This is a genomic window from Streptomyces sp. NPDC054932 (assembly GCF_053610205.1).
Genome location: NZ_JBSGXU010000047.1, coordinates 1 through 47,438 on the forward strand (window position 1 = coordinate 1; position 47,438 = coordinate 47,438).

Sequence of the window (47,438 nt, forward strand, 5' to 3'; positions counted from 1 at the left end):
CAGTGGCGGGACGGGTACGTCATCCGGGGGCTGCAGCAGCTGCTCGTGGAGTTCTAGGGGGTGTCCGCAAAGTCCCGCCTGGCCCGCGACGCCCTCCGGGCGCCGGCGCTACTTTGCGGACACCCCCTGGGCCCGGGCTACGCGGTCATGTCGCGGCGGCGCAGGGCGCCGAGGCCCGCCGCGGTCAGGGCCGCCGCCAGGGCGGTCAGCGCCAGGAGCGGGGTCCGGTCCAGGGCCTGTGCGCCCGGCAGCCGGGGCAGATGGGCGAAGGGCGAGAGGTCCAGGACCGCCTGCGGGAGGTTCAGCGCCGGGCCGACCCAGCCCAGGGCCAGCACGCCCCCGGCCACCGCCCAGGCGGCCCCCGCGTACGCCGGGGCCGCGCCGTACAGCAGCGCCGCCAGTGCCCCGATCAGCCACACCGCCGGGAGCTGGGCGAGCGTGGCACCGATCGCCGCGCCCGGATCCCGGCCGTGCCCGAGGCCGAGGCCGGCTCCCGCCAGCAGCAGGATCAGCGCCGAGCCGCCGAAGGCCACGGCCAGGTGGCCGCCGGCCCAGCGCAGCCGGCCGACCGCGTTCGCGAGCAGCGGCTCCGCGCGCTGCCCCGACTCCTCGCCGCTCAGGCGCAGTACGGCCGCGACGGCGTACAGGGCGGCGACCATGCCGAACAGGCCGGCCATCGTGGCGAGGAAGGCGTCGGTGAGCGCGCCCTGCCCGCCCACCCCGCCCGGCTCGCCCGCCCCGCCCATCCGCTCGATGATCTCGCGGGTCCTGTCGTTGCCGCCGACCAGATCCGCGGCGCCGTCCGCCATCCCGCCGAAGACGGCCCCGGCGATCAGGAAGCCCGCGCTCCAGCCCAGTAGGCTGCCGCGCTGCAGCCGCCGGGCGAGTGCGCCCGCCGTACCCAGGCGCCCATCGGCCGGCCCCGGCCGCGACGGCAGGAAGCTCATCCCCAGGTCACGGCGCCCGGCCAGGGCATAGGCCGCGCCCGCCTGCACCGCGACGGCGGCGGCGAACAGGAGGAGCACCCACCAGCGTTCGGCGGCGAAGGCCCGTACGTTCTCCACCCAGCCGAGCGGCGAGGACCAGGTCAGGGCCGATCGCCCGCCCGCCGTACCGGCGTCGCCCGCGGCCTTCAGGACGAAGGCGGCGCCGAGCACGGCGGCCGTCGTCCCCTTGGCGGCGCGGGCACTCTCGGTCAGCTGGGCGGCGATGGCGGCCGTGCAGGCGAAGAGCATGCCGGTGGCGGCGACGGCCAGCCCGAGAGCGATCGCTCCGGGCGCGCCCCGCCCCGCGAGGCCTGCCGCGATGAGCAGGGCCACGCACGCATCGGCCACGAGGGCGGCGAGCAGCGCCGCGGTCAGTGGGGCCCGTCGCCCCACCATGGCGGCGGACAGCAGTTCCTGACGGCCGCTCTCCTCCTCCTCGCGGGTGTGCCGGATTACGATGACCAGGCTCATCACGGCCGCGAGGACGGCTGCGTGGACGCCGATCCGCCAGGCCGTCAGGCCGCCGAGGGAATCGCCGAAGACCGGCCCGTACAGGGCGCGCATCGAGCCGTTGGCGTTCATCGAGGCGGCGGTCCGGGCGCGTTCGGCGGCAGTGGTGTACACGCTGCCCAGCGAGCCGGGCATGCTCACCACCATGAGGGTGGTGACCGCGATCCACACCGGCATCACCACGCGGTCGCGGCGCAGGGCGAGCCGCAGCAGCGCCCCCGTGCCCGTCAATTGGCCGGTCGGCCGGGCGCTCATCGGGACGCCTCTTCGGTGTAGTGGCGCAGGAAGAGCTCTTCGAGGGTGGGCGGGGTCGAGGTCAGCGACCGCACCCCCGCCGCGGTGAGGGAGCGCAGTACGGCGTCCAGCTTGTCGGTGTCCGCCTGGAGGCGGACCTTCAGCCCCTGCACCTCGACGTCGTACACGCCCGGCAGGTGTGCGAGGCCGTTCGGCGGGGCGGCGAGTTCGGCGCTGATCGACGTACGGGTGAGGTGGCGCAGTTCGGCGAGGGTGCCGGTCTCCACGGTGCGGCCCTTGCGGATGATGCTGACCCGGTCGCAGAGGGTCTCGACCTCGCTGAGGATGTGCGAGCTGAGCAGGACGGTGCGCCCGGCGGCGCGGGCCTCGGTGACGCAGTCCTGGAAGACCTCCTCCATCAGCGGGTCGAGGCCGGAGGTCGGTTCGTCGAGGACGAGCAGTTCGGCGTCGGAGGCGAAGGCCGCGACGAGGGCGACCTTCTGCCGGTTGCCCTTGGAGTACGTGCGCCCCTTCTTGGTGGGGTCCAGTTCGAAGCGCGCGACGAGTTCGGCGCGGCGGGTCCGGTCGAGGCCGCCGCGGAGGCGCCCGTAGAGGTCTATGACCTCGCCGCCGGAGAGGTTGCGCCACAGGGTGACGTCTCCGGGAACGTAGGCGACGCGGCGGTGGAGGGGGACGGCGTCGGCCCAGGGGTCGCCGCCGAGCAGTTCGGCGGTGCCGGAGTCGGCGCGCAGCAGGCCCAGCAGGACGCGGATGGTGGTGGACTTGCCGGCGCCGTTGGGGCCGAGGAAGCCGTGGACCTCGCCGGTGGTGACCGAGAGGTCGAGTCCGTCCAGTGCACGGGTGCGGCCGAATGCCTTGTAAAGGCCGGCCACGCTGATTGCCTTCGTCATGCTTCCGAACGTACGCTCATTTCACAAACTTGTGAAGATTGAGAATCTCAAGAATCGCGTAAAGTCGGAGTCGTGGCGGATGACATGGCGGATGTGGAGTCGGGTACCGGTACCGGTACCGGGGGGCGGGACGGGGAAGCCGTCTCCCGGTTCGTGGAGCGGTTCGCCGCGCAGCTGACCGACGCCGGGATGCAGCGAATGGCCGCGCGCGTCTTCGCGCAGCTGCTGGCCAGCGACGGCGGGGCGCTCACCTCGGCCGAACTGGGCGAGGCGCTGCGGATCAGCCCGGCGGCCGTGTCCGGTGCCGTGTCCTACCTGACGCAGGTCAACATGGTCAGCCGCGAACGCGAACCGGGCTCACGGCGCGACCGGTACGTCCTGCACAACGAGCTCTGGTACGAGACCTTCACGCGCCGCGACCAGGTCCTGACCCTGTGGGAGAAGACCCTGCGCGAGGGCGCGGCCACCCTCGGCACGGACTCGCCCGCCGGGGCGCGCGTCGCGGAGACGGCGGCCTTCTTCGAGTTCATGCAGGGCGAGATGCTGGGCCTGATGGACCGCTGGCGGACCCACCGCGCGACCCTCGGCCTCGGCTGAGCGGGGCGGCCACCCGGCGACCCGGCCACCCGGCGGACCGGCGGACCGGATCCGGCGCCCCGGCGGAAGGATCCGGCTGACCGAATCCCGCCGGCCGGATCCGGAAGCACCGATACCCGCAGACGCGGCACCCCATGCGTGCCATGCTGGAACGCATGAACCTGGAGGACCTGGTACGGCTGCGCCGCGCCCGGGACATGATGGACCGCGAGTACGCGGAACCGCTGGACGTTCAGGCACTCGCCAACGTCGCCCTCATGTCGGCCGGACACTTCTCCCGCAGCTTCCGCGCCGCCTTCGGGGAAACCCCGTACAGCTACCTCATGACCCGCCGCGTCGAACGCGCGAAGGCCCTGCTGCGACGCGGCGACCTGAGCGTGACGGACGTCTGCTTCGCCGTCGGATGCACCTCGCTGGGGTCCTTCAGCTCGCGCTTCACCGAGCTCGTCGGCGAGACCCCCAGCGCCTACCGGGCCCGCAGCCACGACGACGGCGCGGCGATCCCGGCGTGCGTCGCCAAGGTCCTCACGCGACCGGTCAGGATCGGAGAAGCGAAATCCGCACCCTCCTCGTAGCGTCGACGGCATGGACATCAACCTCTCGCAGTGCTTCATCGCAGTCGACGACCACGACAAGGCGATCGCCTTCTACCGCGACACCCTCGGCCTGGAAGTCCGCAACGACGTCGGGTTCGAGGGGATGCGCTGGGTGACCGTCGGCTCCCCGGCGCAGCCGGACGTGGAGATCGTCCTCGAACCGCCGCTCGCCGACCCGGGCGCCTCGCCGGCCGACCGGCAGGCGATGGCCGAGCTGCTGGCCAAGGGCATGCTGCGCGGCGTGATCTTCTCCACCGACGACGTCGACGCCACCTTCGAACGCATCCGGGCCGCCGGCGCGGAGGTCGTGCAGGAGCCGGTCGACCAGCCGTACGGCGTCCGTGACTGCGCCTTCCGCGACCCGGCCGGGAACATGATCCGGTTCAACCAGCCCCGCAAGCCATAGCCGCCGACTGCCGCAGGAGTCCGCACAGGGGTCCGCACAGACGGCCCGCACGAGAGATGGAGACACGATGAGCAGGGCCCCCAAGCCGGACCCCACGTCGCCCGCGCCGCACGCTGCCGACAGCCACGGTCTGATCCGCGTGCACGGAGCGCGCGTGAACAACCTCAAGGACGTCAGCATCGAGATCCCCAAGCGCCGGCTGACGGTGTTCACCGGAGTCTCCGGTTCGGGCAAGAGCTCGCTGGTGTTCGACACGATCGCCGCCGAGTCCCAGCGGATGATCAACGAGACCTACAGCACCTTCGTGCAGGGCTTCATGCCGACGCTGGCCCGCCCCGAGGTCGACGTACTCGACGGGCTGACCACCGCGATCACCGTCGACCAGCAGCGGATGGGCGGCGACCCCCGCTCCACGGTCGGTACCGCGACCGACGCCAACGCGATGCTCCGCATCCTCTTCAGCCGGCTCGGCAAGCCCCACATCGGCCCGCCCAGCGCCTACTCCTTCAACGTCGCCTCGGTCCGGGCGAGCGGCGGGATCACGGTCGAGCGCGGCGCGGACAGGACGAAGACCGTGAAGGCGACCTTCTCCCGCACCGGCGGCATGTGCGTGCGCTGCGAGGGCCGGGGCTCGGTCTCCGACATCGACCTCACCCAGCTCTACGACGACTCCAAGTCGCTCTCCGAGGGCGCGTTCACCATCCCCGGCTGGAAGTCCGACAGCTTCTGGACCGTGCGGGTCTACGCCGAGTCCGGCTTCCTCGACCCGGACAAGCCGATCGCGAAGTTCACCAAGAAGGAGATGCAGGACTTCCTCTACCGGGAGCCCACCAAGGTGAAGGTCGAGGGCGTCAACCTCACCTACGAGGGACTCATCCCCAAGATCCAGAAGTCCTTCCTGTCCAAGGACAAGGAGGCGATGCAGCCGCACATCCGGGCCTTCGTGGAACGGGCGGTCACCTTCACCGTCTGCCCCGAGTGCGAGGGCAGCCGGCTCAGCGAGGGCGCCCGCTCGTCGAAGATCAAGAAGATCAGCATCGCCGACGCGTGCGCGATGCAGATCAGCGACCTGGCCGAGTGGGTCCGCGGCCTCGACGAGCCCTCGGTGGCCCCGCTGCTCACCGCGCTGCGGCTCACCCTCGACTCGTTCGTGGAGATCGGTCTCGGCTACCTCTCGCTCGACCGGGCGTCGGGGACGCTGTCGGGCGGCGAGGCGCAGCGCGTCAAGATGATCCGCCACCTCGGCTCCTCGCTCACCGATGTCACGTACGTCTTCGACGAGCCCACCATCGGTCTGCATCCGCACGACATCCAGCGCATGAACGACCTCCTGCTGCGGCTGCGCGACAAGGGCAACACCGTGCTCGTCGTGGAGCACAAGCCGGAGACCATCGCGATCGCCGACCACGTCGTCGACATCGGCCCCGGCGCGGGCACCGCGGGCGGCACCGTCTGCTACGAGGGCACCGTCGAGGGGCTGCGCTCCGGCGGCACCATCACCGGCCGCCACCTCGACGACCGGGCCAAGCTCAAGCCGTCGGTGCGCAGGCCCACCGGTGCGCTGGAGATCCGCGGGGCGACGGCGAACAACCTGCGCGACGTCGACGTCGACATCCCGCTCGGGGTGCTCACGGTCGTCACCGGTGTCGCCGGCTCCGGCAAGAGCTCGCTGCTGCACAAGTCGCTGTCCCCCGCCGCGGACGTGGTCTCGATCGACCAGGGCGCGATCCGCGGCTCGCGCCGGAGCAACCCGGCGACCTACACCGGGCTGCTGGACCCGATCCGCAAGGCGTTCGCCAAGGTCAACGGGGTGAAGCCGGCGCTGTTCAGCGCCAACTCCGAGGGCGCCTGCCCCAACTGCAACGGCGCCGGTGTCATCTACACCGACCTCGCGATGATGGCCGGGGTCACGACCACCTGCGAGGAGTGCGAGGGGAAGCGGTTCGAGGCGTCGGTGCTGGAGTACCACCTCGGCGGCCGCGACATCAGCGAGGTGCTCGCGATGTCGGTGACGGAGGCCGAGGAGTTCTTCGGCGCCGGCGAGGCCCACACGCCCGCCGCGCACCGCATCCTCACCCGGCTCGCCGACGTCGGGCTCGGCTACCTCAGCCTCGGCCAGCCGCTCACCACGCTGTCCGGCGGTGAGCGCCAGCGGCTCAAGCTGGCCACCCACATGGCGGAGAAGGGCGGCGTCTACGTGCTCGACGAGCCGACCACCGGCCTGCACCTCGCCGACGTGGAGCAGCTGCTCGGCCTGCTCGACCGGCTGGTCGAATCCGGGAAGTCGGTCATCGTCATCGAGCACCACCAGGCGGTCATGGCGCACGCCGACTGGATCATCGACCTCGGTCCCGGCGCCGGTCACGACGGCGGCCTGATCGTCTTCGAGGGCACCCCCGCCGACCTCGTGGCGGACCGCTCCACCCTCACCGGCGAGCACCTCGCGGCGTACGTCGGCGCCTGACCGGCCCTCGCCCACTGCCACCCTCAACCCCCACCCCTGCCGCCGCAGCCGGCGCCGCGCCGCTGCGGTGGCAGGGGTACGGGGAGCTGCCTGGCGTGGTCGGCGGATGCACGCGCCCCCGACCGAAAGTGCGATCTCCATGAGCGACAAGCCCGCCATCGTCCTGGTCCACGGCTTCTGGGGCGGCGCCGCCCACTGGGCCAAGGTCATCCCCGAGCTCCACCGGCGGGGCTTCGGCTCCCTGCACGCGGTGGAGAACCCGCTGACCTCGCTGGCCGACGACGCCGAGCGCACCCGCAGGATGGTCCGCCAGATCAACGGTCCGGTGCTGCTCGTGGGGCACTCGTACGGTGGCGCGGTCATCACCGAGGCCGGGGACCTGCCGAACGTGGCCGGACTGGTCTACGTGGCGGCATTCGCCCCGGACGCCGGGGAGAGCCCCGGGCAGATCAGCCAGGAGCTGCCGCCCGCGGCCTTCGAGAACATCGCGCCCGACTCGGACGGCTACCTGTGGATCAAGCAGGACAAGTTCCACGAGAGCTTCGCGCAGGACCTCACGGCCGAGGAGGCGCTGGTCATGGCCGTGACCCAGAAGGCACCGCTCGGCTCGACCTTCGGTGACACCGTCACCGCGCCCGCCTGGCGGTCGAAGCCCTCCTGGTACCAGGTGTCCACGGCGGACCGCATGATCCACCCGGACAACGAGCGGCGGATGGCCGACCGGATGAAGCCGCGCAAGGTGATCGAACTCGACGCGGGCCACGCCTCGCTCGCCTCGCAGCCCCGGCCGGTCGCCGACCTCATCGAAGCGGCGGCGCTTGCCCTGTCCGCGCCGTGACCGGGCGGGTCCGGCCGCGGCGCGCGGGCCGGGCGCGGCCCAGCCCGCCGGAGTGCGGGGCCCACAGGACCCCGCCCGCGGCCGGGTCGCCCGCGACCCGCACCACCTGAGTGGCCGGGGCGCTCTCCCTACGGGGCCACGGGCGCGGCGGCAGCACCCGCCGGCCCAGCGGGCCCAGGGTCAGCACGTGCCGCCCGCCGGCCAGCACCAGCACGGGCGGGCGCCACCCGGAGCGGACCACCACGGCCTCGTACGGGGTCCAGGTCACCGCGGGGTCCCGCAGCAGGCGCCGGACCCGCCGGACGGCGTACAGTTCCCGCGCCCCGAGCAGCACCGGGCTCAGCACCACGCCCAGGGACGCCGCCAGCACCGGCGGCCGGCCGAGCAGGGCCGCGACCACCACCGGCCAGCAGAACACCGGCAGCAGGCACAGCAGCAGCGCGTCGCGCCGCCAGTCGCCCAGCGCGTCGCGTATCTCCGCGGCTCCCGGTCCACCGGGAGCGCCGCCCGGTGCACCCTCTGTGGTCACCGGGGCACGGTGAGCGTCCATGCCGCGGGCCGCAGGGTCCACGTACGGCGCCGGACCGGGCCCGTCAGCGCCGCGTCCGCGCGGTAGCGGAAGTCCGCGCCCGACACGGTCACCGTCTTCGCCCGGGCCGTGACCGTCGCCTCGGCGGAGCCGCCGCCGCCCGTCCGGACCACGACCTCCGCCGGTCCGCCGTCGTCCCGGGTGCGAACCGAGACGTCCTCCACGGGCCGGTCCACGTCCGCCAGCAGCACCCCGTCGGCCTCGACCCGCAGCCGGTGCCGGCCCGTGGCCGCGCCGCCAGCCGCCGCCACCGGGCGGACCAGCGTCCGCACCAGCGACCGGTACGCGCTCCACACCGACGGCCCGGCGGGCCGCGGGACCCCGTGCACCGGCGGGATCCGCAGCGCGCCCAGCACGACCCCGTCGCTGTCGTCGACCAGCAGGTCGTAGCTGCGCACCGCCCCGTCGAGCACGGCCCGGGCGGCGGTGACGGCCGAAAGGGGCACGCCGAGGGACCTGGCCAGCCCCAGGGAGCCCACCGGGCCCACGGGGACCAGCGCCAGGGGGCCCTCCCCCAGCCCCCGCTCCCGGTGCAGCAGGCCCACGGCGCGCACCAGGGCGCGGTCGTCACCGACGATCACCAGCCGCCGATGGCCCCGGCGGGCAAGAGCCCGCGCAAATTCCTCCTGCGAATCCGGGAGGCAGATTTTCGCTGCCGCGCCCGCTGACAACACATCCTTCGCGATCCGCACGGACTCGCCGTCAAGACGGCGGGCGACCGGGTCGACGAGCACGAGCAGGCCGCCTACCGGCGCGCCCGCTTGGCTCATGGTGGGCTCTGGAGCCGACACCTCGGTCCTTCCTCGGGTAGCATCTTTGTGCAAGAGGCCCTTGCGCTATTGCGCCAGGGCCTTCGTCTATTCCGGGGTACCGGTCCGACGGCTCAGCCTGCGGTGTACATCGTCGTACGCCCCCTGACCTTGGACATGCCCCATCCGGAAGAGGTGTACGCCTGTGCCCGCTCTTGTGCTGCTCGGAGCTCAGTGGGGTGACGAGGGCAAGGGAAAGGCCACCGACCTGCTCGGTGGATCCGTTGACTATGTAGTGCGCTACCAGGGCGGCAACAATGCCGGCCACACGGTCGTCGTGGGCGACCAGAAGTACGCACTGCACCTTCTCCCTTCCGGCATCCTCTCCCCCGGATGCACCCCGGTCATCGGTAACGGTGTCGTCGTCGACCCGGCCGTCCTGCTCTCCGAGCTGCGCGGTCTGAACGAGCGCGGCATCGACACCTCCAAGCTGCTCATCAGCGGCAACGCGCACCTGATCACGCCGTACAACGTCACCCTCGACAAGGTCGGCGAGCGCTTCCTCGGTAAGCGCAAGATCGGTACGACCGGTCGCGGCATCGGCCCGACGTACGCGGACAAGATCAACCGCGTCGGCATCCGCGTCCAGGACCTGTACGACGAGTCGATCCTCATCCAGAAGGTCGAGGCGGCGCTGGAGGGCAAGAACCAGCTCCTCGCGAAGCTGTACAACCGCCGCGCGATCGACGCCGCCCAGATCGTCGAGGAGATGCTCCAGTACGCGGAGCAGATCAAGCCGTACGTCGCCGACACCACCCTGATCCTCAACAACGCGCTCGACGAGGACAAGGTCGTGCTGTTCGAGGGCGGACAGGGCACCCTGCTCGACGTCGACCACGGCACCTATCCCTTCGTCACCTCGTCCAACCCGACCGCCGGCGGCGCCTGCACCGGCACCGGCGTGGGCCCGACGAAGATCAGCCGTGTCATCGGCATCCTCAAGGCCTACACGACCCGAGTCGGCGCGGGCCCGTTCCCGACCGAGCTGTTCGACCAGGACGGCGAGGACCTGCGCCGCATCGGCGGCGAGCGCGGCGTGACCACCGGACGTGACCGCCGCTGCGGCTGGTTCGACGCGCCGATCGCACGTTACGCCACCCGCGTGAACGGTCTCACCGACTTTTTCCTCACCAAGCTGGACGTACTGACCGGCTGGGAGCAGATCCCGGTCTGCGTCGCGTACGAGATCGACGGCAAGCGCGTCGAGGAGCTGCCGTACTCGCAGACGGACTTCCACCACGCGAAGCCGATCTACGAATACCTCCCCGGCTGGTCCGAGGACATCACCAAGGCCAAGACCTTCGAGGACCTCCCGGCGAACGCCCAGGCGTACGTCAAGGCCCTGGAGGAGATGTCGGGCGCCCCGATCTCCGCGATCGGCGTCGGCCCCGGCCGTACCGAGACGATCGAGATCAACTCGTTCCTCTAGGCCCCGGTCCGAAGGACAGGACCCGGTCCACCCCGAGGGGCGGCAGGCGCACGGGCGCCCGCCGCCCCTCGGGCGTTCCCGGGGCGGCGCGGAGAAGAAATTTCCCGCCCCCTGTCACATCCGTGCGCTCCCCTCCGTCAGTGCTGTACAGACACCGGCCGAAGGAGAGCAGCCATGACCCACACGCACCCCTCCATTTCGCGGATGCCCGACCCGGCCGCATTCGTCCCCGAGCTGAACGACATCAGCGCCGCCCTCTTCCGGGCCACGGGCAACCGCTCGGTGCCGCGGACCACGATGAGCCTGGTCCACCTGCGCGCCGGGCAGATCGTCGGCAACACCTACCTGACCGTCCTGAACACCGGTTTCCTGCGCAAGGCCGGGGAGTCCGAGGAGCGCATCACGGCGGTCTCCTCCTGGCAGGACGCCCCCTTCTTCACGGACGCCGAGCGCGCCGCCCTCGCCCTGGTGGAGGCCACCCTCCAGCCCGCCCCGCACGGCAGGGAGCGGGTCGGCGACGAGCTGTACGCCGAGGTCGCCGCGCACTACGACGAGAAGGCCCTCGCCACCCTCACCATCGCGATCGGGCAGATCAACTTCTTCATCGCCCTGGCGGTCATCGGCAAGCCGCAGCCGGTCGGCTCGCTGGCCGACGAGCAGTGGGGCTGAGCTGCCCGCCCGCGGGCGGGCACGATCTCGGGGGGCGGGGTCCGGGTGGGCGGAAATATGATGTGCACGGGCTTTTCGCGCAGCGGAAGCAGGGACGGATGGATGCACTTCGGAGCGTTCCGTGACCCCTCGCCGCGCCCCCAGGATCGCCAGCGACGACCTGCTCAGCACGCTCGGGCGGCTCGCCGACCAGGCGCGCCGCGGGGTCGAGCTGCAACAGGCCCGGGTCGACCTCGCCGAGGCGCTGCAGAGCGAGATGCTGCCCGCCTCGCTGCCGGCGCTGCCGGGGCTGCGGACCGCCGCCCGGTACTCGCCCGCCCGGAACGGCCTGGACATCGGCGGCGACTGGTACGACGGCTTCCGGCTGCCCGAGGGCGCCCTCGCCTTCTGCATCGGTGACGTCCAGGGGCACGATGTGGAGGCGGCCGCCTTCATGGGCCAGGTGCGGATCTGTCTGCGCGCCGTGGCCGCCGTCGTCGTCGATCCGGGCGAGGTCCTGAGCCGGGCCAACGAGGTGCTGCTCTCCATGGACCGCGAACTGTTCGCGACCTGCAGCCTGCTCCGCTTCGATCCGGAGACCCGGGAGCTGGAGACCGCCCGGGCCGGACACATTCCGGCGGTCTGGGCCACCGTGGACGGCGAGTACGGCATCGCCGAGGACGACGGCGGCCTCCCGCTGAACCTGATGCCCGGGGCCGGGTACGCGGTGACCCGGCGCCGGCTGACGAAGGCGGGTTCGATCGTCCTGCTCACCGACGGCGTGGTCGAGGGGCCGAAGTTCCCGATCGAGGAGGGCCTGGAGCGGGTGAGCCGGGTCGTCCGCGAGGCGGCGGGCGCCGATCCGGGCGAACTGGCCGCCGAAGTGATGAGGGTGGCCGACTCCACCGGCCACACCGATGACGCCGCCGTGCTCGTCCTCAGCCACGACGCCGCCGGAGCCCGGTAGCGCGTGTCACGGCCCGGCCCGACGCCGGGCTGTTGTCTGATGCTGTGGTGCGCATCGAGGGATGGCGACGTCTGCCCGCAGTTCTGCTACCGATCCTCGCCGTGGCCATCGCCTACTACGTGGGCGGTCGGATCGGCCTGCGCCAGCGTGTGGTCGTCGACGGTGCCGAGGTCACGCCGCTGTGGCTGCCGACCGGCATCGCACTGGCCGCCCTGCTCTGGCTGGGCCTGCGGGTGTGGCCCGGCATCGCCCTCGGCACGTACCTCGCCATCGAACGGATCAGCGACTTCGATGCGCCCGGCCTCGGCATCGTCGCGGGCAACACCCTCGCCCCCGTGTGCGCGTACCTGATGCTCCGCAGGGTGGGGTTCCGCGTCGAGATGGACCGGCTGCGGGACGCGCTGGCCCTGGTCTTCCTGGGCGGTCTGCTGCCGATGCTGATCAGCGCGACGATCGGGACCTGGACGCTGGTGCTCTCCGGGGACCTGCCGATCGACCAGTTCTGGCCCGTCTGGGCGGCCTGGTGGGCCGGGGACGCGATGGGCGTGCTCGTGGTGACCCCGATGCTGCTCGTCCTGCGCCGGGTCCGTATCCGGCGGCCCGGTGAGGGCTTCCGCGCGGCCGAGGCGGCGGCCCTGGCGGCCACCACCGTGGCCGTCACCCTCGTGGCCACCCGGACCCCGCTCTCCCTGCTCTTCCTCGTCTTCCCGCTGATCATCTGGGCGGCCGTACGGTTCCAGCTCGCCGGGAGCGCGCCGTGCACCGTGGTCGTGTCGGTCCTGGCGATCTCGGCGGCGACGGAACGCGCCGGCCAGTTCGCCGACCGCACCCTCCTGGAGATCATGGTCAATCTCCAGGCCCTCAACGGGGCGGCAGCCCTGACCGGGCTGCTGCTGTCGGCCATGGTCACCGAGCAGAACAACGTCCGCCTGAAGGTCGAGCAGGTCTGCGAGGACCTGGCCGAACTGGTGGAGCACCTGGCCCCGGGAAAGAAGCCGGACCGCTGGACCGAGCCGCCGGACGCCCGCTAGGGGGCGTCCGGATCCGGGAGACGGCCCGGAAAACCGGGGACTCAGCTGCTGGGAGCGGGAGCCGGGCCCTTTTCGAGGACGAGGTCCGACGTCCAGGCCTCACCGAACTTGGTTTCCTTCCCGTCGGCGTTGAAGGAGTACACGCCCTCCAGCGGGATCTTCTCGCCGCCCGGCGAGGACTGGAGGACGTCGCAGACCTCGGCGACCGTCGCCACCGGGGTGTCCTTCATGGCGGTCACCACGTCCCCGGTGCTCAGATTGGCCTTCGCCACGGGCGAGTTCGTGCGGGCACTGACGACGAACACCCCGGTCACACCCTTGTCGATCAGCCGCTGCTGATCCTTCTCCACGCTGGCCTGCTCCTCCTCGACGAAGTACGCGCTCAGTTCCGGGTCGTCCAGCGCCACGATCCCCCAGCCGGGGTCGTTCTTCGTGACTCCGGTGGCCAGGCTGTCGAGCACCGGCCGGGCGTGGTCGGCGCTGATGGCGTAGAACTGCCCCTGCACTTCACCCGTGGCGGCCAGCGAGTTGATCCCGACGACCTTCCCCTGGCCGTTCAGCAGCGGGCCACCGGAGTTGCCCGCGTTCACGGTCGCGGAGTGCTGGATCGTGGCGGGATAGCGCGTCATCGAGGTCGACGGCTCGGCGTCCACGACGTTCGGGTTCTGCACCGAGCCAGCCGTGTAGATGGCCTTCTGGTTGGCCGTGCTGAGCCCTTGCGGGTAGCCGAGGGCGGTGACCGTGTCGGCGATCTCGACGTCCTTGCTCTCGCCGAATTCCAGCGCCTTCAGGTCGTCCGGCTTCGTGGTGAAGGCCAGGACCGCCAGGTCCTCACAGGGGTCGATGCCGACCACGCGGGCCGCCACCGGCGGCTGGTCATTGACCGAGACCTTCAAGGAGGGCTCGTCCACCACCACATGGGCATTGGTGGCGATGAGTCCCCTCTCCTCGTCGTAGACGAAGCCGCTTCCCTCTGCGTACTTCCCCACGACGTGCACGGTGCCCGGCGCCGCCTGCTCGTAGATCTTCTTCGGGTCCTTGTCGTCGGCGGAGGCCGACGGGACGACCAGAGCCCCGAGCACCACTGTCGCGGCGGCCAACACGGCGCCACTGTGCTGCACCTTCATAGGTCCGCACCCTTCCAGAGGACGGATCCCTCTTTCAGGCTAGTCCCGAGGTTCCCGGGTGTCCTGGCAAGACCCGGTGGTTGAGCGTTCCACAAAGTGACGGACCGTCGGTGGGCATGTGCCGGAACGCACGAGCGCCCCGGAAACGGATTCCGGGGCGCCCGTGCGGCGACTGGCGACTGGCGACTAGTTGGTCTCGTAGTAGCCGAAGACGTCGATCACCAGGTCGGTGGTCGCCCACTCCTCCCAGCTCTGGTTGAAGAAGTCGACGATGCCGTTCTCGCCGGCGCTCGCCTGGACCAGGTTCGGGACGGTCTTGCCCTTCATCCAGTTCAGGGTGGAGGAGCTGGGAGCGTCCTGCGCCACGTCGCGGTCGTTCTTGTAGTCGTCGGCCGAGTTCCCGTCCGGCGCGACCGAGAGGTAACCGGTGTTCGCGGTGTTGGTGACCGTGGTGTTCAGCACGTAGCCCGAGACACCGTCGTCCTCGGGCAGGGGGGTGAAGAACACGGGCAGGTAGTAGCCGCCGGGGATCGGCTTGTTGTTCGTGCGGGTGTCCAGCCGGCGGACCGGGCCGACCGGCACGAACGCGCCCTTGCTGTTCGCGCTGTAGTAGCCGACCACGTCGACGACGACGTCGGTCCCGGCCCAGGCACCGTTGTGGATGTTGATGTTGCCGCCGGTGCCGACGGGGACGATCACCGAGTTCGCGATCGTCTGACCGGCGCTGAAGTTCAGGCTGGAGGTGTCCGGCGCCGACTGACCGGTCGGGTACACGGTCAGGTGACCGTACGCCTTCGGGTTGGTGACGGTGACGTTCAGCGCGACGGCGGTGACGTCCTGGGGCACGCCGTTGAGACCGCTGATCCGGGTGCTGAAGCCGGCCTGCCCGCCCAGCTGTCCCCTGACGGTGCCGAGGCCCTCGCGGGTGTCGACGAAGCGGACCGGGGTCATCGGGGTGTAGCCGCTCGACGCCTTCTGCGTGAAGTAGCCGCTGACGTCGGCGATCACGTCGACCGAGCCGCCCCAGCTGCCGTTGAACAGGTCGACGTAGCCGTTCTTGCCGACCGGCACGATCACCTGGTTCGGAACGGTCTGACCGGCCTGGAAGTTGACGTTCGACGTCTCCTTGCGCTCACCGTCCTCCGGGAAGGCGGTGATGAACCCGGAGTCGGTCGGGTTGGTGACGGTCACGTTGAGGACGACGGCGGTGACCCCCTGCGGGATGCCGCCGTTGCCGCCGATCTTCACCCGGGTCATGCCGCGCGCCGGGACCTTGCCCGCCGCCGGCACACCGGTGCCGGTACGGGTGTCCAGCAGGCGGGTGGGGGCGTACGGCGTGAACTCGGAGCCCGAGGTGCTGACCGGGAGGTTGTTGACGACCTCGACGCCGTTCACGGCGTCCGTCACCGTGACCTTGACGTTGTACTCGCCGAGTTCCGCGTAGGTGTGCTTGTGCGTCAGCTGGCCGGCGCCGGAGGCGGGGACGACGTCCTGCGTGTTGTCGCCCCAGTTGACGGTGACGGTCAGCGAAGCGGTCTCGCTGATGAGGTCGGTCACCAGCTGCAGCCCGTGGGCGGTGGGGCTGGTGGCCGTCAGGACCATGTTCAGGTCCGGGTTGCCCCCGGCCGCGGCCGCGGCCTTGCCCTTGGCGGCCGGCAGGGTCGAGCGCACCGACTTCTCGGCCGGGCTCTTGAAAGTCTTGGAGTTCGACGCCGCGGCCTTGCCGAGGTCGAAGCCGGGCGCCGAAGCGGCCGGCGCGATGGGCTCGGCCGCGTGGGCCAGACCCGGTGTGAGACCAACGCTGGCCGCGATGACGGCGACAGCGGATACTACGAGACGGCGACTGCGCACCGGCCCCCCCATTTTTGAACGTGCTCAGGATTGAGGCTCCAGAGTACATAGATCCTTAAGCAATCTCACCAAATATTCATACGAACGTGCGGAGTTGGCGCGATTCTGTCCAGCACTGCACCCAATGTCCGGCCGAATGCACAGGGCGGGAAAGGGCAGCAGCGCGCGGCGGCCCGTCCGCTCACCAGGCCAGCTGCGAGATCTCCTCGGCGACCACCGCGCACGCGTCCGCCGCCGGGTCGATCAGCGGGAAGTGACCCACCGCGTCGAGGAGGGTCAGCCCCACCATCTCCCCCGCCTTCGCGGCCGCCGCCACGTACGCCTCGGCCACCTGGTGCGGGACCACGATGTCGTCCCGGCCGTGCACCACCGCCGTGGCGATCCCCGTCGGCAGCAGCGCCGCCGGATCGGCGTACGGCAGCCGCTCGTCCCAGTGCTCCGGCCCGCCCAGCAGCTGCGCGCTCGCCCCGCCGCACACCCCCAGCTCCTGCGCCACCGCGAAGTCCGCGATCGGGGCCAGCGCCACCACGCCGCGCAGCACCGGCGCGGAGGGCAGCCTCCACGGGGAGCCGGCCGGCAGGACGTGCCGGGCGGCGGCCCACAGCGCGAGGTGACCGCCGGCCGAGTGGCCGGTGACGACCGTGCGGCGGACATCGGCCTGCGGGAGCGCGGTCTCGGCGAGGCCGGGAAGGGCGTCCATCGCGGCGGCCACGTCGTCGAAGGTCTCCGGCCAGCGTCCGGCGACCGGTCCCTCGGCGTTCTGGTGCGGCAGGGAACTGCCACGCCGGTACTCGACGTTGGCGACGGCGAAACCCCGCCGGGCCAGGAAGTCCGCGAAGGGGGTGACGTGCTGCCGGTCGTACGGAGCGCGCCACGCGCCCCCGTGCAGGAGCACCACGAGCGGGACCGGGCCCCGGTCTTCACCGCGAGGGGCGTAGAAGTCGACGACGTGGTCGGGGTGCTCCCCGTACGCGGCGGTCGCGTCCGGCGCCACGGCCGGATGGGCGAAGGCCGAGGCGGCCTCGGCGGCATCCCGTTCCACGGCGGCGGGGTCCGTCATCGGCTCAACCTTTCGGTAACGCGTGGGACAGCGGGGACAGATGTTCCGGTGTTCCGGCAGAGCGGGACCGTATCAGTCTGGAACAGGCCGTTCCGTGCAGGGGCCGGAAAATGACCGGGCGGACGGGGCCGCGGCCCCGTCCGCCCGGTGATGTGACGTTTCGCTAGCGAGTCACCCGAAAATGTGACCCAGTGTGCGTGCGGCACGCTCGGCGTCGGCGAATCCGACGTACAGCGGGGTGAAGCCGAAGCGCAGGACGTCGGGCGCACGGAAGTCGCCGATGACGCCCCGGGAGATGAGCTCCGCCATGACCTCACGGGCGTTCTCGGTCCGCAGCGAGATCTGGCTGCCGCGGCGCTCGTGCTCGGCCGGGGTGACCGACTCGACCCGGCCCTGCGGGACGTAGGCCGCCACGCATTCGAGGAAGAAGTCGGTGAGTGCGAGGGACTTGGCCCGTACGGCTTCCACGGACACCCCGTCCCACGCGTCGAGCGCCGACTCCAGGGCCAGCATGGACAGGATGTCCGGCGTGCCGACGCGCCCTCGGGTCGCGCCCTGCGCCGCCTCGAAGGCCGGGGTCATCGCGAACGGATCCGCGTGGCCGTTCCAGCCCGGGAGCGGGGAGTCGAAGCCGGCCTGGTGGCGGGCCGCGATGTACAGGTACGCGGGCGCGCCGGGGCCGCCGTTGAGGTACTTGTACGTGCAGCCGACCGCGAGGTCGACGGCGTGCGCGTCGAGACCGACGGGCAGGGCCCCGGCGGAGTGGCACAGGTCCCAGACCGTGACCGCCCCGGCGGCGCGGGCCGCCGCGGTGAGGGCGGGGAGGTCGTGGAGCCGGCCGCTGCGGTAGTCGACGTGGTTGAGCAGGACCACGGCGGTGTCCGCGTCCATGGCCCCGGCCGCGTGCGAGGGGTCCACCGGGGTGACGGTCAGGCCCGTCATCCGGGCCGCCGACTCCGCGATGTAGCCGTCCGTGGGGAAGGTGGCGGCGTCGACCAGCAGCTTGGTCCGGCCGGGGGCCGCGAGGCGGGCGGCTCCGACGAGGGCCTTGAAGAGGTTGACGCTGGTGGAGTCACCGACGACCACCTGGCCGGGGGCCGCGCCGATGAGCGGGGCGAGCTTGTCGCCTATCCGCTCGGGTGCGGTCCACCAGCCGCTCTCGTCCCAGGACCGGATGAGCAGCTCGCCCCACTGCCGGGCGACGACGTCGGCGGTGGTGTCCGCGACACCGGCCGGGAGGGCGCCGAGCGAGTTGCCGTCCAGGTAGACGACCCCGTCGGGGAGGGTGAAGCGCTCGCGGAGCTTGCCGAGGCCGTCGGCCGCGTCCAGCTCGGCCGCGCGGCTCCCGAGGTCCGCCGCGATGTCCGTGGAGGTGCGGGCGGCGTCAGACATGGCTGCGCGCCGTCCAGAGCTCCGGGAAGACGTTCTTCGTCGCGCGCTTCTCCAGCCAGGTCACACCGGCCGAGCCGCCCGTGCCCGTCTTCGCGCCCATCGCGCGGCGCGTGGCGACCAGGTGGTCGTTGCGCCAGCGCCAGACGAGCTCCGCGACGTCGGTGAGGACCTCACCGAGGCGGTGCAGGTCCAGGTGCTCGTCCGGGGCGGCGTAGAGGCCGGTCCAGACGGCCTCGACCTCGGCCGAGGGCTCGTAGCGCAGCGAGAGGTCACGGTCGAGGACGGCTTCCGGGACCGGGAGGCCGCGGCGGGCGAGCAGGCGCAGCACCTCGTCGTAGAGGCTGGGCTCGTGCAGGGCCTTCTCCAGCTCCGCGTGGACGCGCGGGGCGCCCCGGTGCGGGACCAGCATGGAGGAGGACTTCTCGCCGAGCAGGAACTCCATGCGGCGGTACATCGCCGACTGGAAACCGGAACCTTCGCCGAGGGCGGCGCGGTAGGCGTTGAACTGTCCCGGGGTGAGCTGGGCGAGCGGGCGCCAGGAGGCGTTGAGGGCCTCCAGCTCACGGAGGGAACGTTTCAGCGCATCCATCGCGACCGGGATGCGGTCCTCGCGCAGGGCCTTCGCGGCGGTTTCCCACTCGTGGACGATGACCGTGAACCACAGCTCCATGACCTGGGTGGTGACCAGGAAGACCATCTCGCCCGGGTCGTCCGAACGGAGGTGCTGGAGGTGGGTGAGAACGTCCGCCTGGACGTAGTCCTCGTACGGGGTGGTGCCGTCGAAGTCGAGGTTCGGGGTGTCCGACCCGCCGACTCCGGAGGCATCAAGGGTTTTCGACATCGCTGTCTCCTCGACACGTGCTTCCGGGTAGCGGTCCGCCCCTTCCGTGAGGTGAGTGGAGCCCCGGTCCCCTGCCCGCAGCATAGGACACCGTCGCGGCAGCGCTCCAGCGGAGAGTGACACAGACCACACAATTTCGGTCCGTGCCACTCCCCGCCGTACCGACTCAGGCGCTCAGCGTGTCCGCGGCGGTCGGGGACGAGTCGCGCAGGAAGGTCGAGCAGCGCTCGTACTCCTCCTTCTCGCCGATGGCCCCGGCCGCACGGGCCAGGGCGTGCAGGGCGCGCAGGAAGCCGCGGTTCGGCTCGTGCTCCCACGGGACCGGGCCGTGGCCCTTCCACCCGGCGCGACGCAGGGCGTCCAGGCCGCGGTGGTAGCCCGTACGGGCATAGGCGTACGACTCGACCGTGCTGCCGGCGGCGAAGGCCTCGTCGGCGAGGATCGCCCAGGCGAGGGACGAGGTGGGGTGCGCGGCCGCCACCTCTACGGCCGGGGTGCCGGCGGCGATGGCCTCGCGGCCCGGCTCGTCGGGCAGGTGGGTGGGGGCGGGGCCCCCGAGCAGGTTCTGGTGAATGGACATGCCCCCAGTCTGCCGGGCCGCTGCCGCCGGACCGACCGGTGGCGCGTCGCAGCCCGCGTCACAGCCCGCGCCGCACCCCGCGCCGGGATCAGCCGGAGCCGGACGCTGCCGCGGCTTCCGAGGACGCGGTCGATGCGGTCGACGTGGCCGACGTGCTCGAACAGTCGCACCGGTGGGAGTTCGGACCGTGCAGCACCCGCGCGCCGCGGCCCGGCGCGGTGTCGAGCCGGCCCGCCACTCCCGGCACCACCACGCTCGGCATCACGCTCGCGTAGAGCGCCGCGACCTCCCGGTCCAGTTCGAGCCCGAGGGTCTGCGCCATCACGTTGAGCCCGGCAAAAGCCCCGACCACGAGCCGCGCGGGCCCCGACGGGTCCACGTGCGGGAGCAGTTCGCCGCGCTCCTTCGCCTCCACCATCAAGGCGGTGTGCAGGTCGATCCACCGCTGGTACGGCGCCGCCCGGTCCAGTTCCCGGCCGTTCTGCTCCAGGGTGAGGCGGGCGCTGCCCCGCATCAGTACGTCGTGCCGGAGGCGGTGCGAGAAGACCATGCCGACGTCGATGAACTCCTGTGCCTTGAACTCCTGGGGCGTGAACGGCGCGTGCATGCTGACCTGGGCGTCGATCACGGCCTGCGCCAGGTCTTCCTTCGAGTCGAAGTGGAAGTAGAGCGCGCCCTTGGTGACGTTGGCGAGCTTGACGATCTCCGTCAGCTTGGCCGCGCCGTAGCCCCGGTCCTCGAAGACCACGGCGGCTGCTTCCAGGATGGCCCGGCGGGTCCGCACCGCGCGGTCCTGCTTCACCTGCGTTCGCTCGGCCCTCATGTGCACCTGCCCCCTCTTGCCACGCCCCCGGTCGATCCGCAGTACGTGCCCCCGACACCTACCGCCGTGGGCAGTTCACACCATCGTGCGGCCACCGTCCACCGCCCCCTGTTCGCCGCCGCCGTCATCCCCGGCAGGGCGTACGCCGAAGGGCCCGGCCTCCGTCACGGGACGGGGGCCGGGCCCTTCGGTACGGCTCTGCGGGCCGACTACTTGAGCTTGGTGCCGGTGGAGCGCAGGTTCGCGCACGCCTCGGCGACGCGCGCGGCCATGCCCGCCTCGGCGGCCTTGCCCCACGTGCGCGGGTCGTACTTCGACTTCGTACCGACCTCGCCGTCGACCTTCAGGACACCGGCGTAGTTGCTGAACATGTGGTCCACGACCGGGCGGGTGAAGGCGTACTGGGTGTCGGTGTCGAGGTTCATCTTCACGACGCCGTTCTCCAGCGCGGTGGCAATCTCCTCGGCCGTGGAGCCCGAGCCGCCGTGGAAGACGAAGTCGAACGGCGAGGCCTTGCCGTACTTCTCGGCGACACCGGCCTGGAGGTCCTTGAGGAGCTCGGGGCGCAGGACGACGTTGCCCGGCTTGTAGACGCCGTGGACGTTGCCGAAGGAGGCGGCCAGCAGGTAGCGGCCCTTCTCGCCCAGGCCGAGGGCCTCGGCGGTGCGGATCGCGTCGTCGACGGTGGTGTACAGCTCGTCGTTGATCTCGTGGCTGACGCCGTCCTCCTCGCCGCCGGTCGGGGTGATCTCGACCTCGAGGATGATCTTGGCGGCGACGGCCTTGGCGAGCAGCTCCTGGCCGATGGCCAGGTTGTCGGCCAGGGTCTCGGCGGAGCCGTCCCACATGTGCGACTGGAAGAGCGGGTTCAGACCGCGGGACACGCGCTCGGCGGAGATGTCGAGCAGCGGACGTACGTAGCCGTCCAGCTTGTCCTTCGGGCAGTGGTCCGTGTGCAGGGCGACCGTGATGTCGTACTTGGCGGCCACGATGTGCGCGAACTCGGCCAGGGCGACCGCGCCGGTGACCATGTCCTTGTTGTGCTGGCCACCCAGGAACTCCGCACCACCGGTGGAGATCTGGATGATGCCGTCGCTCTCGGCCTCCGCGAACCCGCGCAGGGCAGCGTGCAGGGTCTGGGAGGAGGTCACGTTGATGGCCGGGTAGGCGAACTTGCCTGCCTTCGCCCGGTCGAGCATCTCGTTGTAGACCTCGGGGGTTGCGATGGGCATCTGTCCGCTCCTTGGATGTGCGGGGAGTGTGCTTATTACGGGCCCTGACCTGGGGGCGACGTCATCGTCGCGCCTATCTTTCCAGACTCAGCGCGGGGGTCCAGCCTGCCGGTCTCACGTGGTGGGCGAACGGCCCGGGATGTTTCACGTGAAACACCCCGGGTGCCCGGGAAAGAGCAGGTCAGGCCGGTTTCAAGGGCGGCCGAGGGCCATCGTCACCAGTTCGTGCGGTGGCCGGACCGGGCCGGATCCGGGCCCGTTCCGGGCGGGATCCGGGCCGGATCCGGGCAGGGGCCCGGGCCGGACCTAGGACAGGCCGAGGTCCCCGAGGAGGTACCCGGTGAGGTACGGGAGACCGGCCGCGGCGATGGCGTCGGCCGCACCGCGGTCGACGATCGTGGCCACGGCGACAACCTCGCCGCCGGCCTCGCGGACCGCCTCGACCGCGGTCAGCGGGGATCCGCCGGTGGTCGAGGTGTCCTCGACCACCAGGCAGCGCTTGCCCTTCACGTCGGTGCCCTCGATGCGGCGCTGCATGCCGTGGGCCTTCTGCGCCTTGCGGACGACGAAGGCGTCCAGGCGCTGACCGCGCGCGGCCGAGGCGTGCAGCATCGAGGTCGCGACCGGGTCGGCGCCCAGGGTCAGACCGCCGACGCAGTCGAATTCGAGGTCGGCGGTGAGGTCGAGCATGACCTGGCCGACCAGCGGGGCGGCCTCGCCGTCGAGGGTGATCCGGCGGAGGTCGATGTAGTAGTCGGCCTCACGACCGGAGGAGAGGATCACCTTGCCGTGCACGACGGCCTTGTCCTTGATCTGCTGCAGAAGCGCATCGCGTACGTCACTCATGCCTCTGAGCTTAGAGGGGGCCTAGGAGAGCCGCCGCCATGTCCAGGTCGTGGAGACCTCCAGTGGATCCACCGGGGTGACCAGGCGCGGGAGGGTGTTCAGCCCGTTCGGCGGGCCCGACTGCGGCTCCACGCAGACGGCCTCGGACTCCTCGTCGTAGATGACCACCCATTCGGCCCGGCTGGTGACCCGCAGTTCCAGGGCGCCGGGCCAGGTGAGGGTGACGTCGACGCCGTGCGGCATGCCGAAGCAGTCGTCCCGGGGGCCGGGCTTCGGGTCGATGCGGTTGCCGGTGGGGAGGTGGTCGGCGCCGCGCTCCTCCTGCCAGGCGGGGTCGAAGGCGACCTCCACGTCCGGGCCGCCGGCCCGGAGGCTGCGCAGGAACCAGGGGTGCCAGCCGGCCTGGGCCGGGAAGGAGTCGCCGTACGTCTCCACGCCCATGGTGAGCGTCAGCGAGTCCTCGGCGAGGGCGACGACCTGGGTCACCCGGCCGGGGTACGGCCAAGGGTCCGCGAGGTCGTAGGTGAAGGCCGCCTCGGTGGCGGTGGCGCCGGCCGGGCGCCAGGGCGCGTCGCGGCCGAAGCCGTGCAGAGCGTGCGGCGGGTGGTTGAGCGGCATCTGGTGGACGGTCGCGCCGTCGCGGATTCGCCCGTTCTCGATCCGGCCGCACCACGGAACCATCGGGAAGGCCCCGAACTTCGGCCCCTGGCGCAGCAGTTCCGTCCCGTCGACGCGCAGGCTGCTGATCCGGCAGCCGTTCTCCTGGTCGACCGTCACCTCGGCGCCGCCGGCGCTCAGTTGCGTACTCATGCGGTCGACCCTAATGGGGCAAGGGGCGCAGGTCAGCGACGGCGGCGCAGGGCCCGGCCGATGACGACCGCCGAGGCCAGCGCGAGGGCCGCGGCCGGGGCGATCCAGCGCAGGCTGTCACCGGCGGTGGCGGCGGCCGGCGCGGGGACCGGTGCGTACCGGCCGCGCGGCGGCGCGTGGTCCACCTCCTCCGCACTGCGGCCGATCATGGTGCGGCGGGCGTGGGCGGCCTCGGCCGGGGGGCGCGGGGCTCCGTCGGCGCCCTCGAACCGACCGGCGAGGAAGGGGTCCAGGGACGGCGGCGGTACTTCGGCCTCGAACAGGGAGGCGCTGACCTCGGTGACGTCGTCCCCGCCGTCCGCCGTTTCCTCGGCGCCGGCCTCCGCTTCGGCCTCCGCCTCGGCTTCGGCCACCGGGTCGCTCACGGTGTCGGCCACCTCGTCGTCCGCCGCCTCGTCGTCGGGCACGGACCCGATGGTCAGCGCTCCGGCGGCCCGCTCCAGCAGACGCTGCACGGCTGTGGCCGTGGCCCCGGGCGGGAAGGCGGCGGCGCGCCCGTCGGCGGTGGCCCCGGCGGTGAAGTCCAGCCGGGTCCCGTCCGGGGCCGGGGTCAGCCGCAGGTCGAGGGCGAACTTCACGGTCCCGCTGCCCCGGACCTCCGTGCCCTCACCGTCGAAGGTGAAGTGCCCGGGATCCCGCTCGGTGACGGTCAGGGCTCCCCGGTAGGTCACGGTGGTCCCGCCGACCCGGACCTTGAGACGGCCCGAGACCGGCCCGGCCTCGGTGTCGGCGTCCTGCTGGAGTCCCGGCACGCACCGGGCCACCCGGGCGGGATCGCGCAGCACGGCGCGGAGGTCGTCTGCCGGTACCGGAACGAACACCTGATGCTCCATGTGGTCGAGCCTACCGACGAGACCCGCACCGGGTCACGAATACCGCGGGTGCGGCAGGGTCGACGGCGGAAGTCCGGGCATCCGGGTGCGTTCCGCGTCGCGTGCGGCGTCCTGCAGGGAGCGGGTCGACAGGGAGCGCAGCGCGGGCGTGTCGCGGTCCACGCGCAGCGGGGGCTCCTGGTCCCGGGCGGCCAGCACGAAGCCCCAGTCCTGGGGAGGCGCGTCGGTCACGCCGAGGGGGGTGCGGTCGGGTCCTGCGGCGAAGCCGGTGAGGCGGCCGCCCGCGCTGTAGGGGGCGGTGCGCAGGCCGGCCGCGCGGAGGGTGGAGTCGACGGTCCAGTACGCACGCGGGCGCGTGTCCAGCGGTCCGGCGTGCACGGCGATCCGGCCCCCGGGGCGCAGGGCCCGCGCGGCCAGCCCGTAGAACTCCTGGGAGTACAGCTTCGTGCTGGGGGTGATGCCGGGGTCGGGGAGGTCGGAGACGATGACGTCGAAGCGGTCGTCGGCGGCCGGCCCCCGCAGCCAGCGGAAGGCGTCCTGCGTGACGACGGCCAGGCGCGGGTCCTCGTACGCCCGGGCGTTGAGCGCGGAGAGCATCGGATCGGTGCGGGCGAGCCGGACCACTCCCGGGTCGAGCTCGACGACGGTCACGGAGGAGACGTCGCGGTAGCGGAGCACCTCGCGGGCGGCGAGCCCGTCGCCGCCGCCGAGGACCAGGACGCGGGTGTGCGGGCCGGTCATCGCGGGGTGGACCAGGGCCTCGTGGTAGCGGTACTCGTCGTAGCCGCTGACCCGCAGCCGCCCGTCGAGGTAGAGGTCGAGGGAGCGCGGGGAGCCGGTCGGGGGGCCGGTGAGCACCAGCTCCTGCACGCCGGTCTGGACGGCGACCCGCACCTCCCCGCCGTAGACGGCGCGCCGGGCGATCCGCTCGAAGTCGTCGGCGAGGACGGTCGCGGAGGCCAGCACGGCCAGTACGGTCACGTTCGCGGCGATCAGCACCCAGCGGCAGCGTCTGCTGAGGTCCCGGCGGAACAGCCACAGGACCAGCCCGCCCCCGACGATCACGTTGACGGTGCCGGTGACCATGGCGCCGGTGAGCTGCCCGAGCACGGGCAGCAGCAGGAAGGGAAAGGCGAGGCCGCCGACGAGGGCGCCCACGTAGTCGGCGGCGAACAGGTCGGCGACGGCCCCGCCCGCGTCCTGTCTGCGGATGCGCTGGATGAGGACCATCAGCAGCGGGATCTCCGCGCCGATGAGCACCCCGATGGCGAAGGAGAAGGCGACCAGCGCGGGGCGGGACTCCCCCAGCCAGGCGAAGCTCGCGTACAGCGCCATGGCCGAGAGCCCGCCGAGGAGGGCGAGCCCGGCCTCGATGGCGCCGAAGCCGAAGGCGGGCCGGTGGCGGAAGCGCTTGGCGAGCAGGGAGCCGACCCCCATGGCGAAGACCATGACGGACAGCACGACCGACGCCTGGGTGACGGAGTCGCCGACGAGGTACGTGCCGAGGGCGAGCAGCTCCAGCTCGTACACGAGACCGCAGGCGGCGCAGACGAATACGGTGGCCAGGACCAGGAGTCGGCCGGTCCGGGGCCGTACGGGCAGGGCGGCCGGGACGGTCGCGGCGCCCCGAGGCTCCGGAGCCGGGAGCACCCGGCGCGGGACGGAACGGTCGATCATGAAGCGAACCGTACGTCACCGCCCACCGACATCCGGTCACCCACATGGGTGCAAGTGGCGTACCGATCCGGCCAGTTGGCGTAACCGTGGCGGGATAATCGCGCCCCGGCGCCCACAGGGCCGGCCCGACGCTCCCAAGACGGCCCCTAGAGCAGTGCGGGTGATTCCAGGGCCGCCGCCGCGGGGGCCCCGACCCGTACGCCCACCCGCGTCCGGGTGGCCACCAGCTGGCCCTCCTGCGGGTACGCGTGCCAGGTCCGCCAGCGCACCTGGCCCTCGTAGTGCTGCGCGAGCATGGCGGTGAAGGCGTGCGGACTTCCGGGAAAGGTCCCCGCTAGTCCGTTCGGGTGGTCCGCCACCAGCGCGAGCAGCTCCTGGGCCCGCCCGGCGAACGATCCGCGGGACAGGGTCTCGACGCGCGCGGCGAACTCGTACTCCCAGTCGCCGACTCGCTTGGCCACGCCGAGCGGCAGCGGCGTACTGCTGCCGGGCATGCAGGCGACCGTCTCCGAGCAGCGCACCTCCCCCTCCTCCAGAAGCACCTGATGGGAGGCTCCGAGCAGGCGCAACTCCACCTTCGCACCCGAAAGTTCGAGGTTCAGTACGGCCAGGGCGGGCAGCCGGTCCCGACCCAGGGCCCAGGCGAGGTCGGCTGCACGCGTGTCGGTGTATGAGGTCTGGAGGGTCGTGAGCATGAGTCGGCTCCGCAAACGCGCGAGGGAGATGGGCCGGGGCCCGCCAGCGGTAGCAAGCACGGGTGGGGGGAAACCGGCACGGGTCCACAGGAAGTCCAGGGAGGTCCGAGGACTGGTCTACTCAACCGAGGGAATCATGAAAGGCACGGCACTCACAGCGTTTTTACCCAACTTGACGGGGTTTACATCCCCCCGGGGGCTCCGCAGTTCACGTGTTCAACAAGTTGCGTCCCGCGCGTCGTGATGCAACGGCGAACGAGAGGGCGCCCGACGGCAATCGGGCCGTCGAACGCCCTCGTCAACGCGATGCCGCGCGGCCCCGGCCGCCCCGTCCCGGCCGCCGGCCGGCGGTCACCGGCGGCAGCGTCAGCCGCGGCCGCGGCCGCCGGTGGTCAGCTGGAACCGCCGCCGCACCCTCCGCCGCCACCGCACGAGGAGGACGATCCCCCGCACGACGAGGAGGAGGAGCCGCAGCCCGACCCCGACGAGGAGCTGCCGCCGTCCACCCACCAGCTGCTGCGGCGGCCCCGGTGGGAGGTCGAGCCCCGCCCCTTGGAGGTCCGGACCAGCTTGGTCAGGAAGAAGGCCGCGACGAAGAGCAGGATCACAATGAAGACGAACCACATGTCCGCCACCTCTCTCACACCCCGGTCTTCCCGGGGGAGCGGGATCCCCGCGTCCCGCGTGAAGGGGGAATGCCCCCGGCCCGCGCGGCCCAAAGCACACTTGAGGAAGTCCAGAGGTTGCCCGCAGGATGACGCCCATGAGCGCATCCGTGAACAGCGACCGCCCCTTCCTGAACCGCCGCCTGGCGGCCTTCGGCACGACGATCTTCGCGGAGATGTCGGCGCTGGCCACCCGCACCGGTTCGATCAACCTCGGCCAGGGGTTCCCCGACACCGACGGCCCGGCGGAGATCGCCGAGGCTGCCTCCCGCGCGGTCCTCACGGGGCTCGGCAACCAGTACCCGCCGGGGCCCGGCGTCCCGGAGCTGCGCACCGCGATCGCCGCCCACCAGGAGCGCTTCTACGGCCTCGGCCACGACCCCGACACCGAGGTCCTCGTCACGGCGGGCGCCACGGAGGCCATCGCCGCCTCCCTCCTCGCCCTCCTGGAGCCGGGCGACGAGGTCATCGCCCTGGAGCCGTACTACGACTCGTACGCGGCCTGCATCGCCATGGCCGGCGCGGTACGCGTCCCCGTCACCCTGCGCCCCCACGCCGGAGCCTTCGTCCTCGACCTGGACGAACTGCGCGCCGCCGTCACCCCGCGCACCCGCCTGCTGCTCCTGAACACGCCGCACAACCCGACGGGCACCGTCCTGACCCCGGCCGAGCTCACGGCGATCGCGGAGCTGGCGGTCGAGCGCGACCTGCTGGTTGTCACGGACGAGGTGTACGAGCACCTGGTCTTCGAGGGCGCCCACACCCCGCTGGCGGGCCTGCCGGGCATGCGCGAGCGGACGGTCACCATCTCCTCGGCGGGCAAGACCTTCTCCTTCACGGGCTGGAAGGTCGGCTGGCTCACGGCTCCCCCGGAGCTGGTCACGGCGGTCCGCTCGGCGAAGCAGTTCCTCACCTACGTCTCCTCGGGCCCCTTCCAGTACGCGATCGCCGAGGCCCTGGCCCTGCCCGACACGTACTACGACGCCTTCCGCGCCGACCTGGCCGCCAAGCGCGACCTCCTCGCCGACGGCCTCGCGGCGGCCGGCTTCGAGGTCTTCCGGCCGCAGGGCACGTACTTCATCACCACGGACATCACCCCTCTCGGCGAGAAGGACGGCCTCGCCTTCTGCCGCGCCCTCCCCGAACGCTGCGGCGTGGTCGCCATCCCGAACCAGGTCTTCTACGACGACAAGTCGGCGGGCGCGACCCAGGTCCGCTGGGCCTTCTGCAAGCGGACGGTTGTACTGCAGGAGGCGGTTGAGCGCCTCGGTCGGCTGGCCCGCTGAGAGCGAGCCAGATGGACGTGCGGGCATGGGGCCCGGCCTTCCAGCCGGAGCCCGTGCCGCACGGAAGCTACGAGCTACTCGGTGTCCTTGGGATGCCGAGTGGACGCGTAGACCAGAATGACGGTCTCCGTTTCCGGGCTGACCAAATAGCGCACGCGCCCGCCACTCGTGACTTCGAACTCCCACTGCTCCAGCGCGGATCCCTTCCACTCCTTGGTGGAGAGCCTCCCGCGCAGCTGGTGCTGACGGTTCCAGTTGTCACGCGACAACGGGTCGGTGCGCAGCGCCTCAAGGCAGCGGTGGGCGCTGGGCAGCGCCGCACGGCACAGTTCCTCCCACCCCGTCACCGCCTCCGTGGTCCCGAAGACCACGTTCCACCCGCTCAGGGGTGGGACGCTGACACGATCACCCTTCTTCGGGCTCACCCGCCCACCTCGACCGGCCCCAGATCATCCCCGTCGAGCGGACGCAGAGCTTCCTTGAGCTGCACCGGATCCGCGTTGATACGAGCCGTCGCCCTCCAGGAGACGAGCGCGCGGTGCACGGCCTCCCGCGCACCCAGCTCCGCCGCATCGGAAAGCGCTTCCAGGAGTTCCACCATGAACGCACGCATCTCTTCGTCGTCCAGGTGCCGCACCCAAGGGAAGACTTCGGGCAGCGCCAGCAGGAGCGACCGGGCTCCGTCATCATGCTTCATGAGTGCGAGGAAGAGCCGGGACGCCGTCGTGAGGTTCTCCTCGGTGCGCTCCGCATGCACGGCCGTCGTCAGCACCATGTCGGGCGCGTCCCGATGCGTGACACGCAGAGCACCGAGGGCGGCGGCCCGGGCGGCTACGGCCTTCGGGTTTCTCGACAGGTCCGTGAACGAAACCGATTCGGGCTCGGCTCCCAGGTAAGCAAGGCTCATACTCAGACTGTACTCAGATTGTGTTCTGAGTAACAGAGGATCCTTGGCGCTCCGTGCTCGTGCCTTGCCCTTCTGCAAGCGGGAGGAGATCCTGCGCGAGGCGGTGTCCCGCCTGGGCCGGCTCGCCCGGTAGCCGGCGGCCGGACCGATCGGACGCCGCTCCCGCAGGGCGGCGGGCGGCGGGCGGACCTGCGCGTTCCGACGCCGGTCACCCTGCGTCCTTGCGGGGTTGTGAGGGCGGTGTGAAGCTGTGCGTCGAGCAAGTGCCCGAAGCCCTCACCGTCGGGTGGGCGGACCCAACGCGAGCCGGAGAGTCGGGATTCATGGCAACGGGCAGAGCGGCCGTGTCCGCGTCGCCGCTGGAGATGCGCGCGGTGCGGGCCGTGCGGTCGGCCGCGCCGACCACCGTGATCGCGCTCGGGGTGTTCGCCGCCGTGCGCGGGGCCGGGGTGCTGGTGCTCGCGATCGGGGCCTGGTGGGCCGGGCGGGACCCGCTGAAGGTGCTCGGGCGGTCCTGGGACTCGGACTGGTACCTCAGGATCGCCACCCACGGCTACGGGCGGACCCTGATGTGGCCCGAAGCCGCCACCGGAACCGGGCCCGTGCAGAGCGACTACGCCTTCTTCCCGCTCTACCCCACGCTCATACGCGTCGTCTCCGGGATACTGCCCGGCGACATGGTGCCCGCCGCGCTCCTCGTCGCCTGGGTCTCCGCCGCCGTGGCCGCCCTCGGGATCTACCGGGTCGGGGAGCGGGTGACAGGCCCGCGCGCCGGGCTGCTGCTCGTGGGACTGTGGGCGGCGCTGCCGCACGCGGTGGTGCTGACCCTCGCCTACACCGAGGCCCTGCTGACCGCCTTCGCCGCCTGGGCGCTGTACGCCCTGCTGCGCGAACGCTGGATGTGGGCCGCCGGACTCGCCGTACTGGCCGGGCTGACCCGGCCCACCGGGCTGGCCGTCGCGGCCGCCGTCTCGGGCATGGCCCTGTACGCGATCGCCGTACGAAGATCCCGGGCACCCGAGGTGTGGCTGGCCGGGCTGCTGGCTCCGGTGGGCTGGGCGGCGTACGTCCTGGCCGTCGGGGTGAAGGTGAGCAACCCCCTGGGCGGCTATTTCGCCGTGCAGCGCAGCTGGGGCTCCCGCTTCGACTTCGGCATCGGCGCGCTGCGCTCCGCGGAGCGCGTGCTGACCGGCGGGCACGTGCCGCTCGCGACCACCGTGACGGTGGTCCTGCTGGCCATGGCCGGGCTGCTGGCGGTGCTCCTGGTACTGGACCGCACGCCGCTGCCGCTGCTCGGGTACACCGCGATCCTGCTGGTGATCACCTTCGGCGGGGCGGGCTTCTTCGAGTCCAAGCCGCGCTTCCTGCTGCCGGCCTTCCCGCTGCTCCTGCCGCTGGCCGCCGTCATGGCGCGAGCCCGGCCGCGCACCGCGGTCGTGGTGACCGCGGTGGTGGCCGGGCTCGGTTACGGCTACGGGCTCTATCTGCTGCTGATCGCCCGCGTGCCGCTGTAACGGCTACTTGTCGGCGTCGCCGTTGCTGTCGTCGTCGCCGTCGGTGGAGTCGATGTCCTGCTCCAGGCCGAGCTGCTCGACGAGCCACTTGTCGAACTCGATGGAGGCGCGGACCCAGCTGACCGTGGAGGACACGAAGTGCTCCAGGTTGACGCCGGTGCCGATCAGCATCTGCGCCTCACCGATCAGGCGGACCGAGCCGTCGTCGTGGGTGTGGCTGTAGACCTTCGGCCACAGGGTGCGGCGGTTCCAGTCGTCGATCGACTCGAGAAGCTGCGGCTTCTCGTCGATCTTGTGCGGACGGTCGTAGAAGGTCCGCACCGAGAAGACCTGCTGTTCGTCCTCGCCGCGGAACATGAAGTACGTGCGGAACTCCTCCCACGGCGCCGCGAGGTCACCCTCGTCGTCGACGACGTACTTGAGCTCCATCTGCTCCAGCAGCTGCTTGACCAGATCCTGGTCGGGGACGACGGGGCCCGCCGGTCCTGTGGCCTGCGGATCGGGCTGCTGCCCTCCGAAGTTCGGAATCGAGGCCGGGTCGATGCTCACCGTGTTTTCCCTTCGTGCGGATACCTGCATCCTCCCCCATCTCGCCCACCTTGTGTCCAGCCCCGGCGGCTACGATCCGCTCGCAGCGGACAGAGGATCCGCCGGGCGGAGGGGGCGGAATGAACAGTCTTGCGAAAATCGGCGTGGGGATGGGCGTCGCGGTGGGGCTCCTCCTCGTCCCGTTCTCACTCATCGGGGGGATCCTCGCCTTCTTCCTCGGGGACCCGTACGGCGACGAGAAGTACGCGTACAACTACGACGTATCCGTCCCCGACGACAGGTCGTCGCTGGCCTCCATGGACTGCACCGACGCCCTGGCCTTCGTCCACGCGCAGCTGCCCGCCGCGGGCCTCGACGCGGACTGCCGCACCAGCCCCGTCCCCGGGCACACCAGGGTCGTCGCCACGTTCCGCATGGAACGCACCGCTGCCCGCGCCTGGCTCATGGCCGCGTTCCGGACGGCAGAGCCGAACAACACGTGCAGGCTGTCCGACTGCGGCGAGGCGTGGTGGTCGGCGAAGGACTCTCCCAGGGACGCGAGGTACGTGACGTACGGGGTCGTGCGGCTCGCGGACGGGACCGACCGGGTGGAGATCCTGGGCTCGGCGCCGACGCGTTAGCAGCGCGGCGGCGCCGAGGAGCCGGGAGTCGGGCCGGGCGGTGCGGCCCGGTCGAAAGGGACGGCCTCAGAGCGCCTTGCCGACCAGCAGGTCCTCGCCCGCCACGTCGACCCGTACGGTGTCGCCGTCCCTGACCTCGCCGGAGAGGATCTCCTTCGCCAGGCGGTCGCCGATCGCCGTCTGGATCAGGCGGCGCAGCGGCCGGGCGCCGTACGCCGGGTCGTTGCCCTTGTCCGCCAGCCAGGCCAGCGCCTCGGGGCTCACGTCCAGCGTCAGCCTGCGGTCGGCCAGGCGCCGGGCCAGGCGGCCGATCTGCAGCTGCGCGATGTGCGCGAGCTCGTCCCGGGTCAGCGCGGAGAAGACCACCAGGTCGTCCAGGCGGTTGAGGAACTCCGGCTTGAAGGAGGCCCGCACCACGTCGAGGACCTGCTGCTTCTTCTGCTCCGGCGGGGTCAGCGGATCCACCAGGAACTGGCTGCCCAGGTTCGAGGTCAGGATGAGGATGGCGTTGCGGAAGTCCACCGTCCGGCCCTGGCCGTCCGTGAGGCGGCCGTCGTCCAGGACCTGGAGCAGGACGTCGAACACCTCGGGGTGGGCCTTCTCCACCTCGTCCAGCAGCACCACGCTGTACGGGCGGCGGCGCACGGCCTCGGTCAGCTGGCCGCCCTCCTCGTAACCGACGTAGCCGGGCGGGGCGCCGACGAGCCGGGCCACGCTGTGCTTCTCGCCGTACTCCGACATGTCGATGCGGACCATGGCCCGCTCGTCGTCGAAGAGGAAGTCGGCCAGCGCCTTGGCCAGCTCCGTCTTGCCCACGCCCGTCGGGCCGAGGAAGAGGAAGGAGCCGGTCGGGCGGTCCGGGTCGGCGATGCCTGCGCGGGTGCGGCGCACGGCGTCAGAGACGGCCCGTACGGCCTCGCCCTGGCCGATGAGGCGGCGGCCCAGCTCGTCCTCCATGCGGAGCAGCTTCTGGGTCTCGCCCTCCAGCAGGCGGCCCGCCGGGATCCCGGTCCAGGCACCTACCACGTCGGCGATGTCGTCGGGGCCGACCTCGTCCTTGACCATCGTCCCCTTGGACGCCTCGGCCTCGGCCTCGGTGGCCTCCGCCAGCTCGCGCTCCAGGGTCGGGATCTCCCCGTAGAGCAGCTTGGAGGCGGTGTCGAAGTCGCCGTCGCGCTGGGCGCGCTCGGCCTGGCCGCGCAGGTCGTCCACCCGCTCCTTGAGCTCGCCGACCCGGTTGAGGGACTGCTTCTCCTTCTCCCAGCGGGCGGTCAGGCCGCGCAGCTCCTCCTCCCGGTCCGCGAGGTCCTTGCGGATCTTCTCCAGGCGCTCGATGGAGGCCGGATCGGACTCGTTCCTCAGCGCCAGCTCCTCCATCCGCAGGCGGTCCACGGAGCGCTGCAGCTCGTCGATCTCCAGCGGCGAGGAGTCGATCTCCATGCGCAGCCGGGACGCGGCCTCGTCGACGAGGTCGATGGCCTTGTCGGGGAGGAAGCGGGAGGTGATGTAGCGGTCGGAGAGGGTCGCGGCGGCCACGAGCGCGCTGTCGTTGATGACGACCTTGTGGTGGGCCTCGTAGCGGCCCTTGAGCCCGCGCAGGATCGCGATCGTGTCCTCGACGGACGGCTCGGCGACCAGCACCTGCTGGAAGCGGCGCTCCAGCGCCGGGTCCTTCTCGATGCGCTCGCGGTACTCGTCGAGGGTGGTCGCGCCGACCATGCGCAGCTCACCGCGGGCCAGCATGGGCTTGAGCATGTTGCCCGCGTCCATGGCGGAGTCGCCGCCCGCGCCCGCGCCGACGACCGTGTGCAGCTCGTCGATGAAGGTGATGATCTGGCCGTCGCTCGACTTGATCTCGGCGAGCACGGTCTTCAGGCGCTCCTCGAACTCGCCGCGGTACTTGGCGCCGGCGACCATCGCGCCGAGGTCCAGGGAGACGAGCCGCTTGTTCTTCAGGGACTCGGGGACGTCGCCCTTGACGATGCGCTGGGCCAGGCCCTCGACGACCGCGGTCTTGCCGACGCCGGGCTCGCCGATGAGCACCGGGTTGTTCTTCGTACGGCGCGAGAGCACCTGCACGACGCGCCGGATCTCCTGGTCACGGCCGATGACCGGGTCGAGCTTGCCCTCACGCGCGGCCGCCGTGAAGTCGGTGCCGAACTTCTCCAGGGCCTTGTACTGACCCTCGGGATCGGGGGTGGTCACCCGCCGTCCTCCTCGTGCGTTCTCGAAGGCGTCGAGCAGCTTCTTCGCGGTCGCGCCCTGGGTGGAAAGGACCTCGCCGGCCGCGCCGCCCTTGGCGGCGATGGCGATGAGGAGGTGTTCGGTGGAGAGGTACTCGTCGCCGAGCCTGCCGGCCTGCGCGTCCGCCTCGGCGAGTACGGCGAGCAGGTCGCGGGTGGGCTGCGGGGGCGCGACCGTGGAGCCGGTGACGCTGGGCAGGGCGGCGAGCAGCCGCTCGGCGCCGGTCCGTACGGCGACCTGGTCGGCGTCGGCGGCGACCAGCAGGTCGATGACGTTCTCGTTGTCCTCGCCGGCGAGGAGCGCCAGCAGCAGGTGCGCGGGGGTCAGATCCGCATGGCCGTCCTTGACGGCCCTGCTGGTGGCCGCGTTCAGCGCATCGCGGCTCTTGTTGGTCAGCTCGGCGTCCACTGCGTCCTCTCCTCTCCCCGAGGGGTCTCCAACAACACTGACATAATCAGCGTATGCAAAGTTGAGTCTATTCCACTCAAGGCAGTTGAGGACACCGTCGGCCCGTACCCTTCGGCCCATGTCCCATGACGTACTCAACCCGACGCCCGAGTACCTCGCCTTCTGGCGGGAGCGGCGCGTCTGCACCCTGACCACACCGCGCCCCGACGGCACGCCCCACGTGGTGCCGGTGGGCGTGACGTACGACCCGGAGGCCGGCCTGGCGCGGGTGATCAGCAACCGGCACAGCAAGAAGGTGCGCAACGTCCTGGCGGCGCAGGACGCACAGCCGGAGGGGGCGCGGGTGGCGGTCTGCCAGATGGAAGGGCGCCGCTGGGCCACCCTGGAGGGACGTGCGGTGATCCGCACGGACGAGGCGTCGGTCGCCGACGCGGTGGCGCGCTACGCGGAGCGCTACGGGCGCACGCCGTCCCCCAATCCGGACCGCGTCGTCATGGAGATCACCCTGGACCGGGCGATGGGGCGCGCCTAAGACGTTGATTCTTCATCTTGTCCGGTTCAGGCACTGGACGCGGACATCACAACGGCGCCATCGTGGTCAGGTCCACGATGGCGCCGTTGTGTGGGGGTAGCGCCTGAGCGATCTGCAACGACGGGGGAATCGCTTCAGGCACTGCGGGGGGTGGCGGTGGTGATATCGGGTTCGAAGAGCTGGTGGTCACGCTGATCGAGATTGACGAAGACCATTCCGTAGCGCACCTCGCAGCGGACGGGCTGCGGCGCGCCCCGCGGGCGGCGCAGGCACCGGTAGGCACGTACGTCCTCGTCCTCCTCGCGCACGACGACGATCGGTTGACCGAACAGGGTGACCATCAACGAGTCGCCGGGGTGGGGGATGGCCGTGGCGAGATCGATGAACTGCCAGCCCGAGCGGTAGGCGGAGGCCATCTCGCGGCGGAAGCCGCGGTCGTCGGGGGTCATGCGGACACCGTCACAGGGGCCTCGGTCCAACCCGTATCGCCCTTACCGCCCAGCTGGCCGCTGGTCCAACCGGTGTCCGCGTACTTACCCACGGGCGCCGTGGTCCAGCCGGTGTCGAACTCCGTGCTCGTCAGGCTCGTGCCCTGACCGTCCCTAGCGCTCCCCGCGTCACTTTCGACGGCGCTGACTGCCCCAAAAACCGCAACGGCGGAGAAAACTATGGCAAGCACCGAGCGAAGCATTCTCTTGTACATGGTCGGCTTCGTCCTCACTTGATGGAATCCTCTCCCCCGCGTGACAGACGATGGCTCATTCAGGCACGTCAATGCCACAGGGACGATGCATCATGTTCTTGCATGTTCAGGACCCTGGGGGGTGGAGATTTGACGCGAATCGATACAAAAGCGACACATCCCCACCCCGTCACGTCCATGTGTGCCGAGGGGACGCGGCTCTACGCGACCGCACTGAGCACCGGCCGGATCGCCCGGGGCGAGATCCAGAACGCCCCCTGCCTGCTTGAATTCGCTCTTCTGCAGCCCGACCCGGATGACGCGAACCAACTGCGTCCGGTTCCCCCGTCCGTCGCTTTGGCTCAACGGCTCCATCCGATTGAACGCGAGATCCAGGACCGCCGGCGCAGCGCTGTAGATCTCACCGACACTTTCGAGCCTTTCCTGGCCATCAGCGCACAGAGCCCGGCCAACACCCACGCCATCACGGTGCTGGAGGGTTTCGAGCAGATCAATGCCGCGCTGAACCTCGCGACGGCCGAATGTCACACCGAGGTGCTGACGGTCCAGCCCGGCGGAGCGCGGCCCTCCCTGGCCCTCACCCAGGCCCTGGAACGCGACCAGCCGTTGATCGACCGCGGGGTCAGCATACGGACCCTCTACCAGCACACCGCGCGGCACAGCCAGGGCACGCTCGCCTACGTGGAGCGGATATCGACGGGAAAGGTGGAGATCCGCACCCTCGAGGAGCTGATCGAGCGCCTGATCATCTTCGACCGCACGGTCGCCTTCATCCCGGTGAGCGACGACCGCCGGGTCGCCCTGGAACTGCGCCACCCGGGCCTGGTCGACTACCTCATCAAGGTGTTCGAGCAGCTCTGGCACCGCGCCGTCCCGCTCCAGGAGGAAGTGACGTACCGCAGCACCCCCGGCGGGATCTCCGGCGTGCAGCGGACCATCGCGCAGCTCCTGATCGAAGGACACGTCGACGAGGCCATCGCCCGCCGCCTCGGCATGAACGTCCGCACCTGCCGGGCGCACATCGCCAAACTCGCCACCACCCTCGGCAGCGGCAGTCGCGCGCAGCTCGGCTACCTCATCGCCCGATCCGGCATCCTGGGCCGGCCCTCAGGACCCGAACAGGACTGCGAGGGACATCCGGACCACGAGCCGGACCGGGAAGGGCTCTGACGGCCCTCAGGCCCCGCCCCGGGAGGGGCGGGGCCTGAGGGTGTGCGCCAGGAGCCGGGTACGGGACCCGGGTCAGTCCATCGGCCGCTTGGGGCTCGGCCGCCAGACCACCAGGGCACTGCCCGGCTGCGGAGGCTGGTAGGGCACCAGGTCGCGCCGGTACGAGGCGTGCACCTGGGCCTCGCGGGCCTGCAGCGTGGCCGCCGCGCCGTCCACGGCCGCGGAGAGCTCGGCCACGCGCTGCTGGAGCGCGGCGACCTGGTTCTCCAGTTCGATGATCCGCTTGATGCCCGCCAGGTTGATGCCCTCGTCCTGCGACAGCGCCTGCACCGTACGGAGCAGTTCGATGTCACGGGCCGAGTAGCGCCGGCCGCGGCCGGCCGTACGGTCCGGGGAGACCAGACCGAGACGGTCGTACTGGCGGAGGGTCTGCGGATGCAGACCCGAGAGCTGGGCGGCCACCGAGATCACGTAGACCGGGGTCTCGTCGGTGAGTTGGTAGGCACCATTCCCCAAACGGGACTGTCGTCGGCGGCCGTCCATGTCATGCTCCCTTCGCGGACTCGAACAGCGCGGAGCGCGGGTCCTGCGACTCCGTCGCCTCGCGGTACATCTCCAGGGCCTCGCGGGCCTTGTCCGACAGCTCGGTCGGGACCGCGACCTCCACCGTGACCAGCAGGTCCCCGCGGGTGCCGTCCTTGCGGACCGCACCCTTTCCGCGGGCCCGCATGGTGCGCCCGTTGGGGGTGCCCGGCGGCAGCTTCAGCGTCACCGAGGGGCCGTTCAGGGTCGGGACCTTGATGTCGGCCCCCAGCGCCGCCTCCGCGAACGTCACGGGCACGGTCACCGTCAGGTTGTCGTCCTTGCGGCCGAACACCGGGTGCGCGTCGACGTGCACGACCACGTAGAGGTCACCGCCGGGACCGCCGCGCTCGCCCGGAGCACCCTTGCCGCGCAACCGGATCCGCTGGCCGTCGGAGACGCCCGCCGGGATCCGGACCTGCATGGTGCGCGAGCTGCGGGCACGGCCGCTGCCCTTGCAGACGTCGCAGGGGGTCTCCGCGATCAGGCCGCGGCCCTTGCAGTCCGCGCAGGGGTCGGTCAGCGAGAAGCCGCCGCCGCTGCCGCGCGAGACCTGGCCGGTGCCGACGCAGGTCGGGCACACCCTGGGGGTGCCGTTCTTGTCGCCGGTGCCCGAACATGCCTTGCAGGGGGCCTGGGAGGACATCCGGAGCGGGACCGTGGCCCCGTCCACCGCCTCCGTGAAGGAGAGGGTGACCTCCGACTCGATGTCCTGGCCGCGGCGCGGCTGGGTACGGGTGCCCGCACCCGGGCCGGCGCCGCGGTTGAAGAGACCGCCGAAGACGTCGCCCAGGCCGCCGCCGAAGCCGCCGGCCTGGCCCGCGCCCTGCTGCTGACCCCCGAAGAGGTCGCCGAGGTCGAAGTTGAACGAGCCGCCGCCGCCCGGCCCGGGGCGGAAGCCACCGTTGCCGAACAGGGCGCGCGCCTCGTCGTACTCCTTGCGCTTCTTGGCGTCCCCGAGGATGTCGTTCGCCTCGGAGATCTCCTTGAAGCGCTCCTCGGCCGAGGCGTCGCCCTTGTTGGCGTCCGGGTGGAACTCGCGCGCGAGCTTCCGGTACGCCTTCTTGATCTCGGCCTCGGTGGCGTCCTTCGGGACACCGAGGACCTTGTAGTAGTCCTTCTCGACGAAGTCCTTCGTGCTCATCCCCGGTGTCCCTCCTCTCGTGCCTCTACGTGTGGTGCATCAGCCCTTGTCGGGGGCATCCGCGTCCAAGCCGTCCGCCGCTTCGCCCTCCGCGGACTCGGACTTGGGGGCCGCGCCCGGCTGGGGCTCGGCCACCGCGACCCGCGCGGGACGGATCGTACGCTCGCCGATCCGGTACCCCGGCTGCAGGATCGCCACGCAGGTGTCCTCGGTGATGTCCGGCGCGTACGAGTGCATCAGGGCCTCGTGGATCGTCGGGTCGAAGGGCTCGCCCTCCTTGCCGAACTGCTGCAGACCCATCTTGGCGGCGACGGTCTCCAGCGATTCGGCCACCGACTTGAAGCCGCCGACCAGCTCGCCATGCTCCCGCGCCCGGCCGATGTCGTCCAGGGTCGGGAGCAGCTCCGTCAGGAGGGACGCGACCGCGATCTCCTTGACGGTGATCCGGTCCCGCTCCACCCGGCGGCGGTAGTTCTGGTACTCGGCCTGGAGCCGCTGGAGGTCCGCGGTGCGCTCGGAGAGCGCGGTACGGGCCTGGTCCAGCTGCGCCAGCAGCGCCACGTCCTGGCTTGCGTCCCCGGCCGGGGCCGCCTCGTCCTCGGCGGACTCGGCGGCCTTCGGCTCAGCGTCGTTCTGACCGGCGTCGGGGACTTCGGGCTTCTCGTCGAAACCCGGGGTCTCCTCCGACATCAGGCAGCGCCGCCCTTCGGCTTCTCGTCGTCGACGATCTCGGCGTCGACGACGTCGTCGTCGGCCTTCGCCTGGCCCGCGTCACCCGCGCCGCCAGCGGCCTGGGCGGCCTGGGCGTCGGCGTAGATGGCCTGGCCGAGCTTCTGGCTGACCGCGGCGAGCTTCTCGGTCGCGGTGCGGATCTCGGCGGTGTCCTCGCCCTTGAGGGTCTCCTTCAGCTCGGAGACGGCGGACTCGACCTCGGTCTTGACGTCGGCCGGGACCTTGTCCTCGTTGTCCTTGACGAACTTCTCCGTCTGGTAGACGAGCTGCTCGCCCTGGTTGCGGGACTCGGCCGCCTCCTTGCGACGGAGGTCCTCGTCCGCGTACTGCTCCGCCTCCTGGCGCATGCGGTCGACCTCGTCCTTGCCGAGCGAGGAGCCGCCGGTGACGGTCATCTTCTGCTCCTTGCCCGTGCCGAGGTCCTTGGCCGTGACGTGCATGATGCCGTTCGCGTCGATGTCGAAGGAGACCTCGATCTGCGGGACGCCACGCGGGGCCGGGGGCAGGCCCGTCAGCTCGAACATGCCGAGCTTCTTGTTGTACGCCGCGATCTCGCGCTCGCCCTGGTAGACCTGGATCTGCACGGACGGCTGGTTGTCCTCGGCCGTCGTGAAGATCTCGGACCGCTTGGTCGGGATCGTGGTGTTGCGCTCGATCAGCTTGGTCATGATGCCGCCCTTGGTCTCGATACCGAGGGACAGCGGGGTCACGTCGAGGAGCAGGACGTCCTTGACCTCACCCTTGAGCACACCGGCCTGGAGGGTGGCGCCGATGGCGACGACCTCGTCCGGGTTGACGCCCTTGTTGGCGTCCTGACCGCCGGTGAGCTCCTTGACGAGCTCGGCGACGGCCGGCATACGGGTGGAGCCGCCGACCAGGACCACGTGGTCGATCTCGGACAGCGCGATGCCGGCGTCCTTGATGACGTTGTGGAACGGGGTCTTGCAGCGGTCGAGCAGGTCCGCGGTCAGCTGCTGGAACTGGGCGCGCGTGAGCTTCTCGTCCAGGTGCAGGGGGCCCTCGGCGGAAGCCGTGATGTAGGGCAGGTTGATCGTGGTCTCCGTGGAGGAGGACAGCTCGATCTTCGCCTTCTCGGCGGCCTCGCGCAGACGCTGGAGCGCCATCTTGTCCTTGGACAGGTCGACGCCGTGGCCGCCCACGAACTGCTTCACGAGGTAGTCGACGACGCGCTGGTCCCAGTCGTCGCCACCGAGGTGGTTGTCACCGTTGGTGGCCTTGACCTCGACGACACCGTCGCCGATCTCCAGGAGCGACACGTCGAAGGTGCCGCCACCGAGGTCGAAGACGAGAATGGTCTGGTCGTCCTTGTCGAGACCGTAGGCCAGGGCGGCGGCCGTCGGCTCGTTGACGATGCGAAGGACGTTCAGGCCCGCGATCTCGCCGGCCTCCTTCGTCGCCTGACGCTCGGAGTCGTTGAAGTAGGCCGGGACGGTGATGACCGCGTCCGTGACCTTCTCGCCCAGGTACGCCTCGGCGTCGCGCTTCAGCTTCTGCAGGATGAAGGCGCTCATCTGCTGCGGGTTGAAGTCCTTGCCATCCAGGTTGATCTTCCAGTCAGTGCCCATGTGGCGCTTGACGGAGCGGATGGTCCGGTCCACGTTCGTGACCGCCTGGCGCTTGGCCACCTCGCCGACGAGGACCTCACCGTTCTTGGCGAAGGCGACGACGGACGGCGTGGTCCTGGCGCCCTCGGCGTTGGTGATGACGGTGGGCTCGCCGCCTTCCAGAACGCTGACGACGGAGTTAGTGGTGCCCAGGTCGATGCCGACCGCACGTGCCATTTCAATTCCTCCAGCTGACTTGAGTGGAACAGACTCAACCATGCCGTATCGCTGCGTTTGCGTCAACAGAACTGAGTCGAGTCGACTCAACCTTTAGCTGCCGCTTACGCGCAACCCCGGAGGTGCGGCGCGCACCTGCCTGCGGCCCGGACCCCCGGCGCTCCGCCCCGCAACCCGCGCCGCGCCTCAGCCGAACGGGTCACCGCAGCCGCGCGCCACCACAAGACCGCCGGAGGCATGCGGCAGCGTGCTGGCATGCCCCTCACACTCACCGCTCCGCGGGTACGGGTCCCCGCCACCCCACCGGCAAAGAGGGTGTTCGACCTCGTCGGGGCAGTGATGCTGCTCGCAGTGCTCGGCCTGCCGCTCATGGTGATCACCGCCCTGCTGTACGCGACCGGGGGCGGCCGCCCCTTCGTACGGGAGCCGGCCGCGGGCCTGGCCGGGCGGCCCTTCCGGACCTGGCGGCTGCGCACCGACGACGGCGCGACCCGGATCGGCGCGGCCCTGGACCGCTGCGCAGTCGACTGCCTCCCCCAGCTGCTGAACGTGCTCCGCGGCGAGATGTCACTGGTCGGGCCGCGCCCGGAAGCCCGTACGGACCGCCCCGAGCGGCTCCTCGTACGCCCCGGAATGACCGGATTGTGGCAGGTCAGCGCACGTTCGGACCTCCCCTGGGAGGAGATGGCCCTGCTCGACCGGCATTATGTGGAGAACCACTGGCTCGGGATGGACCTCGCGATCCTGGCGCAGACCCCGCGCGCGGCGTACCGGCAAAGGGTCGCCTGAGCGACACAGATCACCGCACGCTCAGCTACATTGCGGCGTCGGGAATGGGTAACCTCAAGCCTTGACTTCATAAGTTACCGCTTAGTAAGTGCCGCCCGAGGAGCCCTTCCATGCAACTCGCCGCGATCATCGTGTCGCTGGTCATCACGGTGGTGGCCGTCGCGCTGTTCGGCCGTGCCACCGTGCAGATCTACCGTTTCGTGCGACTCGGCCAGCCAGTGCCCGCGGGCACGCGCACCGGCGATCCCACGCAGCGCACCATCACCCTGGTCAAGGAGTTCCTCGGCCACACCCGTATGAACCGCTGGGGAATCGTCGGCTTCGCGCACTGGTTCGTGGCGGTGGGCTTCTTCTCACTGCTGCTGACGATCGTCAACGCCTTCGGCCAGCTCTTCCAGGCCGACTGGCTGATCCCGATCATCGGCGACTGGCTGCCGTACGAGATCTTCACCGAGTTCCTCGGCCTGATGACCGTGCTCGGCATCGTCACCCTGATCGTCATCCGGCAGCTGAGCCGGCCGAGCGGAGCGGGCCGCAAGTCCCGCTTCACGGGCTCCAAGACGGGCCAGGCGTACTTCGTCGAGGCCGTCATCCTGATCGTCGGCATCTGCATCATGACGCTGCGCGCGCTGGAAGGCGCCCAGCACGGCGTCGACGGCTGGGAGCCGGGCTTCTTCGCCTCGTACCCGCTGATCGCCGCCTTCGACGGGCTGAGCCTGAGCACGCTGCAGTACCTCACCTACTTCTTCGCGGCGCTCAAGATCGTCACGTCCTTCACCTGGATGATCACGGTCTCGCTCAACACCAACATGGGTGTCGCCTGGCACCGCTTCCTCGGCTTCCCGAACATCTGGTTCAAGCGGAACGCGGACGGCGCCACGGCGCTCGGCGCCCTGCAGCCGATGACCTCGGGCGGCAAGGAGATCGACTTCGAGGACCCGGGCGAGGACGACTCCTTCGGTGTCTCCCAGGTCGAGCAGTTCTCCTGGAAGGGCATCCTCGACTTCTCCACGTGTACGGAGTGCGGTCGCTGCCAGTCGCAGTGCCCGGCCTGGAACACGGGCAAGCCGCTGTCCCCGAAGCTTCTCATCATGTCGCTGCGCGACCACGCGCACGCCAAGGCCCCGTACCTGCTGGCCGGTGGCGGCAAGGACATGGAGGGCAACGAGAAGGCCACGGCGGAGCAGCTCGCCGGCGTCCCGGCCGCCGCTCTGGCGGAGGCCGAGCGCCCGCTGATCGGCACCGCCGAGGAGAACGGCGTCATCGACCCGGACGTGCTGTGGTCGTGCACCACCTGCGGTGCGTGCGTGGAGCAGTGCCCGGTCGACATCGAGCACATCGACCACATCGTCGACATGCGCCGCTACCAGGTGATGATCGAGAGCGCGTTCCCGTCGGAGGCGGGCACGATGCTCAAGAACCTGGAGAAGAAGGGCAACCCCTGGGGCCTGGCGAAGAAGCAGCGCGTCGAGTGGACCAAGGAGGTGGACTTCGAGGTCCCGATCATCGGGAAGGACGCGGAGGACCTCTCCGAGTTCGACTACCTCTACTGGGTCGGCTGCGCCGGCGCCCTGGAGGACCGGGCCAAGAAGACCACGAAGGCCTTCGCGGAGCTGCTCAACATCGCGGGCGTCAAGTTCGCGATCATGGGCGGCGACGAGAAGTGCACCGGCGACTCGCCGCGCCGCCTGGGCAACGAGCCGCTGTTCCAGCAGCTGGGCCAGGAGAACGTGGCCATGCTGAACATGGCATTCGGTGAAGACGACGACGACCCGTCGACGAAGAAGCCGAAGTCGGCGAAGCGGATCGTCTCCACCTGCCCGCACTGCTTCAACACCATCGCGAACGAGTACCCGCAGCTGGGCGGCGAGTACGAGGTCATCCACCACACGCAGCTGCTCCAGCACCTGATCGACGAGGGCCGCCTCACGCCGGTCACGCCGGTCGACGGCCTGATCACGTACCACGACCCGTGCTACCTGGGTCGGCACAACAAGGTCTACACGCCGCCGCGCGAGATCATGTCGGCCGTGCCGGGTCTGCGTCAGCAGGAGATGCACCGCCACAAGGAGCGGGGCTTCTGCTGCGGCGCCGGTGGCGCGCGGATGTGGATGGAGGAGCGGATCGGCAAGCGCATCAACAACGAGCGCGTCGACGAGGCCCTGTCCCTGAACCCGGACATCGTCTCCACCGCCTGCCCCTTCTGCCTCGTGATGCTCACCGACTCGGTGAACGGCAAGAAGAACGACGGCCAGGCGAAGGAACACGTCCAGGTGGTCGACGTCGCGCAGCTGCTGCTCGACTCCGTGAAGGCCCCGGGCCCGACGGAGGAGGAGCTGGCCGCGCTGGCGGCGGAGGCCGAGGCGGAAGCGAAGGCCGAGGCGGAGGCCGCTGCCGCGAAGGCGGCCGCCGAGGCCGAGGCCAAGGCGAAGGCAGAAGCCGAGGCCAAGGCGAAGGCGGAAACCGAGGCAAAGGCCAAGGCGGAAGCCGAGGCGAAGGCGGAGGCGGAAGCGAAGGCGGAAGCCGAGGCCGAAGCGAAGGCGGCCGCCGAGGCTGAGGCAGCAGCCGAGGCCGAGCCGGAAGCAGAGCCGACGTCGGACGCCGAGCCGACGGCCGAGACGAAGGCCGAGGCCGAGACGAAGGCCGAGGCCGAGACGAAGGCCGAGGCCGACGTTGAGGCGAAGCCCGAGGCGGAGGCGAAGCCCGAGGCCGAGAACAAGTAGCGGCACTCGCAGCACCGGAACGGCCGGTCCCCCGTGGGGGACCGGCCGTTCCGGCGTACGGGGGGCAATCAGGCCTGGTGGCGGTCCAGCATGGCGAAGCCCAGCCCGGCGGCACCCGACGCGGCCATGCCGCCGCCCGAGGCGACCACCCTCGGGGTGTCCGATCCCGCGGTGTCGACCGTGTACTTCTCGATCAGCCTGCCGCGGAAGTCGTACACCCAGCTGTTCCCGCCGCCCTTGCCGTCGATCACGACGAACTTCACGCGCTTGCCGTCCTGGACGAGCTTGTACATCCAGCCGTCGTTGTGGGCGCTCGGACGCTTGAGGTCGATCGTGCCGAGGGCGCGGCCGTTCGGCATGGAGAGCTCGACGCGCTTGCCCTTCGGGCCGTCCACGAGCTTGGCGATCCGCCCGTCGGGCATGGTGATCCGCACCGAGCTCTCCTTCCGGATCTCCTTCTTGGCGTCGGGCTTCGGCAGGGGCAGGGGCTTGGGCAGGGGCTTCGGCGCGCCCTCCATCCAGGACGTGATGGTGCCGTTCGGCTGGAGCACGACGTGCAGACCGTTGTTCTGCCCGTAGGTCGCGGCCCCGCCCCTGCTGACCAGCGTGTCCAGCTTCGTGGAGCCGGCGAGGATGTCCGCCTCGAAGTGGTTGTGGCTGATCCTGTAGACCTTGGCGACGGACCCGTCCGCCAGCTTCACGGTGGTGACGAACGCGCGGACGCTCGGCGCCGTCCTGACCGGCGTCGTGGGCGAGCCGGTGGACCGGCTCGTGGGCGGCACGGACGGGTCCACCGAAGGCTCTACGGGCGGCTCCACCGACAGACCCACCGACGGCTGCTCGATCCCCGGCAGCGCCTCCGGCTCCGGCACGGCCGGGGAGTCCGCGAAGGCGGATCCGACCGGGAGGGCCAGGACGGTGGCCGCGCCGGCGACGACGGCGGCGGTACGAAGGGTGGTTCGGCGAGTGTTGCGCATGGTGTGGGCTCTTCTCGTGCTCGTTCGTGCTGCGTAGCGGCGACGAGTACGAAGCTACGGACCCGATATGTGCGTCATCCATAGAGAACGTAACAAGAAGCCTCAGAACGCGACACAACCCCGTAAATCAGACACACGCTGGAGCCGGGTACAGGGTGGGGACACCCCCTCGGGGATCCCCTAAGGGATGTCACAGGTCAGCCGCAAAGGGTGGCTGTTCCGGCAGCCCGGCCACCGACGCCCGCCGGACCAGGTACGTTCGATCACGTGGCTGGATTCAGGATCGGACGCGGCCGGGACAACAACCGCTCTCCGCAACAACCCCCGCAGCAGCAGCAGTCGTACGGTCAGCAGCAACCGCCGCCGCCGTACGGCCAGCAGCCCTACCCTCCCGTCGGCGGGCCGCCACCGCAGCAGCAGTGGCCGCAGCCGGGCGCCGGAGGTCACGGCGAGCCGGAGTACTTCGACCCGTACGGACAGCAGCAGCCGCAGGCGCAGCAGCCCCCGTACGGCCACGGAGGCGGCGGCGGGCGCGGCGGGGGCTACACCAACGACAACCCGGGGCACACCCAGATGTTCGCCGTCGGCGAGGACCCGTACGGCCAGGGCGCGACTTACCAGGCGGGCTCGGCCGGAGCGGCGCCGTCCGGGCCGCGGCTGCCGTGGAAGGAACTGCTCCGCGGCATCGTGACGCGGCCGGGGCAGACCTTCCTGCAGATGCGCGACTACGCCGTCTGGGGTCCCGCGCTGATCGTGACCTTCCTCTACGGGCTCCTCGCGGTCTTCGGCCTCGACGACGCCCGCGAGGACGTCATCAACGCGACGGTGCCGAAGGCCGTCCCGATCGTCCTGTCCGCCGGCGTGGCCTTCGTCATCTGCGGGCTCATCCTGGGCGCGGTCACGCACACCCTGGCGCGCCAGCTGGGCGGCGACGGCACCTGGCAGCCGACCGTGGGCCTGTCGATGCTGGTGATGTCCATCACGGACGCGCCGCGCCTGCTGTTCGCCGTGTTCCTCGGCGGCGACAACATGATCGTCCAGGTCCTGGGCTGGGCCACCTGGGTGGCCGCCGGAGCGCTCTTCACCTCGCTGATCAGCAAGTCGCACGACCTGCCGTGGCCGAAGGCCCTCGGCGCGTCCGCGATCCAGCTGGTCGCGCTGCTGTCGATCATCAAGCTGGGCACGATCTAGCCCACCCGCCCCCGCACGCGTGCACGCATGTGAAAGGGCCCGCCGCGCACTGTCTGCG

44 protein-coding genes and 1 pseudogene are annotated in these 47,438 nt (G+C 71.0%); 17 read left to right on the top strand and 28 right to left on the bottom strand.

The annotated features are described in order from the left end of the window. Positions 1–137: 137 nt before the first annotated feature. A complete protein-coding gene (locus ACWGE1_RS15635) occupies positions 138–1,751 on the bottom strand; it encodes an ABC transporter permease (RefSeq protein ID WP_453421039.1) in 1,614 nt (537 codons plus the stop codon). Then, positions 1,748–2,641, bottom strand: coding sequence for an ABC transporter ATP-binding protein (locus ACWGE1_RS15640; RefSeq protein WP_453421040.1), 894 nt, complete (start codon positions 2,639–2,641; stop codon positions 1,748–1,750). Before ACWGE1_RS15640 ends, ACWGE1_RS15635 begins: the two co-directional genes overlap by 4 nt. An 84-nt stretch (positions 2,642–2,725) precedes the next feature. On the opposite strand from ACWGE1_RS15640, the gene ACWGE1_RS15645 reads away from it, so the two are divergent. The 5 genes from ACWGE1_RS15645 to ACWGE1_RS15665 all read left to right on the top strand — a co-directional run bounded on the left by ACWGE1_RS15645 (position 2,726) and on the right by ACWGE1_RS15665 (position 7,542). Beyond that, positions 2,726–3,238 (top strand): GbsR/MarR family transcriptional regulator, encoded by a 513-nt coding sequence (locus tag ACWGE1_RS15645; protein WP_453421076.1) that lies wholly within the window; start codon positions 2,726–2,728, stop codon positions 3,236–3,238. A gap of 155 nt (positions 3,239–3,393) precedes the next feature. After that, positions 3,394–3,813: a helix-turn-helix domain-containing protein gene (locus ACWGE1_RS15650; protein ID WP_453421077.1), complete on the top strand. Its 420-nt coding sequence runs from the start codon at positions 3,394–3,396 to the stop codon at positions 3,811–3,813. A gap of 10 nt (positions 3,814–3,823) precedes the next feature. Beyond that, on the top strand, positions 3,824–4,240 hold the full coding sequence (locus ACWGE1_RS15655) for a VOC family protein (protein ID WP_453421041.1): 417 nt from the start codon (positions 3,824–3,826) through the stop codon (positions 4,238–4,240). 67 nt (positions 4,241–4,307) lie between these two features. Then, on the top strand, positions 4,308–6,704 hold the full coding sequence (locus tag ACWGE1_RS15660; protein WP_453421042.1) for an ATP-binding cassette domain-containing protein: 2,397 nt from the start codon (positions 4,308–4,310) through the stop codon (positions 6,702–6,704). A 139-nt stretch (positions 6,705–6,843) separates the two neighbouring features. Continuing rightward, complete coding sequence (locus ACWGE1_RS15665; protein WP_453421043.1) at positions 6,844–7,542, top strand: alpha/beta hydrolase; 699 nt, start codon at positions 6,844–6,846, stop codon at positions 7,540–7,542. Here ACWGE1_RS15665 and ACWGE1_RS15670 read toward each other — a convergent pair. Next, entirely contained in the window at positions 7,505–8,071 is a 567-nt protein-coding gene (locus ACWGE1_RS15670) for a hypothetical protein (RefSeq protein ID WP_453421044.1), read from the bottom strand. The two genes, ACWGE1_RS15665 and ACWGE1_RS15670, sit on opposite strands and share 38 nt — an antisense overlap. Next, positions 8,068–8,901, bottom strand: coding sequence for a diacylglycerol kinase (locus ACWGE1_RS15675; protein WP_453421045.1), 834 nt, complete (start codon positions 8,899–8,901; stop codon positions 8,068–8,070). The genes ACWGE1_RS15670 and ACWGE1_RS15675 overlap by 4 nt, the downstream gene beginning before the upstream one ends. Positions 8,902–9,085: 184 nt before the next feature. Here ACWGE1_RS15675 and ACWGE1_RS15680 point away from each other — a divergent pair, with 184 nt between their 5' ends. The 4 genes from ACWGE1_RS15680 to ACWGE1_RS15695 all read left to right on the top strand — a co-directional run bounded on the left by ACWGE1_RS15680 (position 9,086) and on the right by ACWGE1_RS15695 (position 13,015). Continuing rightward, positions 9,086–10,369: an adenylosuccinate synthase gene (locus tag ACWGE1_RS15680; RefSeq protein WP_362811320.1), complete on the top strand. Its 1,284-nt coding sequence runs from the start codon at positions 9,086–9,088 to the stop codon at positions 10,367–10,369. Positions 10,370–10,543: 174 nt separating this feature from the next. Further along, positions 10,544–11,038 (top strand): carboxymuconolactone decarboxylase family protein, encoded by a 495-nt coding sequence (locus ACWGE1_RS15685; protein ID WP_453421046.1) that lies wholly within the window; start codon positions 10,544–10,546, stop codon positions 11,036–11,038. Between the two features lie 121 nt (positions 11,039–11,159). Next, complete coding sequence (locus ACWGE1_RS15690; protein WP_453421047.1) at positions 11,160–11,984, top strand: PP2C family protein-serine/threonine phosphatase; 825 nt, start codon at positions 11,160–11,162, stop codon at positions 11,982–11,984. 44 nt (positions 11,985–12,028) lie between these two features. Beyond that, entirely contained in the window at positions 12,029–13,015 is a 987-nt protein-coding gene (locus tag ACWGE1_RS15695) for an MASE1 domain-containing protein (protein WP_453421078.1), read from the top strand. Between the two features lie 41 nt (positions 13,016–13,056). Here ACWGE1_RS15695 and ACWGE1_RS15700 read toward each other — a convergent pair whose 3' ends face one another. From ACWGE1_RS15700 to ACWGE1_RS15765, 14 genes are all read right to left on the bottom strand, one after another. Beyond that, the gene (locus ACWGE1_RS15700) at positions 13,057–14,142 is read right to left on the bottom strand and encodes a S1C family serine protease (RefSeq protein ID WP_453421048.1); all 1,086 of its coding nucleotides are present in this window, start codon (positions 14,140–14,142) and stop codon (positions 13,057–13,059) included. 186 nt (positions 14,143–14,328) lie between these two features. Next, positions 14,329–15,993 carry a hypothetical protein gene (locus ACWGE1_RS15705; protein WP_453421049.1) on the bottom strand — a complete coding sequence of 555 codons (1,665 nt, stop codon included), beginning with the start codon at positions 15,991–15,993 and terminating at the stop codon, positions 14,329–14,331. A gap of 181 nt (positions 15,994–16,174) precedes the next feature. Next, complete coding sequence (locus tag ACWGE1_RS15710; protein WP_453421050.1) at positions 16,175–17,053, bottom strand: alpha/beta hydrolase family protein; 879 nt, start codon at positions 17,051–17,053, stop codon at positions 16,175–16,177. Between the two features lie 171 nt (positions 17,054–17,224). Next, positions 17,225–18,445, bottom strand: a complete 1,221-nt coding sequence (kynU, locus tag ACWGE1_RS15715) for a kynureninase (RefSeq protein WP_453421051.1) — start codon at positions 18,443–18,445, stop codon at positions 17,225–17,227. Beyond that, a complete protein-coding gene (locus ACWGE1_RS15720) occupies positions 18,438–19,286 on the bottom strand; it encodes a tryptophan 2,3-dioxygenase family protein (RefSeq protein WP_453421052.1) in 849 nt (282 codons plus the stop codon). The genes kynU and ACWGE1_RS15720 overlap by 8 nt, the downstream gene beginning before the upstream one ends. A gap of 166 nt (positions 19,287–19,452) precedes the next feature. Next, on the bottom strand, positions 19,453–19,866 hold the full coding sequence (locus ACWGE1_RS15725) for a DUF3151 domain-containing protein (protein ID WP_361752303.1): 414 nt from the start codon (positions 19,864–19,866) through the stop codon (positions 19,453–19,455). An 88-nt stretch (positions 19,867–19,954) separates the two neighbouring features. Next, positions 19,955–20,689, bottom strand: coding sequence for a ScbR family autoregulator-binding transcription factor (locus tag ACWGE1_RS15730; protein ID WP_453421053.1), 735 nt, complete (start codon positions 20,687–20,689; stop codon positions 19,955–19,957). Positions 20,690–20,898: 209 nt separating this feature from the next. After that, entirely contained in the window at positions 20,899–21,921 is a 1,023-nt protein-coding gene (fbaA, locus tag ACWGE1_RS15735) for a class II fructose-bisphosphate aldolase (protein ID WP_453333925.1), read from the bottom strand. Between the two features lie 306 nt (positions 21,922–22,227). After that, positions 22,228–22,767: an orotate phosphoribosyltransferase gene (gene pyrE, locus ACWGE1_RS15740; RefSeq protein WP_453421054.1), complete on the bottom strand. Its 540-nt coding sequence runs from the start codon at positions 22,765–22,767 to the stop codon at positions 22,228–22,230. Between the two features lie 21 nt (positions 22,768–22,788). After that, entirely contained in the window at positions 22,789–23,577 is a 789-nt protein-coding gene (locus ACWGE1_RS15745; RefSeq protein WP_453421055.1) for an aldose epimerase family protein, read from the bottom strand. 32 nt (positions 23,578–23,609) lie between these two features. Next, complete coding sequence (locus tag ACWGE1_RS15750; protein WP_453421056.1) at positions 23,610–24,470, bottom strand: SRPBCC family protein; 861 nt, start codon at positions 24,468–24,470, stop codon at positions 23,610–23,612. Between the two features lie 33 nt (positions 24,471–24,503). Continuing rightward, the gene (locus tag ACWGE1_RS15755; RefSeq protein ID WP_453421057.1) at positions 24,504–26,147 is read right to left on the bottom strand and encodes a polyamine aminopropyltransferase; all 1,644 of its coding nucleotides are present in this window, start codon (positions 26,145–26,147) and stop codon (positions 24,504–24,506) included. Positions 26,148–26,293: 146 nt separating this feature from the next. Beyond that, positions 26,294–26,842, bottom strand: a complete 549-nt coding sequence (locus tag ACWGE1_RS15760; RefSeq protein ID WP_453421058.1) for a DUF2617 family protein — start codon at positions 26,840–26,842, stop codon at positions 26,294–26,296. Positions 26,843–27,234: 392 nt separating this feature from the next. Continuing rightward, the gene (locus ACWGE1_RS15765; RefSeq protein WP_453421059.1) at positions 27,235–27,468 is read right to left on the bottom strand and encodes a hypothetical protein; all 234 of its coding nucleotides are present in this window, start codon (positions 27,466–27,468) and stop codon (positions 27,235–27,237) included. Between the two features lie 128 nt (positions 27,469–27,596). Between ACWGE1_RS15765 and ACWGE1_RS15770 the strand changes: the two genes are divergently transcribed. Then, positions 27,597–28,793, top strand: a complete 1,197-nt coding sequence (locus ACWGE1_RS15770; RefSeq protein WP_453421060.1) for a pyridoxal phosphate-dependent aminotransferase — start codon at positions 27,597–27,599, stop codon at positions 28,791–28,793. A gap of 74 nt (positions 28,794–28,867) precedes the next feature. Here the strand turns inward: ACWGE1_RS15770 and ACWGE1_RS15775 are convergent, their stop codons facing one another. Both ACWGE1_RS15775 and ACWGE1_RS15780 read right to left on the bottom strand, forming a co-directional pair. Beyond that, positions 28,868–29,218 carry a hypothetical protein gene (locus ACWGE1_RS15775; RefSeq protein ID WP_453421061.1) on the bottom strand — a complete coding sequence of 117 codons (351 nt, stop codon included), beginning with the start codon at positions 29,216–29,218 and terminating at the stop codon, positions 28,868–28,870. After that, a complete protein-coding gene (locus ACWGE1_RS15780; RefSeq protein ID WP_453421062.1) occupies positions 29,215–29,700 on the bottom strand; it encodes a prevent-host-death family protein in 486 nt (161 codons plus the stop codon). The genes ACWGE1_RS15775 and ACWGE1_RS15780 overlap by 4 nt, the downstream gene beginning before the upstream one ends. 323 nt (positions 29,701–30,023) lie before the next feature. Here ACWGE1_RS15780 and ACWGE1_RS15785 point away from each other — a divergent pair, with 323 nt between their 5' ends. Further along, positions 30,024–31,214: a glycosyltransferase family 39 protein gene (locus tag ACWGE1_RS15785; RefSeq protein WP_453421063.1), complete on the top strand. Its 1,191-nt coding sequence runs from the start codon at positions 30,024–30,026 to the stop codon at positions 31,212–31,214. A gap of 3 nt (positions 31,215–31,217) precedes the next feature. Here ACWGE1_RS15785 and ACWGE1_RS15790 read toward each other — a convergent pair whose 3' ends face one another. Beyond that, a complete protein-coding gene (locus ACWGE1_RS15790) occupies positions 31,218–31,763 on the bottom strand; it encodes a YbjN domain-containing protein (protein ID WP_453421064.1) in 546 nt (181 codons plus the stop codon). Positions 31,764–31,882: 119 nt separating this feature from the next. Between ACWGE1_RS15790 and ACWGE1_RS15795 the strand changes: the two genes are divergently transcribed. After that, positions 31,883–32,383, top strand: coding sequence for a hypothetical protein (locus ACWGE1_RS15795; RefSeq protein WP_453421065.1), 501 nt, complete (start codon positions 31,883–31,885; stop codon positions 32,381–32,383). A gap of 66 nt (positions 32,384–32,449) precedes the next feature. Here the strand turns inward: ACWGE1_RS15795 and clpB are convergent, their stop codons facing one another. Next, a complete protein-coding gene (clpB, locus tag ACWGE1_RS15800) occupies positions 32,450–35,035 on the bottom strand; it encodes an ATP-dependent chaperone ClpB (protein ID WP_453421066.1) in 2,586 nt (861 codons plus the stop codon). A 118-nt stretch (positions 35,036–35,153) separates the two neighbouring features. Between clpB and ACWGE1_RS15805 the strand changes: the two genes are divergently transcribed. Beyond that, a complete protein-coding gene (locus ACWGE1_RS15805; protein ID WP_453421067.1) occupies positions 35,154–35,567 on the top strand; it encodes a pyridoxamine 5'-phosphate oxidase family protein in 414 nt (137 codons plus the stop codon). 134 nt (positions 35,568–35,701) lie between these two features. Here ACWGE1_RS15805 and ACWGE1_RS15810 read toward each other — a convergent pair whose 3' ends face one another. Next, positions 35,702–36,016, bottom strand: a complete 315-nt coding sequence (locus tag ACWGE1_RS15810) for a Rieske (2Fe-2S) protein (RefSeq protein WP_030383724.1) — start codon at positions 36,014–36,016, stop codon at positions 35,702–35,704. A 356-nt stretch (positions 36,017–36,372) separates the two neighbouring features. Between ACWGE1_RS15810 and ACWGE1_RS15815 the strand changes: the two genes are divergently transcribed. Next, positions 36,373–37,440: a helix-turn-helix transcriptional regulator gene (locus ACWGE1_RS15815; protein ID WP_453421068.1), complete on the top strand. Its 1,068-nt coding sequence runs from the start codon at positions 36,373–36,375 to the stop codon at positions 37,438–37,440. Between the two features lie 72 nt (positions 37,441–37,512). Here the strand turns inward: ACWGE1_RS15815 and ACWGE1_RS15820 are convergent, their stop codons facing one another. Genes ACWGE1_RS15820 through dnaK form a run of 4 tightly spaced genes read right to left on the bottom strand, consistent with a single transcriptional unit; the run spans position 37,513 to position 41,700 of the window. Continuing rightward, complete coding sequence (locus ACWGE1_RS15820; RefSeq protein ID WP_453421069.1) at positions 37,513–37,983, bottom strand: heat shock protein transcriptional repressor HspR; 471 nt, start codon at positions 37,981–37,983, stop codon at positions 37,513–37,515. Between the two features lies 1 nt (position 37,984). Continuing rightward, positions 37,985–39,166, bottom strand: coding sequence for a molecular chaperone DnaJ (gene dnaJ / locus ACWGE1_RS15825; protein WP_453421070.1), 1,182 nt, complete (start codon positions 39,164–39,166; stop codon positions 37,985–37,987). A gap of 39 nt (positions 39,167–39,205) precedes the next feature. After that, positions 39,206–39,856: a nucleotide exchange factor GrpE gene (gene grpE / locus ACWGE1_RS15830; RefSeq protein ID WP_453421071.1), complete on the bottom strand. Its 651-nt coding sequence runs from the start codon at positions 39,854–39,856 to the stop codon at positions 39,206–39,208. Beyond that, positions 39,856–41,700: a molecular chaperone DnaK gene (gene dnaK, locus ACWGE1_RS15835; protein WP_453421072.1), complete on the bottom strand. Its 1,845-nt coding sequence runs from the start codon at positions 41,698–41,700 to the stop codon at positions 39,856–39,858. The genes grpE and dnaK overlap by 1 nt, the downstream gene beginning before the upstream one ends. A 255-nt stretch (positions 41,701–41,955) precedes the next feature. On the opposite strand from dnaK, the gene ACWGE1_RS15840 reads away from it, so the two are divergent. Both ACWGE1_RS15840 and ACWGE1_RS15845 read left to right on the top strand, forming a co-directional pair. Next, entirely contained in the window at positions 41,956–42,489 is a 534-nt protein-coding gene (locus tag ACWGE1_RS15840) for a sugar transferase (RefSeq protein ID WP_453421073.1), read from the top strand. 110 nt (positions 42,490–42,599) lie between these two features. After that, positions 42,600–44,852: pseudogene (locus tag ACWGE1_RS15845) on the top strand ((Fe-S)-binding protein); the annotation flags it as partial. Between the two features lie 428 nt (positions 44,853–45,280). Here the strand turns inward: ACWGE1_RS15845 and ACWGE1_RS15850 are convergent. Next, positions 45,281–46,189: a hypothetical protein gene (locus tag ACWGE1_RS15850; RefSeq protein WP_453421074.1), complete on the bottom strand. Its 909-nt coding sequence runs from the start codon at positions 46,187–46,189 to the stop codon at positions 45,281–45,283. 267 nt (positions 46,190–46,456) lie between these two features. Between ACWGE1_RS15850 and ACWGE1_RS15855 the strand changes: the two genes are divergently transcribed. Further along, complete coding sequence (locus ACWGE1_RS15855) at positions 46,457–47,380, top strand: Yip1 family protein (RefSeq protein WP_453421075.1); 924 nt, start codon at positions 46,457–46,459, stop codon at positions 47,378–47,380. Positions 47,381–47,438 lie beyond the last annotated feature (58 nt).

Excerpts from the sequence above, each read along its gene's own strand:
- ACWGE1_RS15660 (WP_453421042.1), top strand. The coding sequence starts at position 4,308 with ATGAGCAGGGCCCCCAAGCCGGACCCCACGTCGCCCGCGCCGCACGCT.
- ACWGE1_RS15840 (WP_453421073.1), top strand. The coding sequence starts at position 41,956 with ATGCCCCTCACACTCACCGCTCCGCGGGTACGGGTCCCCGCCACCCCA.
- ACWGE1_RS15750 (WP_453421056.1), bottom strand. The coding sequence starts at position 24,470 with ATGGAGCATCAGGTGTTCGTTCCGGTACCGGCAGACGACCTCCGCGCC.
- ACWGE1_RS15755 (WP_453421057.1), bottom strand. The coding sequence starts at position 26,147 with ATGATCGACCGTTCCGTCCCGCGCCGGGTGCTCCCGGCTCCGGAGCCT.
- ACWGE1_RS15700 (WP_453421048.1), bottom strand. The coding sequence starts at position 14,142 with ATGAAGGTGCAGCACAGTGGCGCCGTGTTGGCCGCCGCGACAGTGGTG.
- ACWGE1_RS15785 (WP_453421063.1), top strand. The coding sequence starts at position 30,024 with ATGGCAACGGGCAGAGCGGCCGTGTCCGCGTCGCCGCTGGAGATGCGC.
- ACWGE1_RS15650 (WP_453421077.1), top strand. The coding sequence starts at position 3,394 with ATGAACCTGGAGGACCTGGTACGGCTGCGCCGCGCCCGGGACATGATG.
- dnaJ (WP_453421070.1), bottom strand. The coding sequence starts at position 39,166 with ATGAGCACGAAGGACTTCGTCGAGAAGGACTACTACAAGGTCCTCGGT.
- ACWGE1_RS15655 (WP_453421041.1), top strand. The coding sequence starts at position 3,824 with ATGGACATCAACCTCTCGCAGTGCTTCATCGCAGTCGACGACCACGAC.
- fbaA (WP_453333925.1), bottom strand. The coding sequence starts at position 21,921 with ATGCCCATCGCAACCCCCGAGGTCTACAACGAGATGCTCGACCGGGCG.
- ACWGE1_RS15730 (WP_453421053.1), bottom strand. The coding sequence starts at position 20,689 with ATGAGGGCCGAGCGAACGCAGGTGAAGCAGGACCGCGCGGTGCGGACC.
- kynU (WP_453421051.1), bottom strand. The coding sequence starts at position 18,445 with ATGTCTGACGCCGCCCGCACCTCCACGGACATCGCGGCGGACCTCGGG.
- ACWGE1_RS15745 (WP_453421055.1), bottom strand. The coding sequence starts at position 23,577 with ATGAGTACGCAACTGAGCGCCGGCGGCGCCGAGGTGACGGTCGACCAG.
- ACWGE1_RS15760 (WP_453421058.1), bottom strand. The coding sequence starts at position 26,842 with ATGCTCACGACCCTCCAGACCTCATACACCGACACGCGTGCAGCCGAC.
- ACWGE1_RS15765 (WP_453421059.1), bottom strand. The coding sequence starts at position 27,468 with ATGTGGTTCGTCTTCATTGTGATCCTGCTCTTCGTCGCGGCCTTCTTC.
- ACWGE1_RS15640 (WP_453421040.1), bottom strand. The coding sequence starts at position 2,641 with ATGACGAAGGCAATCAGCGTGGCCGGCCTTTACAAGGCATTCGGCCGC.
- ACWGE1_RS15850 (WP_453421074.1), bottom strand. The coding sequence starts at position 46,189 with ATGCGCAACACTCGCCGAACCACCCTTCGTACCGCCGCCGTCGTCGCC.
- ACWGE1_RS15780 (WP_453421062.1), bottom strand. The coding sequence starts at position 29,700 with ATGAGCCTTGCTTACCTGGGAGCCGAGCCCGAATCGGTTTCGTTCACG.
- ACWGE1_RS15820 (WP_453421069.1), bottom strand. The coding sequence starts at position 37,983 with ATGGACGGCCGCCGACGACAGTCCCGTTTGGGGAATGGTGCCTACCAA.
- ACWGE1_RS15815 (WP_453421068.1), top strand. The coding sequence starts at position 36,373 with ATGTTCAGGACCCTGGGGGGTGGAGATTTGACGCGAATCGATACAAAA.
- ACWGE1_RS15720 (WP_453421052.1), bottom strand. The coding sequence starts at position 19,286 with ATGTCGAAAACCCTTGATGCCTCCGGAGTCGGCGGGTCGGACACCCCG.
- ACWGE1_RS15725 (WP_361752303.1), bottom strand. The coding sequence starts at position 19,866 with ATGTCCATTCACCAGAACCTGCTCGGGGGCCCCGCCCCCACCCACCTG.
- ACWGE1_RS15635 (WP_453421039.1), bottom strand. The coding sequence starts at position 1,751 with ATGAGCGCCCGGCCGACCGGCCAATTGACGGGCACGGGGGCGCTGCTG.
- ACWGE1_RS15645 (WP_453421076.1), top strand. The coding sequence starts at position 2,726 with ATGGCGGATGTGGAGTCGGGTACCGGTACCGGTACCGGGGGGCGGGAC.
- grpE (WP_453421071.1), bottom strand. The coding sequence starts at position 39,856 with ATGTCGGAGGAGACCCCGGGTTTCGACGAGAAGCCCGAAGTCCCCGAC.
- ACWGE1_RS15675 (WP_453421045.1), bottom strand. The coding sequence starts at position 8,901 with ATGAGCCAAGCGGGCGCGCCGGTAGGCGGCCTGCTCGTGCTCGTCGAC.
- ACWGE1_RS15665 (WP_453421043.1), top strand. The coding sequence starts at position 6,844 with ATGAGCGACAAGCCCGCCATCGTCCTGGTCCACGGCTTCTGGGGCGGC.
- pyrE (WP_453421054.1), bottom strand. The coding sequence starts at position 22,767 with ATGAGTGACGTACGCGATGCGCTTCTGCAGCAGATCAAGGACAAGGCC.
- dnaK (WP_453421072.1), bottom strand. The coding sequence starts at position 41,700 with ATGGCACGTGCGGTCGGCATCGACCTGGGCACCACTAACTCCGTCGTC.
- ACWGE1_RS15795 (WP_453421065.1), top strand. The coding sequence starts at position 31,883 with ATGAACAGTCTTGCGAAAATCGGCGTGGGGATGGGCGTCGCGGTGGGG.
- ACWGE1_RS15810 (WP_030383724.1), bottom strand. The coding sequence starts at position 36,016 with ATGACCCCCGACGACCGCGGCTTCCGCCGCGAGATGGCCTCCGCCTAC.
- ACWGE1_RS15710 (WP_453421050.1), bottom strand. The coding sequence starts at position 17,053 with ATGACGGACCCCGCCGCCGTGGAACGGGATGCCGCCGAGGCCGCCTCG.
- ACWGE1_RS15685 (WP_453421046.1), top strand. The coding sequence starts at position 10,544 with ATGACCCACACGCACCCCTCCATTTCGCGGATGCCCGACCCGGCCGCA.
- ACWGE1_RS15770 (WP_453421060.1), top strand. The coding sequence starts at position 27,597 with ATGACGCCCATGAGCGCATCCGTGAACAGCGACCGCCCCTTCCTGAAC.
- ACWGE1_RS15805 (WP_453421067.1), top strand. The coding sequence starts at position 35,154 with ATGTCCCATGACGTACTCAACCCGACGCCCGAGTACCTCGCCTTCTGG.